Source organism: Burkholderia sp. AU45274, assembly GCF_030482505.1.
Taxonomy (GTDB): domain Bacteria; phylum Pseudomonadota; class Gammaproteobacteria; order Burkholderiales; family Burkholderiaceae; genus Burkholderia.
Genome location: NZ_JAUJQE010000002.1, coordinates 799047 through 854250 on the forward strand (window position 1 = coordinate 799047; position 55204 = coordinate 854250).

General features: G+C 66.1%; 61 protein-coding genes and 3 tRNA genes (2 of these 64 only partly in view). 27 read left to right on the plus strand and 37 right to left on the minus strand.

The features are described 5' to 3' along the window. The 9 genes from QZM35_RS12480 to QZM35_RS12520 all read left to right on the plus strand — a co-directional run. Positions 1 to 54, plus strand: partial view of a hypothetical protein gene (locus tag QZM35_RS12480; RefSeq protein WP_272545673.1) — the final stretch only. It extends 114 nt beyond the left edge of the window; the window shows 54 of its 168 coding nt (coding positions 115–168); its start codon lies off the left edge, out of view; it ends in the stop codon at positions 52 to 54. Then, entirely contained in the window at positions 51 to 194 is a 144-nt protein-coding gene (locus tag QZM35_RS12485; protein ID WP_301776029.1) for a hypothetical protein, read from the plus strand. The genes QZM35_RS12480 and QZM35_RS12485 overlap by 4 nt, the downstream gene beginning before the upstream one ends. 132 nt (positions 195 to 326) lie before the next feature. Continuing rightward, positions 327 to 617, plus strand: a complete 291-nt coding sequence (locus QZM35_RS12490) for a KTSC domain-containing protein (RefSeq protein ID WP_301776030.1) — start codon at positions 327 to 329, stop codon at positions 615 to 617. Further along, complete coding sequence (locus tag QZM35_RS12495; protein WP_301776031.1) at positions 614 to 1084, plus strand: HNH endonuclease signature motif containing protein; 471 nt, start codon at positions 614 to 616, stop codon at positions 1082 to 1084. The genes QZM35_RS12490 and QZM35_RS12495 overlap by 4 nt, the downstream gene beginning before the upstream one ends. Then, positions 1081 to 1893 (plus strand): PD-(D/E)XK nuclease family protein, encoded by an 813-nt coding sequence (locus QZM35_RS12500; RefSeq protein WP_301776032.1) that lies wholly within the window; start codon positions 1081 to 1083, stop codon positions 1891 to 1893. Before QZM35_RS12495 ends, QZM35_RS12500 begins: the two co-directional genes overlap by 4 nt. Positions 1894 to 1908: 15 nt before the next feature. Then, entirely contained in the window at positions 1909 to 3195 is a 1287-nt protein-coding gene (locus QZM35_RS12505) for a hypothetical protein (protein WP_301776033.1), read from the plus strand. A 30-nt stretch (positions 3196 to 3225) separates the two neighbouring features. After that, positions 3226 to 4110, plus strand: coding sequence for a DNA translocase FtsK (locus QZM35_RS12510; RefSeq protein WP_301776034.1), 885 nt, complete (start codon positions 3226 to 3228; stop codon positions 4108 to 4110). Continuing rightward, the gene (locus tag QZM35_RS12515) at positions 4107 to 5873 is read left to right on the plus strand and encodes an AAA family ATPase (protein WP_301776035.1); all 1767 of its coding nucleotides are present in this window, start codon (positions 4107 to 4109) and stop codon (positions 5871 to 5873) included. Before QZM35_RS12510 ends, QZM35_RS12515 begins: the two co-directional genes overlap by 4 nt. A gap of 86 nt (positions 5874 to 5959) precedes the next feature. Then, complete coding sequence (locus QZM35_RS12520) at positions 5960 to 6493, plus strand: 1-pyrroline-5-carboxylate dehydrogenase (protein ID WP_301776036.1); 534 nt, start codon at positions 5960 to 5962, stop codon at positions 6491 to 6493. A 131-nt stretch (positions 6494 to 6624) separates the two neighbouring features. On the opposite strand, the gene QZM35_RS12525 is transcribed toward QZM35_RS12520, so the two are convergent. Beyond that, complete coding sequence (locus QZM35_RS12525) at positions 6625 to 7818, minus strand: hypothetical protein (protein WP_301776037.1); 1194 nt, start codon at positions 7816 to 7818, stop codon at positions 6625 to 6627. 246 nt (positions 7819 to 8064) lie between these two features. On the opposite strand from QZM35_RS12525, the gene QZM35_RS12530 reads away from it, so the two are divergent. From QZM35_RS12530 to QZM35_RS12570, 9 genes are all read left to right on the plus strand, one after another. Further along, complete coding sequence (locus QZM35_RS12530; protein ID WP_301776062.1) at positions 8065 to 9969, plus strand: DNA cytosine methyltransferase; 1905 nt, start codon at positions 8065 to 8067, stop codon at positions 9967 to 9969. Between the two features lie 292 nt (positions 9970 to 10261). After that, complete coding sequence (locus QZM35_RS12535; RefSeq protein WP_301776038.1) at positions 10262 to 11497, plus strand: phosphoadenosine phosphosulfate reductase family protein; 1236 nt, start codon at positions 10262 to 10264, stop codon at positions 11495 to 11497. After that, positions 11494 to 13293, plus strand: coding sequence for a hypothetical protein (locus QZM35_RS12540; protein WP_301776039.1), 1800 nt, complete (start codon positions 11494 to 11496; stop codon positions 13291 to 13293). Before QZM35_RS12535 ends, QZM35_RS12540 begins: the two co-directional genes overlap by 4 nt. Continuing rightward, on the plus strand, positions 13277 to 13723 hold the full coding sequence (locus QZM35_RS12545) for a hypothetical protein (protein ID WP_301776040.1): 447 nt from the start codon (positions 13277 to 13279) through the stop codon (positions 13721 to 13723). The genes QZM35_RS12540 and QZM35_RS12545 overlap by 17 nt, the downstream gene beginning before the upstream one ends. Continuing rightward, complete coding sequence (locus QZM35_RS12550) at positions 13720 to 14115, plus strand: DUF4031 domain-containing protein (RefSeq protein WP_301776041.1); 396 nt, start codon at positions 13720 to 13722, stop codon at positions 14113 to 14115. The genes QZM35_RS12545 and QZM35_RS12550 overlap by 4 nt, the downstream gene beginning before the upstream one ends. Beyond that, positions 14112 to 14309 carry a hypothetical protein gene (locus QZM35_RS12555; protein WP_301776042.1) on the plus strand — a complete coding sequence of 66 codons (198 nt, stop codon included), beginning with the start codon at positions 14112 to 14114 and terminating at the stop codon, positions 14307 to 14309. The genes QZM35_RS12550 and QZM35_RS12555 overlap by 4 nt, the downstream gene beginning before the upstream one ends. Then, positions 14306 to 15001, plus strand: a complete 696-nt coding sequence (locus QZM35_RS12560) for a hypothetical protein (protein ID WP_301776043.1) — start codon at positions 14306 to 14308, stop codon at positions 14999 to 15001. The genes QZM35_RS12555 and QZM35_RS12560 overlap by 4 nt, the downstream gene beginning before the upstream one ends. Next, positions 14998 to 15237, plus strand: a complete 240-nt coding sequence (locus QZM35_RS12565; protein WP_301776044.1) for a DUF4224 domain-containing protein — start codon at positions 14998 to 15000, stop codon at positions 15235 to 15237. Before QZM35_RS12560 ends, QZM35_RS12565 begins: the two co-directional genes overlap by 4 nt. Positions 15238 to 15239: 2 nt before the next feature. Further along, on the plus strand, positions 15240 to 16361 hold the full coding sequence (locus tag QZM35_RS12570) for a hypothetical protein (protein ID WP_301776045.1): 1122 nt from the start codon (positions 15240 to 15242) through the stop codon (positions 16359 to 16361). Between the two features lie 22 nt (positions 16362 to 16383). Here QZM35_RS12570 and QZM35_RS12575 read toward each other — a convergent pair whose 3' ends face one another. The 9 genes from QZM35_RS12575 to ssuD form a co-directional block, all read right to left on the minus strand. After that, positions 16384 to 17118, minus strand: a complete 735-nt coding sequence (locus QZM35_RS12575; protein WP_301776046.1) for a hypothetical protein — start codon at positions 17116 to 17118, stop codon at positions 16384 to 16386. A gap of 76 nt (positions 17119 to 17194) precedes the next feature. Beyond that, positions 17195 to 17270, minus strand: a tRNA-His gene (locus tag QZM35_RS12580). A gap of 57 nt (positions 17271 to 17327) precedes the next feature. Then, positions 17328 to 18314, minus strand: coding sequence for a tRNA dihydrouridine(20/20a) synthase DusA (gene dusA, locus QZM35_RS12585; protein WP_071334403.1), 987 nt, complete (start codon positions 18312 to 18314; stop codon positions 17328 to 17330). 130 nt (positions 18315 to 18444) lie between these two features. Then, a complete protein-coding gene (locus QZM35_RS12590; protein WP_089425275.1) occupies positions 18445 to 18690 on the minus strand; it encodes a hypothetical protein in 246 nt (81 codons plus the stop codon). 55 nt (positions 18691 to 18745) lie between these two features. Next, positions 18746 to 18943: a hypothetical protein gene (locus QZM35_RS12595; protein ID WP_089425274.1), complete on the minus strand. Its 198-nt coding sequence runs from the start codon at positions 18941 to 18943 to the stop codon at positions 18746 to 18748. Between the two features lie 142 nt (positions 18944 to 19085). Beyond that, positions 19086 to 19301 carry a molybdopterin-binding protein gene (locus tag QZM35_RS12600; RefSeq protein ID WP_006476104.1) on the minus strand — a complete coding sequence of 72 codons (216 nt, stop codon included), beginning with the start codon at positions 19299 to 19301 and terminating at the stop codon, positions 19086 to 19088. Between the two features lie 57 nt (positions 19302 to 19358). Next, on the minus strand, positions 19359 to 20318 hold the full coding sequence (locus QZM35_RS12605) for an ATP-binding cassette domain-containing protein (RefSeq protein WP_089425273.1): 960 nt from the start codon (positions 20316 to 20318) through the stop codon (positions 19359 to 19361). Continuing rightward, the gene (ssuC, locus tag QZM35_RS12610) at positions 20315 to 21127 is read right to left on the minus strand and encodes an aliphatic sulfonate ABC transporter permease SsuC (protein ID WP_039358823.1); all 813 of its coding nucleotides are present in this window, start codon (positions 21125 to 21127) and stop codon (positions 20315 to 20317) included. The genes QZM35_RS12605 and ssuC overlap by 4 nt, the downstream gene beginning before the upstream one ends. A gap of 17 nt (positions 21128 to 21144) precedes the next feature. After that, on the minus strand, positions 21145 to 22302 hold the full coding sequence (gene ssuD, locus QZM35_RS12615) for an FMNH2-dependent alkanesulfonate monooxygenase (protein WP_089425272.1): 1158 nt from the start codon (positions 22300 to 22302) through the stop codon (positions 21145 to 21147). Between the two features lie 341 nt (positions 22303 to 22643). Between ssuD and QZM35_RS12620 the strand changes: the two genes are divergently transcribed. Beyond that, positions 22644 to 23072, plus strand: coding sequence for a hypothetical protein (locus QZM35_RS12620; protein ID WP_301776047.1), 429 nt, complete (start codon positions 22644 to 22646; stop codon positions 23070 to 23072). Positions 23073 to 23190: 118 nt separating this feature from the next. On the opposite strand, the gene QZM35_RS12625 is transcribed toward QZM35_RS12620, so the two are convergent. From QZM35_RS12625 to QZM35_RS12635, 3 genes are read right to left on the minus strand one after another with little or no spacing between them, the layout of a single operon-like run. Beyond that, positions 23191 to 24345 carry an enoyl-CoA hydratase/isomerase family protein gene (locus tag QZM35_RS12625; protein ID WP_301776048.1) on the minus strand — a complete coding sequence of 385 codons (1155 nt, stop codon included), beginning with the start codon at positions 24343 to 24345 and terminating at the stop codon, positions 23191 to 23193. 31 nt (positions 24346 to 24376) lie between these two features. Next, positions 24377 to 24715: a multidrug efflux SMR transporter gene (locus QZM35_RS12630; RefSeq protein WP_039358831.1), complete on the minus strand. Its 339-nt coding sequence runs from the start codon at positions 24713 to 24715 to the stop codon at positions 24377 to 24379. 3 nt (positions 24716 to 24718) lie between these two features. After that, positions 24719 to 25216: a heme-degrading domain-containing protein gene (locus tag QZM35_RS12635; RefSeq protein WP_301776049.1), complete on the minus strand. Its 498-nt coding sequence runs from the start codon at positions 25214 to 25216 to the stop codon at positions 24719 to 24721. 199 nt (positions 25217 to 25415) lie between these two features. On the opposite strand from QZM35_RS12635, the gene QZM35_RS12640 reads away from it, so the two are divergent. From QZM35_RS12640 to QZM35_RS12670, 7 genes are all read left to right on the plus strand, one after another. Beyond that, positions 25416 to 25492: transfer RNA gene (locus tag QZM35_RS12640), tRNA-Met, on the plus strand. Between the two features lie 162 nt (positions 25493 to 25654). Further along, positions 25655 to 26200 (plus strand): NUDIX hydrolase, encoded by a 546-nt coding sequence (locus tag QZM35_RS12645; protein ID WP_089425269.1) that lies wholly within the window; start codon positions 25655 to 25657, stop codon positions 26198 to 26200. Between the two features lie 11 nt (positions 26201 to 26211). Continuing rightward, positions 26212 to 26976: a leucyl/phenylalanyl-tRNA--protein transferase gene (aat, locus tag QZM35_RS12650; RefSeq protein WP_069247864.1), complete on the plus strand. Its 765-nt coding sequence runs from the start codon at positions 26212 to 26214 to the stop codon at positions 26974 to 26976. Between the two features lie 33 nt (positions 26977 to 27009). Beyond that, positions 27010 to 27840, plus strand: a complete 831-nt coding sequence (locus QZM35_RS12655) for an arginyltransferase (protein WP_089425267.1) — start codon at positions 27010 to 27012, stop codon at positions 27838 to 27840. Positions 27841 to 27938: 98 nt separating this feature from the next. Next, positions 27939 to 28976 carry a quinone-dependent dihydroorotate dehydrogenase gene (locus QZM35_RS12660; RefSeq protein WP_021161559.1) on the plus strand — a complete coding sequence of 346 codons (1038 nt, stop codon included), beginning with the start codon at positions 27939 to 27941 and terminating at the stop codon, positions 28974 to 28976. Positions 28977 to 29076: 100 nt separating this feature from the next. Beyond that, positions 29077 to 29871 (plus strand): cystine ABC transporter substrate-binding protein, encoded by a 795-nt coding sequence (locus QZM35_RS12665; RefSeq protein ID WP_039358847.1) that lies wholly within the window; start codon positions 29077 to 29079, stop codon positions 29869 to 29871. Positions 29872 to 29993: 122 nt separating this feature from the next. After that, positions 29994 to 30686, plus strand: a complete 693-nt coding sequence (locus QZM35_RS12670; protein ID WP_006484207.1) for an amino acid ABC transporter permease — start codon at positions 29994 to 29996, stop codon at positions 30684 to 30686. A 52-nt stretch (positions 30687 to 30738) separates the two neighbouring features. Here the strand turns inward: QZM35_RS12670 and QZM35_RS12675 are convergent, their stop codons facing one another. The 6 genes from QZM35_RS12675 to rnr form a co-directional block, all read right to left on the minus strand. Then, positions 30739 to 31725 carry a Gfo/Idh/MocA family protein gene (locus QZM35_RS12675; RefSeq protein WP_089431016.1) on the minus strand — a complete coding sequence of 329 codons (987 nt, stop codon included), beginning with the start codon at positions 31723 to 31725 and terminating at the stop codon, positions 30739 to 30741. A 100-nt stretch (positions 31726 to 31825) separates the two neighbouring features. Next, complete coding sequence (locus QZM35_RS12680) at positions 31826 to 32542, minus strand: FadR/GntR family transcriptional regulator (RefSeq protein WP_089425265.1); 717 nt, start codon at positions 32540 to 32542, stop codon at positions 31826 to 31828. Between the two features lie 277 nt (positions 32543 to 32819). Further along, a complete protein-coding gene (gene rpiA, locus QZM35_RS12685) occupies positions 32820 to 33515 on the minus strand; it encodes a ribose-5-phosphate isomerase RpiA (RefSeq protein WP_011351848.1) in 696 nt (231 codons plus the stop codon). A 91-nt stretch (positions 33516 to 33606) separates the two neighbouring features. Then, complete coding sequence (locus QZM35_RS12690; RefSeq protein ID WP_301776050.1) at positions 33607 to 34479, minus strand: N-acetylmuramoyl-L-alanine amidase; 873 nt, start codon at positions 34477 to 34479, stop codon at positions 33607 to 33609. Between the two features lie 97 nt (positions 34480 to 34576). Continuing rightward, positions 34577 to 35320, minus strand: a complete 744-nt coding sequence (gene rlmB / locus QZM35_RS12695) for a 23S rRNA (guanosine(2251)-2'-O)-methyltransferase RlmB (protein WP_011351846.1) — start codon at positions 35318 to 35320, stop codon at positions 34577 to 34579. Positions 35321 to 35468: 148 nt separating this feature from the next. Then, on the minus strand, positions 35469 to 37937 hold the full coding sequence (gene rnr / locus QZM35_RS12700) for a ribonuclease R (RefSeq protein WP_089425263.1): 2469 nt from the start codon (positions 37935 to 37937) through the stop codon (positions 35469 to 35471). A 249-nt stretch (positions 37938 to 38186) separates the two neighbouring features. Between rnr and QZM35_RS12705 the strand changes: the two genes are divergently transcribed. Then, positions 38187 to 38273, plus strand: a tRNA-Leu gene (locus QZM35_RS12705). Positions 38274 to 38540: 267 nt separating this feature from the next. Here the strand turns inward: QZM35_RS12705 and QZM35_RS12710 are convergent. The 18 genes from QZM35_RS12710 to gspG form a co-directional block, all read right to left on the minus strand. Continuing rightward, complete coding sequence (locus QZM35_RS12710) at positions 38541 to 39086, minus strand: cytochrome b (RefSeq protein ID WP_254600243.1); 546 nt, start codon at positions 39084 to 39086, stop codon at positions 38541 to 38543. A 123-nt stretch (positions 39087 to 39209) separates the two neighbouring features. Continuing rightward, entirely contained in the window at positions 39210 to 40169 is a 960-nt protein-coding gene (locus QZM35_RS12715) for a fimbrial protein (RefSeq protein WP_301776051.1), read from the minus strand. A gap of 5 nt (positions 40170 to 40174) precedes the next feature. Next, on the minus strand, positions 40175 to 42805 hold the full coding sequence (locus QZM35_RS12720; protein ID WP_301776052.1) for a fimbria/pilus outer membrane usher protein: 2631 nt from the start codon (positions 42803 to 42805) through the stop codon (positions 40175 to 40177). 114 nt (positions 42806 to 42919) lie between these two features. Further along, complete coding sequence (locus tag QZM35_RS12725; RefSeq protein ID WP_089425259.1) at positions 42920 to 43648, minus strand: molecular chaperone; 729 nt, start codon at positions 43646 to 43648, stop codon at positions 42920 to 42922. Between the two features lie 17 nt (positions 43649 to 43665). Next, positions 43666 to 44187, minus strand: a complete 522-nt coding sequence (locus QZM35_RS12730; protein ID WP_174974610.1) for a fimbrial protein — start codon at positions 44185 to 44187, stop codon at positions 43666 to 43668. Between the two features lie 590 nt (positions 44188 to 44777). Then, positions 44778 to 45461: a response regulator transcription factor gene (locus QZM35_RS12735; protein ID WP_089425257.1), complete on the minus strand. Its 684-nt coding sequence runs from the start codon at positions 45459 to 45461 to the stop codon at positions 44778 to 44780. A 13-nt stretch (positions 45462 to 45474) separates the two neighbouring features. Beyond that, positions 45475 to 45933 carry a type II secretion system protein gene (locus QZM35_RS12740; RefSeq protein WP_254600247.1) on the minus strand — a complete coding sequence of 153 codons (459 nt, stop codon included), beginning with the start codon at positions 45931 to 45933 and terminating at the stop codon, positions 45475 to 45477. 67 nt (positions 45934 to 46000) lie between these two features. Then, complete coding sequence (locus tag QZM35_RS12745; protein ID WP_089425255.1) at positions 46001 to 46396, minus strand: type II secretion system protein; 396 nt, start codon at positions 46394 to 46396, stop codon at positions 46001 to 46003. Further along, positions 46371 to 46859, minus strand: coding sequence for a type II secretion system protein (locus QZM35_RS12750; RefSeq protein WP_089425254.1), 489 nt, complete (start codon positions 46857 to 46859; stop codon positions 46371 to 46373). The genes QZM35_RS12745 and QZM35_RS12750 overlap by 26 nt, the downstream gene beginning before the upstream one ends. Further along, the gene (locus QZM35_RS12755) at positions 46856 to 49264 is read right to left on the minus strand and encodes a secretin N-terminal domain-containing protein (protein ID WP_301776053.1); all 2409 of its coding nucleotides are present in this window, start codon (positions 49262 to 49264) and stop codon (positions 46856 to 46858) included. Before QZM35_RS12755 ends, QZM35_RS12750 begins: the two co-directional genes overlap by 4 nt. 31 nt (positions 49265 to 49295) lie before the next feature. Continuing rightward, complete coding sequence (locus QZM35_RS12760) at positions 49296 to 49772, minus strand: hypothetical protein (protein ID WP_256978165.1); 477 nt, start codon at positions 49770 to 49772, stop codon at positions 49296 to 49298. Beyond that, positions 49772 to 50326 (minus strand): hypothetical protein, encoded by a 555-nt coding sequence (locus QZM35_RS12765; protein WP_089425251.1) that lies wholly within the window; start codon positions 50324 to 50326, stop codon positions 49772 to 49774. The genes QZM35_RS12760 and QZM35_RS12765 overlap by 1 nt, the downstream gene beginning before the upstream one ends. Further along, positions 50323 to 50853: a hypothetical protein gene (locus QZM35_RS12770; protein WP_174974616.1), complete on the minus strand. Its 531-nt coding sequence runs from the start codon at positions 50851 to 50853 to the stop codon at positions 50323 to 50325. Before QZM35_RS12770 ends, QZM35_RS12765 begins: the two co-directional genes overlap by 4 nt. Next, positions 50850 to 51620, minus strand: coding sequence for a hypothetical protein (locus tag QZM35_RS12775; protein WP_256976583.1), 771 nt, complete (start codon positions 51618 to 51620; stop codon positions 50850 to 50852). The genes QZM35_RS12770 and QZM35_RS12775 overlap by 4 nt, the downstream gene beginning before the upstream one ends. Further along, complete coding sequence (locus QZM35_RS12780; RefSeq protein ID WP_301776054.1) at positions 51601 to 53235, minus strand: GspE/PulE family protein; 1635 nt, start codon at positions 53233 to 53235, stop codon at positions 51601 to 51603. Before QZM35_RS12780 ends, QZM35_RS12775 begins: the two co-directional genes overlap by 20 nt. A gap of 54 nt (positions 53236 to 53289) precedes the next feature. Then, positions 53290 to 54474 carry a type II secretion system F family protein gene (locus tag QZM35_RS12785; RefSeq protein ID WP_089425907.1) on the minus strand — a complete coding sequence of 395 codons (1185 nt, stop codon included), beginning with the start codon at positions 54472 to 54474 and terminating at the stop codon, positions 53290 to 53292. Beyond that, positions 54471 to 54992: a lytic transglycosylase domain-containing protein gene (locus QZM35_RS12790; RefSeq protein ID WP_089431406.1), complete on the minus strand. Its 522-nt coding sequence runs from the start codon at positions 54990 to 54992 to the stop codon at positions 54471 to 54473. The genes QZM35_RS12785 and QZM35_RS12790 overlap by 4 nt, the downstream gene beginning before the upstream one ends. Beyond that, positions 54967 to 55204: the 3' portion of a type II secretion system major pseudopilin GspG gene (gspG, locus tag QZM35_RS12795; RefSeq protein WP_301776055.1), read on the minus strand. It continues 203 nt past the right edge of the window; only the last 238 of its 441 coding nucleotides appear in the window; its start codon lies off the right edge, out of view; its stop codon occupies positions 54967 to 54969. Before gspG ends, QZM35_RS12790 begins: the two co-directional genes overlap by 26 nt.

Consider the following 55204-nt stretch of genomic DNA (forward strand, 5'->3'; position numbering starts at 1 on the left):
CGGCTCAACGCGGACGGCACGGCCATCACCGCACTCGTCACGAGGCCCGCATGAGCCGCTTCACCGATCACGCTGACCTCTTCGAGCGCCGGCACCCGCGCGCCGCGCGCGCACTCGTCGTCGCGATCCTCGTCGCGGTCGCCTTTCTCGCTGTCGCCGTAGACGGAATCGCCAAGCACTTCGGCTTTCTGTAACACCTCCTAGCCGCACCCCGTCGCATTCCGCGGGACGCTGTCTCCGCCCGCCCCACCGAATCCAGTGCCACCCCGCCGCGAGTGTGCGCGCTGCCGACGCACGCCCCGATCCATCTATCAGGAGCATCCCAGATGAAAACCATCGACACGCTGCCCGTCGAATCGTCGCAGATCCACAGCGTCGGCTACGACGCTGAATCTGAAACGCTCGCAGTCCGCTTCAGGGATCGCAAGACCGGCTCACCGACGTCGCTGTACCACTACACCGGCTTCACGCAAGCGAACTTCGATGCGCTCAGGACGGCCGATTCGATCGGCTCGCATTTCTACAAGCACATCAAGCCGTTCGATCAGCGCTTCCCGTACGTGTGCATCGAAAAGTTGCCGGCGGCCGAGCAACCCGTCGTCGAAGGTGAAGCATGACCACGTCGACAGCCGTGGCCCTTTGCCAATGTGGCTGCGGCCGGCCGACGCGTCTCGCCCCCGTCAACGATCGATCGAAGGGATGGGTCAAGGGTCAACCGCTGAAGTACCTCAAGGGCCATGGCATCGGCAAAGCGGCGGCCGCGAAGACGGCCGCGGCGATAGGAAATCGCACGTTCAGCACGCAAGGCTATGTGGTCGTGCGCGTCGCGGCAAACACGCGGCGTTACGAACACGTTCTCGTCGCCGAGGCGGCGCTTGGCCGCCCTCTGCGCAGTCATGGCACCGGCAATCCAAACACCGAGGTCGTGCACCACATCAATGGCGTGAAGAGCGACAACCGCCCTGAAAACCTGCTCGTGTGCACTCACGAGTATCACGTCGCTCTGCACCACCGTCTTGCGAATTCTCCGGCATGGCCGGAGTTCGTGCCAGTCGCGCGCCCGGGCTTCGGAGCTCAACGATGACAACTCCATCGATCTTTCGCGTCCGTGCGTCAGCATGGGCCTCGCTATTTGAATGCGCATACCGCTTTGAAGCAATCCACATCCTCGGCATGCGCAACGTTGTCGGCCTGCGCGCCGCGCTCGGCACCGCGATCCACGCCGGCACGGCCACCTATGACCAGAGCGTGCTCGATGGTTCGGGCCTGACCGTCGACGACGCGGCCGGCGCGTTCATCGACAAGCTCTACGACCCATCGAACGAGTACAACCCGGAGAGCGACGATCTCAACCTGAAGGAAGCCGAGCGCATCGGCATCTCGCTCACGACGAAGTATTGCCTCGAGGTTGCACCGCGCTACAACTTCATCGCGGTCGAAATGGAGACGAAGCCGCTCGACATCGATTGTGGTGGCGGCATAGTGATCCGTCTCACCGGGACGATGGACCGCGCGCGCGTCCGGCGCACGGCCCTCGGCCCGGGCATTGCTGATCTGAAAAGCGGGTCGAAGGCTGTAGCCCAGGGTGTCGCCATCACGAAGGGCCACGGGCCGCAGATCGGCACGTACGAGCTGCTCTACGAGCACACGACCGGTGAGGAAATCAGCGACACCGCCGAGATCATCGGCCTGAAAACCAAGGGCACGCCCGAAGTCGCGACCGCGCCTATCGCCAACGCCAAGCGCGTGATGGTCGGCACCGAGGAAACACCTGGACTGATCCAGTTCGCGGCGGACATGTTCCGCTCCGGTCGCTTCTACCCCAACCCCAAATCGCTGTTGTGCGACAAGAAGTACTGCCCGCGCTACGGCACCTGTCAGTTCCACGAATAACGAGAGTCCATTCCTATGAACGCCCCCCTTCAACTGAATGACGTGAAGAGCGCCGGCAATGCCGTGCAGACGATGCCTGATCTGGCCGTCGACATGTTCACGGAGCGCGGCTTCTCGCTCGCAAACCGGATTGCGAAGGCATATGCCAGCAGCGACGCCGTACCCGCGCAGTTCCGTTCACACAACCTGAAGAAGGCCGGAAACGAAGAGCACTGGGTCGAGAACCCGTCAGCGATCGGCAACTGTCTCGTCGCGATCGAGGTCGCGCGCGCCGTTCGCATGTCGATCACCGCCGTGATGCAGAACGCCGACATGATCGAGGGCAAGCTGCGATGGTCCGGCAAGTTCGTGATCGCGGCTATCAACGCGTCCGGGCGTTTCACACCGCTTCGCTTTCAGATGGTCAACCGCGGTCGGATCAAGGCGAAATACAAGGAAAAGACCGGCTGGAATCAGCAAGCTCGAAAACCGATCTTCGAGGAGCGCGAGGTCGAGGTCGATGACATCGAGTGCATCGCCTGGGCATTGCCGAAAGGCACGCCCGAGCCGCGGCTGTCCCCCGAAGATGTACGGAAATACGCGGGCCGCATGCTCGACCTCTATCGTGACATCGGCATGCCGGTGATCGAATCCGCCCCTGTCAGCATGCAGATGGTCGTTGAGGAAGGATGGTTCGGGAAATCCGGTTCGAAGTGGCAAACCGGCCTTCGGACGCTGATGTTCCAGTACCGCGCCGGCAGCTTCTTCGGCAACATCCACGCGCCCGACATCGTCATGGGCATGGGCCGAACGTCCGAGGAAGAGGCAGATGTCGTCGAAGTCTCCCCGGACGGCTCCTATACGGTCTACAGCACGACCATCGACGAGCTGCGTGGCGGCCGCGCCCAGGCCGCCGAAGAAGTCCCGCGAGGCACGTCGGAGGCGCAAACGGGGCCCGCGACCGAATCGCACACGTACGGCGCGTCACCGGCGGCCACGCAAGCAGATCCGGTCGACGACGAAGACGGCCCGCAGGAGGACGACGGCCGCGGCCAAGGCGGTTTCGACTTCGACGTTGCCGGCCTCGTGCGCGGCATCCGCGAAGACATCGAGTCCGCCAAGACGCCCGAAGACCTCGACCTCGCCCGCAGCGCGATCAGCGGCGTGCCGGATGAAACCGCCAAGGCCGAACTGAACGCGCTCGCCTCGGCGCGCATGCGCGTCATCACCGCCGCAGCTGAACAGTCGGCCGCAGGCAAGCCCACTGCCCAGACGACCGCACCGGCCGGCCGCCGGCCGCGCAACCCGATCAACGCCGACTAACGCACGCCTACCGCCGCCAAGGATTTCGACATGACCGACAAAAACGTCCTCCAGATGACCGCTGACAGCATCGGCAAAGACTTGCTTTCCGCACTCGTGACCGAGATGAAGCTGATGCCCGATATCTGGGTGAAGCTGTCCGAAAAAAAGCAGAACGACGTCATCGATCGGCTTCGGGCGCGCGTCGACCACAACGTCAAGATGGCGACGCACCTCATCGCCAGCAACGGACGTATCGTCGTTCAGGGTGACCTCGACCAGATAACGATCAAAGATGGGGTCAAGGCGGTCGTGAAGTTCGGCGGGTCGCAGCCGAACCTGCACGAGCTCTACGAGGCCAGTGGGAAAACCGTCCTGGTCGTCGTGGCCAACCCGGGCGAGCACACCGAAGGCATGGACGAGGTGCGCGGCGAATCGGATCAGCGCGGCCTGAACCTTGGCGGCGAATACACCGCCGAGGACGGCGACGGAATGAACGGGCCGCCGACCGACGACAGCGACGTCGTCGACGCAGAGTTCCGCGAGGTGCCGAAGCTCGGCGACGGGCCGACGCAAGCGCAACTCGGCGAGCAGCATCAGGCCGGCCGGCAAGCGGCCGCCGACGGCAAGCCGGAAAGCGAGTGCCCGGTGATGGCAGGCGAGCTCTGCATCGCATGGGTGAAGGGCTGGAAGGAATGGCATGAGGAACAGGCAAGCCGCGGCGACGAAGATCCGCTGTACGCCCAAATCGAAGCGTTCGTGATCGAGCAGCAGAAAGTCACGATTTCGAGCGTGCAGCGCCAGTTCAAGATCGGCTACAACCGCGCCGCGCGGCTGATCGAGCTGCTCGAGACTAAGGGCATCGTCAGTGCGATGGATTCGGACGGCGGCCGCACGGTGCTGCGGCCGCGCGGACCGCAAGGAGAGGCAGCGTGAAAATCACCGACATCTACGTGGCGAACGTGCTCGGCATCCGCACGGCGGACATCCGGCTCGCCAAACCCGTCGCCCTCTTCACCGGCCCGAACGGCGCCGGGAAGAGCAGTCTGCAGGAAGCCGTTCGCATGGCGCTCACCGGCGATACCGTCCGCGTCACGCTGAAGAAGGAATACGGCTCGCTCGTCACCGAGGGGGCCGAGGGCGGCCAGATCGTGGTCGCGTGCGGCGAGCAGGCGAACAGCGTCATGCTGCCGTCCGGGAAGCTGAAGCGCGAACTCGCCGAGGATCCGTGCTTGCACCTGGTGCTCGACGCGCAGCGGTTTGCGCATCTCGGCGCGGCCGAGCGCCGCGCGTTCCTATACGACCTGATGGGCGTGAAGATCGGCGTCGACGAAATGCGTGCCCGTCTGCTAGATAAGCTCGGGCTTCGCGCCGATGCGGTGCCGGCGCCGGCCGCCGTGCGGCTCGCAGCCATCACGCCGATGTTGCGCGCCGGTTTCGAAGCAGCGCAGAAGGAAGCCGCCGACCGCGCGCGTGGCGCGAAGCAGTCGTGGCGCACCGCGACCGGCGAGACATATGGAAGCCAGAAGGCAGCCACCTGGCGCCCGGCACCGGTCGAGTTCGACGAAGCAGCACTGCGGAAACTCACGGGCGACCGTGCGGCGCTCGACGACCGGATCGGTGAACTACAGCAGCAGATCGGCGCAGCCGACGCGGCGGACACCGCAGCACGAGCACGCGCGTCGCGAATCGCCGACCTGCGCACGCGCGCCGCCGGCTACGCGAAAGCGGTCGAGCTCGCGCAGCTCGCCGACGAGCAGGTCGCCGAGTTCCTGCCCAAGGTCGAAGCGCTTCGCGTGCTCGCTGGTGCGGCGCCAGCCGGTACCGAATGTTCGTGCCCGGAATGCGGCGCGCTCCTGCGCTACCTCAACGGCGTTCTGTCGGTGGCGGCCGCAGCCGGTGCGCGCGACGATGAAGCTGCCGCGAAGCTGCCCGAGTACGAGCAGGGCCTGAAGACGCTGCAGAACGCGGCAGCGAACCGCAAACGCGACGTCGAAGCGGCAGATGCGGCCGCGACACAGCTGCGGGCGCTCGAAGACGACGCGGAGAACAGCGGCGCGGCCGCCGCACGCGAGAGCGGCGACGCCGCACGCTCGGAGCTGGCCGACCTTCAGCGCCGCCGAAAGCAGCTCGACACCGACATCGCGACGCTTCGCGAAATCGAGCGGCGCGCCGCCGGAGCTGCCGATCTGGCAAAGCAGGCTGCGGCGCTGCACGAAGACGTCGCGGCGTACGAGGCGATCGCCGACGCGCTCGCGCCGAATGGCATCCCGGCCGACCTGCTCAGCGAAGCGCTGACGCCGATGAACGAGCGCCTGACGGACCTCGCCGAGATGTCCGAATGGGCAGACGTGACGATCACGCCCGAAATGGAAATCCTCGCCGAAGGTCGCCCGTACGCCCTGCTGTCCGAATCGGAACGCTGGCGCGTCGACGCACACATCGCGGCAGCGATCGGCCACTTCTCGGGCCTGAAGCTACTCGTGCTCGATCGAGCCGACGTCCTGGTCGGGCCGGAGCGCGATCGGCTGCTCTACTGGCTCGACGATCTCGCCTATAGCGACCAGATCGACACGGCGCTCGTTTTCATGAGCCTGAAAGCGCCGCCCGGCGGCCTGCCGGAAGCCATCGAAGCTTTCTGGGTCGAGGGCGGTCAGGTCGAACCGGCCGCGCAGCATGCCATACGGGAGGCAGCGTGAGAGAGGACATCGAGAAGTATCTCGCCGCGACGTCGGAAGCCACAGCGAAGACCGTGGCGACCGGAACCGGGCTCCCGCAACTCGACGTGACGAAAGAGCTGAACCGGATGCTCAGCGAGGCGATCGTCGAGCGCGAGAAGCGTGCCGGCGGCGGCAACGAGTACGTGTACTGGCTCGCGCGCGCAGCGCGGCCGGCCCCGCCGGCCAGTGACACGCCACCGGCCGCAGCAGCGCCGGCGCCGGTATCGGTCGGTCTGGTCGAGAAGTCGTTGGACCCTAATGCCGGCGTAATCGACGTCGCGCGGATCATTGCAGACCTGCGGGCCGAAGTCGAACGCATCACCGCCGAGCGCGACGCCGCACAGCAACGAGCCGACACCTGGCGCGCGAACACCGCGGCGCTCGAAGCCCGCATCGACGAGCTGACGCTCGGGCCGGTCGGCGCACGTGCACCGCTGTTCGTGACGGTCGGCAGGTATTGCAAACCGCGGCGTCACACGTCGCTCGAGAAAGCCCAACGGCGCGGCAGCGCGCTCGTGCGCAGCGAAAAGGAATCCGAGGTGCTCGTGCTCGAACCGATCGGTCGGATCGTGAGAGGAGCTCAGTGGCTACCTCGTTGAGTCAACTCAACACCACGAGGCCAATTGATGTGTTTCGGACGTTATCACGGGAGGCGGACACTGCGCCCGCCTCCATATCATACCGTGCGTTGCCACTAGTCAGATATTGCTCGGTATGCTCGTGACATCCATCATGGATGGCATGCGCCGTTATAGAACAGAGATTCTGTCGTTGGATAAATCGGCGTGGCTACATTAGCCAGTCCGAGAGCGGGTTTATCATTCAGATATTCTTGCTCGCTGGCGTAGCTGCAATAATACAAATTAGACACGTACTTGTAATAGTACTTGGGAGCCCCGTTTGTGATTACCGCAAACTGCCCATTGAAATTCGACTCAGGAATATAGTAGTTATTCCCAGAAACACTTGCATTGATAATTGGGCCAGCCACATCAAATAGTGCTCGCTGCGTAACAGGAAGCCAATGACTTCCCCAGGCATTGGAATCGCTTCCCCAGAAATAACTATCGATCCCGATGACTCTCTGGAGGCCGCAGGACTGTGTGCAACCGTTCGCAGACTCCAGAAGTGAAAAGTAGCTCTTCATCTGCTGGGCCAGAGCGGCATCACTTGCCGAGGACGGTGCAGATGAACCCGGTTGAAATCCTTGCGCAACGACCACTATCGCCTTCTTCATGCCCAACTGGTCCAAGTGCGATCGTAGCGTCGTCAAATACGGAGACACGGTATTTGTGACGAATGAAGGATCATTTTTAGAGTTGTAGACATCAAATCCAACCCAATCGACGTTGACTGGTATGTCACGCTCTGAACGTTCGAGCGAAGATGAGCACGTTGAATTGACGTAGCAATCGGCGGCATAAACGACGTACGTTGGAATCCCGGGAAATCGCACATTCAGTTTCGAGATGATCAATTCGAGCGAGGTCTTCGAGACGTTCGCGGCTGTCGGCTCGTCGTAAATATAGAGTGCGAGAATCTTGTCTCTATAGCCGTCAATTACCTGCTGCCCCAAAGTGTTGATTGCGCCATCCAAATCGCTTACGGGGGTGCCACCGTTGCCGATCAGCCTCGACCAGACACTGATGATTGCTTTGGTCTGATACATCGAGTCTCTACCGCGGACGGAGATGAATTGCTCGGGCGTGAGGTGTACGCCATTCAGCTTGTTATAGGCTGAATTACTCCCGTCCATCTCGCTCATGTATGTGCTTTGCAGATTTTGTGAGTCTGACGCCGTAACCGTTGAAAACGAAGAAACAAAACGAGCGGTGCCAGCAGTCGCTACGCAAGGGCTAATTGCGATGACGGCCGCCAACAGCGCAGATAGCTTAAAGCACGCTGCGAAGGAAGATAGATTCATCGAAATTTCTCCATTTTATTTCGTACTCTCGATTTACATCGCTCCGACATGCTGAACCGCATGCATGCGTTCAACAATCTAATGCGGTCCATGTGGGCCCTCGGAATATGGCTCGCTGATTGTTTCGATATTAATCGTAGCACGATCAACTTACCCCCAAGCTGCGCGAATTCCGTTGCCTCGGATGCGCGGCTTCTTTTATGGGCGGCTCGCACAGCGCCCGCTTTTTTAACTATTCCGACACCCATGAACGTTCAGCGCGTGTACAACAGCTTCGGTTTCTGCTGCGGCCTCGGCGGCGGCGCCAAGGGGTTCACCAAAGCCACCTCCCGCGTCGGCACCATGACCGCGACGTGGCGCTGCATTGGCGGCATCGACAACGATCCGGCGGCCGCGAGCGATTTCGAAATGCTGGTCGGCACGCCGTGCACGGTCATGGACCTCTTCACGCGCGAGCAGTACACCGCGTTCCACGGCGCCGAGCCGCCGGCCGGCTGGCGCGAGGCCACGCCCGAAGACGTGCGGCGCGCCGCCGGCTACCAGCACCCGCACTGCGTGTTCATATCGTCGCCGTGCAAGGGCGCGTCCGGGCTGCTGTCGGAAACGCTCAGCCGCACGCCGAAGTACCAAGCGCTCAACGAGCTGACGCTGCGCTGCGTGTGGCTGATGTGCGAGGCATGGAAGGACGACCCTGTCGAACTGATCGTGTTCGAGAACGTGCCGCGGCTCGCGACGCGCGGCCGCCACCTGCTGGACCAGATCGGCCAGCTCTTCCAGCACTACGGCTATGCCAAGAACGAGACCACGCACGACTGCGGCGTGATCGCTGGCCTCGCGCAGAGCCGCAAGCGATTCCTGCTCGTCGCGCGGCACATGGAAAAGGTGCCGGCGTGCCTGTACGAGCCGCCCGTGAAGCGCCTGCAGGGTGTCGGCACGCTGCTCGGCCGCATGCCCATGCCCGGCGACGTCGAGGCGGCCGGCCCGATGCACCGCGTGCCGTCGCTGCAGTGGAAAACGTGGGTGCGCCTCGCGTTCGTCGAAGCGGGCAGCGACTGGCGCAGTCTGAACAAGCTCGCGATCGAGAACGGCCACCTGCGCGATTACCTGATCGTGTCGGACATGCACAACGGCGTGCTCGGCGTGAACCGCTGGGAGGAACCGTGCGGCGTGGTGGCCGGCGCGAGCCGCCCGGGTAACGGCAGTTTTTCAGTCGCCGACCCGCGCGGGCCGGCTGACGCCGCGCAATATCAGCAGTACGGCGTAATCGACTGGAACGACCATGCCGGCACGATCACCGGCCAGAAGTCGCCCGGGCAAGGCACTTTCAGCGTCGCAGACCCGCGCACGGGCGTGAAGCACAACAACTGCTTCCGCATCGTGCCATTCGACCAGCCGGCCGGCGTTGTCACGGGTGGTACCGGGCCCAGCGCTGGCGGTCAAGGCGTTGCCGATCCGCGGCCGCCTGCCGGCCGGCTCTTCAGCAAGTACAAGGTGACCGAATGGGCTGGCCACGCCGGGACCGTCATCGGTGGCGACGACCAAGGTGCGTACGCGGTCGCCGGTCCGCGCGCGAGCACTGGCTTCGAAGGCGCCGGCAAGTACCGCGTGACTAGCTTCAACGAGCCGGCCGGCACGGTCATCGCGCGCAGCGACAGCGGTCAAGGCGCATTCGCCGTAGCCGATCCGCGCCCGGGCATGCGCCGCGAACGCGGCGACGCGTACCTGACGGGCGGCCACTACGGCGTCGTTGGCTGGGAACAACACAGCGGCGCCGTGTCGGCGGCCGCCGGCCATGACAACGGGCGATGGTCCGTCGCCGATCCGCGCATGCCCGCGGCAAACGAGAAGACCGTCGCCGTGATCCACGCGCTCGACGGCACCTGGCACCGCCCGTTCACCACGCTCGAGCTGGCCGTCCTGCAATCGCTCGTCGAGCCAGAGGAATACATCGAGCTCGACGGCTTGTCCGACCAGGCGTGGCGCGAGCGCATCGGCAACGCCGTGCCGCCCGACGCCGCACAGGCGATCGCCGAGGTGATGGGTACGACGCTGCTACTTGCCGAATCCGGCGAGACGTTCCAGCTTTCCGCGACGCCGGTGTGGGTGCGACCGGTCGCAATCGCGCTGACCGTCGCGCCGCCGACCTTCTGAGATCGAGGCCATCTGATGCCCTGCACCCCGTTTCGCTTTCCCGGCGGCATCACAGGAATCGTGTGCACGCGCGGCCGCAAGCATGCGCCTCGGTGCTCGGTTCCGGGATGCAACGCGACGAGCGCGTTCCAGTGTGACTTCCGCACGGCGCCGACGAAGACGTGCGATCGGCACCTGTGCGCCGTGCACGCGCACCAGGTCGGCGACGACGTCCATTTCTGCCCGACGCACCTGGCCGAGTCAAGCGGCAAGAAACACGTGCGGGGCGAGCTTTTCTGAACGAAGGATTCGGATGACAAACCAAATCGACATCTTCGCGGCCGGCGCGCAGCGCCTGCAGATGACCGAGTCCATCGAGCTGACGATCCAGTCGATGCAGGCTTACGGGCCGGTGCATGATCACTGGGGCATTGCGTGGTCAGGCGGTAAGGACAGCACCGCGACACTGACGATCGTGTGCTGGTTGATCGACACCGGCAGGATCGCCGCGCCGAAGACGCTGACCGTGTTTTACGCGGACACTCGGCAGGAGCTGCCACCGCTCGCGATCTCGGCGCTCAAGATCATGGACGAGCTTCGCGATCGTCGCATTCAGGTCGAAGTCGTGCGCGCGCCGCTCGACAAGCGGTTCATGGTGTACATCCTGGGCCGTGGTGTTCCTCCGCCGAACAACAACACGCTCCGCTGGTGCACACGCCAGATCAAGATCGATCCGATGGAAGAAGCTCTACGTCGGCGTCTCGATGGCGTCGACGGCGGCATCCTGATGATCACCGGCGTGCGCCAGGGCGAAAGCGCGATCCGCGATCGTCGTATCGAGATGAGCTGTGGCAAGGATGGCGCCGAGTGCGGCCAAGGCTGGTATCAGCAGGTTTTGCCGAACGCGCGCGGCCTGCGCGGCCGCATCGCGACGCTCGCGCCGCTGCTGCACTGGCGCGTCTGCCACGTGTGGGAATGGCTCAAGCACTGGGCGCCGGAGGCCGACTTCGGCGACTGGTCCACGCGCGCGATCGCGGACGCCTACGGCGGTGACGAGGCGGAAGAGCTGAACGCGCGCACAGGCTGCATAGGCTGTCCGCTGGCGCAGGAAGAGAAAGCGCTGGAAACGGTGCTCCGCAGCTCCCAGTGGTCCTATCTCGCACCACTGCGCGGCATCAAGCCACTGTGGCGCGAGCTGCGCGAACCGCAGCATCGGCTGCGCAAGCCTGGTCTCGAGCGCCTGAAAGACGGCTCGATCGCGAAAAACCCGCAACGCCTCGGGCCACTCACGTTCGAAGCGCGCCTGATGGCGCTCGACCGGATTCTGTCCATCCAGACCGAGTGCAATGAGATCGCGCGCGCCGGCGGCCGGCCGCTGGTCGACCTGATCGACGACGAGGAAGAAGCCCGAATCCGTGAGCTGATCGCCGCAGAGATGTGGCCGCAAGGATGGGAAGGCGACGAGCCGACGGGCGACGTCGTGCTCGACGTCGTGTATGCCAATGGCGCGGTACAACCGCGACTCTTCAGCGAGGACAATGCAGCATGACCAGCCAAAACGAAAAGAGCCCCGCTCCCGAAATAGCGAGCGAGGCGGTTAATCAGCAGCCGGGAAAGGAGGCAGATCAGACGGAGGTTGTCCCGACCGCCGAAGGCATTCTCGGCGCGCGCGCCGCCGGCGGCAATGGGACGAGTTCGAAAGTGAGCCGCGATGATGCGCAGACATATCGCCTTACCGAGTTCGACGTTCTGTTGGACGGCTATCAGGAAGCGCTGCAAGACGGACCTCATAAAGAGCGCGTGGCAGCTCGTCTCGCGCTGCGGAATGCCTTTCTGATTGCGATGCAAGGCGTACCTGTCGAGCAACACGAAGCACCGCCGGCCGGCGCTCACGCGCTTTGGAAAACTGGGGCACCGCCGACCGCGGATGGCAAACACAACGAATACATCGTGGCCGTGCGGCGTGCACACGATAAACGGCGTGTGTTCGTGTTCGCTGCCAGCTACGCGAACAACTACGACGATGAGCTGCGCGACCGAGACGGCAAGGAATTCATCGCGGACGGCTGGTACGACATCGGCGAAGACCCGAGCGGGGAATTCAACACCTTGTTCACGCCGACTCTGGGCGAAAACGACGAGGTACTGGGGTGGCAAGAACTGCCGAAATGGATTGACCCGGCGGCCGCACAGTCCGAACCGCCAGTGGCGGACGATCGGGAAGCAATGGTGCGAGCCCGCGAGTCGGTTTTCGACTGGCAGGGCGAGCACGAGCTCACGCTGACAGTCGGCGCCATCAACGATCTCGCGCGCCTGCTCGTCGACGCGCGAGCTTCGTCGCCCCCCGTGCCGGCGGCCGAACTGGAGGCGTTCGAAGTGTGGTGGAACGAGCCCGAGGGATTCGGCCTGCGCGCGGAGCGCTTCGATACGCCGGATGCCGCAGCACGAGCAGCTTGGAACGAACGCGCGACCCGCGCCTCGTCGCCCAATGCGGCGGGGGCGGAAGGGGCGATCGAGCTGCCGCACTGGTTCGAAATGTTCCTGACGAACGTGTGCGAGATCCCCGACCGAAACAGCCCGGAGGGCGAGCCGGACGCGATCGTCGCGACGCTGGAGGAGCTTCGGAACTGCGCCCTCAATGCGATCGAGCAGTGCATTTCCTACGCTGCCCCCGCGCAGGCACCTCAAGGCGTTCGCGCATGGGAAACCGACGACGGCCGCGTGATTTCCAACGAGCAGAAGCAGCAGGCGCTTCGCGATGGCGGCGCATCGGCTTCGTCCGTCCGGCCTTATGCGTATGCGCTCGGCCGGATCGCCTCCGCGCAGGCGTCGGAACCGGTGGCGATCCCGGCCGGCTATGCGCTCGTGCCGATCGAGCCGACCGAAGAAATGGTGACCGCCGGCATCGCGAAAGGTGATTCCGAGTTTTACGGCGATGCCCTCGTGCGCGCCGAAGTCCGCTCCGACTATCAGGCCATGATCACTGCGGCGCCCCCCTTCGTTCGTTACCAGATCCTCACCGAGGAAGGCGGATGGCTCGATGTGCCGCAGGCGTACTACGAGCGCTTCAAGAGCGACACGACGCTGACGCGTGCGATAGCCGCCGCCCCGCCCCCTCCCGCCCCGGCATCCGCTCTTGTCGGGCTGACGGACGAACTGCGCGCCGTGATGCAGGACGCGGCACGCAGCCTCTCGGTTCGCGCCGACGAGTTGAAGGAATCGAACACGTCGATCGATGGCGAATGGTGTGATGCCGAGGAGAAGGCGGCATACGACGCCGAAGTGGGGCTCGTCGAGCGTTTGCGCGCCCTCCTCGAAGGAGCCAAGCATGCCGATCAAGCCTGAGAACCGCGGCCGTTACCCGGAGAACTGGCCGGAGATCCGCGCCCGCATCCTCGCGCGGGCCGGCAACTGCTGCGAGCAGTGCCGTGTCGCGAACGGCGACATCATCGTGCGCGGCATCGAGAAGGACGCCGGCACGTTCCAGCGTTTCGAGGGAGACGGCGAGGTCTATGCGGCAGACGACGGGCACCTGCTCGGTTACTGCAAGGCGTCCGAGTACTGCGGAAACCGCTGGACGAGGGTCGTGCTCACGATCGCGCACCTCGACCACGTTCCCGAGCACTGCGACGACGCCAACCTGAAAGCGCTGTGCCAGCGATGCCATCTCGCCTACGACGCCGAGCACCACCGCGCCAACGCCGCAGCGACGCGCCGCGCACGCAAGGCGATCGGAGACCTGTTCGAAGTGGCCCGCGCAGGAGAAGCATCGTGACCGTCTACGTCGACGACATGTACCGCTACCCGGTCGGCCAGTTCGGGCGTATGAAGATGTCGCACCTCATCGCGGACACGACCGACGAGCTGCTCGCGATGGTGCGCGAGATCGGCGTGAACCCGAAGTGGATCCAGCATGCCGGCACGCGCGACGAGCACTTCGACATCGCGATCAGCAAGCGCGCCGCCGCGATCGCAGCCGGCGCGGTCCCAATTACTTACCGCGAGTGCGGGGCGATGAACAAACGGCGCCGCGTGACGGGAGCGCTCGGCGCGCCGTCCGACGCGATCGAATGGCTCGGGCAGTTCATCGCGGCCCGGCGCGAGTCGCGCGCCACCGCCGCCTTGGCCGCCAGCCGCACGCACGACGAATTCCCGGAGGCACGATGAAAACCGAGTTCAAGATCCAGCGGCCCGACGACGTGCCGATGACCCTCACCATGACGATGACGCTCGGCGAGTGGAAGAAGCTCGAGAACCAACTTTCCACCTCGTACCCGTCATGGAAGCTGTCGACCAACATCGGCGAAATGGTCCGCCTCGCGACGACCACGTTCGGCGAAACGAAGGAGCTGGACCTGTGACCGAGCACCCTATCCTCTTCAACGAGCCGATGTCGGCCGCCGCGCGCGCCGGCCGCAAGTCGCAGACGCGGCGCGTCGTGAACTGGCGCACCGTGAGGCCCGGCCTGAATCTCCAGTTCTCCGGCCTGACGGCCAGCGCCGTCGGCAACGCATGGGTGCTGGAATCCCCCACACGCGCGTCGCATGAATGGCGGTGCGCGCCGACGCGCTGCCCGTACGGCGTGCCCGTCGATCACCTCTGGGTGCGCGAAACGTACGTCGCGTTCGGCCGCTGGGAGACGCGCTTCAGCGCGAAGAAGGGCCGCGACGAGTGGCACTTCGTCGACATGACGCTGGAAACCGGCCGCGAGTACCGCTTCGGCGGCGATCTGCCGAACGCCGCGCGCGGCGGCGCAACGCCGGCATGGTGGCGGCGGCCCTCGATCTTCATGCCGCGCGCGGCCGCGCGCACTCTGCTCGAAGTGACCGGCGTGCGTGTCGAGCGCCTGCGGTCGATCAGCGACGCGGATGCGCATGCAGAAGGCGTGACGATCGAGGATCACCACCTGCGCGGGTATTGCGCCGGCGCCTACCGGCCGCCGAGCATCCGCGCATTTCATGACCTGTGGGACAGCCTGAACGCCGCGCGCGGCTACGGCTGGGACACGAACCCATGGGTATGGGTCGTGGCATTTCGAAGGATCGAATCATGAGCCTCTACCTCACAACACCGGAGCTGGCCGAGCTCGTCGGCTGCAAGCCGCGCAGCCATGCCTGCATGAAGCGCTGGCTCGAGCGAAATCACTGGCCGTTCGCGGTCAACATCGCCGGTGTGCCGCTCGTCTCGCGAGAGTATTACGACGCCCGCATGAACGGCACCGCAACACCAACACCCGCACGCCGGCACCGCGCCGTCGCGTCGGAAGAACCGAACTTCGCCGCACTCTAATCATGATCGGACGACGCAAACGGCCGGATGGATTGCCCTTCCGGCTGTACGCCCATTACGGGAAGCATAAGGTCAGCTTCGGCTACAAGCTGCCGAACGGTCGCTGGGCATTTCGCCTATCGGCGCCAGCGCACAACAAAGAAGCACTCGCCGAGATCCGCAAGCAGGCGATCGAGCGCGCGGAGGCGCTCAACGGAAACGCGATCGAACCTGGCACGGTCGAGGCGCTCGTCGCGCGGTACTTCGAATGGCAGGACGGATTGCCGCACACCGACGAGCGCCGCAAAGCCCAGTCGACTCTGGACGAGAACCGCGTCGAGTCAAAGCGCCTGGTCAAGGTCTTCGGGAAGATGGCACCCGCGGCCATCAAGCCGAAGCACGTCTACGGCTACCTCGACAAACGTGCGCAGCTCGGCGCGCCGGCGAAGGCGAACAAGGAAATCGCCCTCCTGTCCGCGATCCTGGAATATGGCCGGCGCCGCGGCGAGCTCGAAACAAACCCGTGCCGCGGTATCGAGTACAACCCGACGCGGCCGCGGCAGCGGTACGTGCGTCAGGATGAGATCGATCTGGCCGTGGAAGTCGCGCGGTCGCGCCGGAGCGTCGGCGACCAGCACCCGAGCTCCGCGTACCTGATCCTTGCCCTATGCGTGAAAGCGGCCTATCTGACCGTGAGCCGGCCGACCGAGATGCGCGAGCTACACCGCCAGGGAATCAAGCCCGACGGCGTCGAAGTGCCGATTGGAAAGCGCAAGGCCGGCGAGCAGCAACGCGTGAAGCTTGTGCTGTGGTCGCCAGAACTGAAGGCGGTGATCGACGAAGCCCTCGCACTGCAGCGCACCTCGAGCGTTCATGTGTTCGGCAACACTGCCGGTCAGGTGTACACGCGCAGCGGGTGGAACACGAACTGGTCGCGGCTGATGGGGTACTGCGAAATGGAAGCGACGGCACGCGGCGTACCGTTCGAACGGTTTGCGCTGCGCGACATGCGGCCGGCAGCCGTGACCGATCGCCAGGAGGAAGGCGACGATCGCATCATCGATGCGACAGGACATGCCGACGAACGCATGGTTCGAAAGACTTACGATCGACGCCGACAGAGAAAGGTACGCGCGACTCGATAACGCCGTGCGCTGGGTGACCTCGTCAGGACAGAGCGGTCGCAACCTTGATCACGAGAGTTGCGACATCTCCGCCATTCTCCTTGATCCATTCCCAAAGACGGCTACGCTGAACGGCCGCGTGCTTCTCCTCGTCGCTACCGCCCTTGACCTTTGCCACTTCTGCAATTGCGTCTTCGACCGCGTCGACAGGCACCCCCACCGGCAACGACGCTCTCAGGCAATCCATTATGGATGATCGTTCTTCGATGCCATGAACACCTCCGCTAATCGAAGCGTCGTCTTTCAGCTCAATCTCCGCACTCGAATTCTCTACAACCGAAACGCCGGCGACCTTGCCATAAACCTTGCTGTTGCCCGATTGGGTAATTTTCAATTTATTCGACCTTTTCTCGCTAGACGCACGCGCAGGAGCGTCATGTTGAAGAATGCCGTAAGCACTTCCTTGGAACGTTGTGTCGTGCAACTCCACGTTGTAATCGCCGGAAACGAGAATGTCAGCCAGACCGTTACCGCTGAATTCACAGTTTACTAAAACTGCGCGTGGAGTATTTTGAGGCTGATTGCTACCGTTGGCGACTTTCATCTGTACGGGAGGCACTGATGTTTGCCGCTTCCTTCCGAAAGTCGAATTCGCAATCTCCGCTGCGAGCTGGCATGCGCGCAGCATTCTTTTCTTCTCAGCACTCTGATCTGCCATAGCAACCCCGGATGAAGGACGCAAAAAAGCCCGCGCGATGGCGGGCTTTTGCTTCATCATCTTCCAAATTTTGGAACTACATCTTCCAAAATTTGTAACACGTCAGCTTGATTCTGCTGCAAGTGCTTGAATTTGTTGGGGTGGCTGATGGGACTCGAACCCACGACGACAGGAATCACAATCCTGGACTCTACCAACTGAGCTACAGCCACCACTGTTACTGCTTTTTGTTCTTCGCTGCTTTTGTGTTTCAGCAGCGAAGAACAAGATTATACGAACACTTTTGAATCTTGCAAAGCTTTTTTTTCAAAAACTTCTTCGGCCTCGTTCAGATGCGCGCGCGCCTCGTCGAACACGGCCAGATCAGCACGCGCGAGCTTCTTGTTGTCGGACAGCACACGACGCCAGCCGCGTGCGCCGGGCATGCCGCGATACAGTCCGAGCGCGTGCCGCACGATCGCGCCGAGGTAGGTCCCGCGCTTCAGTTCGGCCGCGCAGTATTCGATCAGCTTCGCCTCGGCCTCTTCGCGCGTCGGCACCGCCGCGGTCGACCCGTAGAAGCGCGTATCCACCTCCGCGAGCACGTACGGGTTGTGATACGCCTCACGGCCAAGCATCACGCCATCGACATGCTCGAGATGCTGCGCAACCTCGTCGAGGGTCGTGATACCGCCGTTGATGACGATCTCGAGCGACGGAAAATCGCGCTTCAGCTGATACGCATAGTCGTACTTGAGCGGCGGGATCTCACGATTCTCCTTCGGCGACAGCCCCTTCAGGATCGCGTTGCGCGCATGCACGACGAACGTTTCGCAGCCAGCCTCGGCCACCGTACCGACGAAGTCGCGCACGAACGCGTAGTCCTCGACCGCATCGACCCCGATCCGGTGCTTGACCGTGACCGGCACCGACACCGCATCGCGCATCGCCTTCACGCAGTCGGCAACGAGTTGCGGCTCATTCATCAGGCACGCGCCGAATGCGCCGCGCTGCACGCGCTCGGACGGGCATCCGCAATTCAGGTTGATTTCGTCGTAGCCCCACTGCTCGCCGAGCTTCGCCGCGCGCGCGAGATCGTCCCGCTCGCTGCCGCCCAGCTGCAGCGCGACCGGCGATTCGTTCGGCGTGAACGCGAGATGCCGCTGGGCATCGCCGAACAGCAGCGCGCCCGTCGTGATCATCTCCGTATACAGCCACGTGTCGCGCGTCAGCGTACGGTGGAACGACCGGCAATGGCGGTCAGTCCAGTCCAGCATGGGCGCGACGGATACGCGGCGGGGAGGAAGTGAAGACGGTACGGACATGGATTTCGGGCAACAGGCCAGGCGGCGCGGAAACAACCCGGTATTTTACCGCAACACGGGCCATGCCTGCCCGGCACGCGTGCTACCCCTCGCCCAGCTCCGCATCGACCGCCCGCCGGGCCTCGTCGAGCACGCGCTCGATCACGCGCCGTTCGGTCAGCAGCATCCCGTCGACCTTGACGAGCCGCCAGTCGATCCGCACCGCATCGCCCTGCAGCACGCGGTAATGCGCATGCTCGCCGTCCCAGACCTGCTCGGTCTTCACCTCGATCTCGAAGCCGCGATACGGCTCGCTGAAATCGCCGAGGTCGCTGCCTCTCGGTTCCATCGCACGCTCCGTGGCGACGCAGCGCCAGGCCGCCCGGGCGGCCGGCGCCGTGCGCTCAATCGTATTCGTCGGATAAAAAGGACTTGCCATCGGCCGTCAGGTCGACCCGGTCGGCCGCCGCCTGGTAGATCAGCCCCTCGTTCAGCAACGCGTAGACGACGTCGTCGAACACGGCGGGAACCGGCCGGCTTTCACCGAACTGGTCGATCCATTTCAGCGCCTCGATGGCTTCGGGGGAAAGGATGGGGGTCATGCGTTGGCCTCCGGCATCGGTGTCGCTCCATCCTAGCACTTCGTCCGGACGTCGAATACCAAGGCAAACGCGCTGCGCCAATGCCGGGCGGCGCCAACGGGCAGGTTGCCCGCGGCGCCGCGCCGTTGCATCACACGCGGGCTCAGAGGCGCGCGATCGAGACTTCGGTCGATTTCACGAGCGCGACGACTTCCGCGCCCACCTTCAGTTCGAGTTCGTCAACCGAACGGGTCGTGATCACCGACGTGACGATGCCGAACGGCGTCTCGACGTCGACCTCGGAGACCACCGATCCGCGAATGATCTCCTTGACCTTGCCCTTGAACTGGTTACGTACGTTGATTGCAGTGATGCTCATCAGGTTGATCGCTCCGAAGAAAAAGATCTCAGAACGGGCGGCCGCTGCCGCCCGGAATTAAACGGCCCAGCGGATCTGCCCGACCGGTCGAACGTTGTCTGCCTCATGCGGTGCGTCGTGGTCGGCCGCACCGGGCCCGCCGGCGAGCACGCGTTTCAGCACGCGATCCTCGAGCGCCGCAAACGCGGCCGACGCGCGGGCGCGCGGCCGGTCGAGCGGCACCGGCTGATCCAGCGCCACCCGCCCCTGCTCGATGAGCAGGATGCGGTCGCCAAGCGCGACGGCCTCCTGCACGTCGTGCGTAACGAGGAGCGCGGTAAATCGATGCTCGCGCCACAACCGCTCGATCAGCGCGTGCATCTCGATACGGGTCAGTGCGTCGAGCGCGCCGAGCGGCTCGTCGAGCAACAGCAGTTGGGGCCGGTGCACGAGCGCACGGGCCAGCGCGACACGCTGCCGCTGGCCGCCCGACAGTTGCGCGGGCCAGTCGTTCGCGCGTTCCAGCAGGCCGACTTCATCGAGCACCGCGCGTGCCTGGTCGCGCGCGCCGCGCCCGAGGCCCAGCATCACGTTCTGCAGCACGGTCTTCCACGGCAGCAGGCGCGCGTCCTGGTACATGATCCGCGTATCGAGTTCGCCGCCGCCCTCGCCGCGCGTTTCGAGCGTGCCGCTGCTCGGCTGCTCGAGTCCCGCGACGAGACGCAGCAGCGTCGATTTCCCGCAACCGCTGCGGCCGACGATCGCGACGAAACTGCCGCGCGCGATGCCGAGCTCGACGTTGTCGAGCACCGTGCGTGCCCCGAAGCGCTTGCTGACACCCGACAGCGTCACGGCATCGTCGGTTGCCGGGCTTCCTGGCCGTCGCCGCGCGAGCGGAACGACGGATGCACTGGCGTCACGTTCGAGAACCGCTGCGTCCCGCGCGTCACCGTCCGCGACACGCGCCTGCGCCAGCTCGGCCTCGAGGTCTGCGCCGGCAAGCGGGCCGTAGACGGCCGCCGAAGTCGTCGCATTCATGCCTTTGCTCCTGATTGATAAGCGGGGTGCCAGCGCAGCGTCACGCGCTCGAGCCATTTCGCCAGCACGTCGGCCAGCTTGCCGAGCACCGCGTACAGCAGGATGCCGACCACCACCACGTCGGTTTGCAGGAATTCACGCGCGTTCATCGTCATGTAGCCGATGCCCGACTGCGCGGAGATCGTTTCCGCGACGATCAGCATCACCCACATCAGCCCGAGCGCAAAGCGCACGCCGACGAGAATCGACGGCAACGCACCGGGCAAAATCACGTCGCGATACAGCGCAAAGCCGCGCACGCCGTAGCTCTTCGCCATCTCGATCAGGTTCGCATCGACCGAGCGGATCCCGTGATACGTGTTGATATAGACCGGGAAGAACACCCCGAGCGCAACGAGGAACAGCTTCGCCTTCTCGTCGATGCCGAACCACAGGATCACGAGCGGAATCATCGCGAGCGCCGGGATGTTGCGGATCATCTGGATCGTCGAATCGAGCGCGACCTCGGCCGCCTTCGACAAGCCGGTCGCGAGCCCCAGCGCGAGGCCGACGCCGCCGCCGATCGCGAAACCGAACAGCGCGCGCCACGTGCTGACCTTCACGTTCGCCCACATTTCACCCGACGTCACGAGCGACCAGGCCGCTCGCACGACCGCCACGGGTTCGGGCAGCACGCGGGTCGACAGCCAGCCGATGCGCGCGCCGACTTCCCAGGCCGCCAGCAGCGCGAGCGGCACGAGCCACGGCGCGACGCCGCGCCATGCGCGGGCGGCCAGGGCCGCGCCCGTCGTCGACGTTTTCGTTGTCATCGCAGGCCTCCTGTCGCTCAGCTCTGGGCCGCTTTCGGCAGATAGCTGTTGCCGACGATTTCGCCGAACGGGCCCGACAGCGGGCCGGTCGCCTTCGCCGCGCCGTTGCCCTTGATCAGCGGGAATACGAGTTCCGCGAAACGGTACGACTCCTCCAGGTGCGGATAGCCGGACAGGATGAAGGTCTCGATGCCGAGATCCGCGTATTCGCGCATGCGCTCGGCGACCTGCTCCGGGTTGCCGACGAGTGCGGTGCCCGCGCCGCCGCGCACGAGGCCGACACCGGCCCACAGGTTCGGGTACACCTCGAGCGCCTCGCGGCCGCCGCGCTTGCCGCCGTGCAGCGCGGCCATCCGGCGCTGGCCTTCCGAATCCATGTTCGCGAACGCCTTCTGCGCGCGTGCGATGGTTTCGTCGTCGAGGCGGCTGATCAGGCGCTCGGCGTCGCGCCATGCTTCGTCCTCGGTCTCGCGCACGATCACGTGCAGACGAATGCCGAACTTGATCTTGCGGCCGCGCGCCTCGGCGCGGGCGCGAATATCGGCGATCTTCTTCGCGACGGCCTCGGGCGGCTCGCCCCAGGTCAGGTAGGTGTCGATGTGATCGGCCGCGATCTCGTGCGCAGCCGGCGACGAGCCGCCGAACCACAGCGGCGGATGCGGACGCTGCACGGGCGGATACAGTGCCTTGCCGCCCTTCGACTGCAGATGCTTGCCGATGTAGTCGAACCCGCCGTTGTCGTGCGACGCGGACAGCAGCCCGCGCCAGATGTTCAGGAAGTCGTCGGTGATTTCATAGCGCGTGTCGTGATCCGCGAACAGGCCGTCGCCTTCGAGCTCGGCGGCATCGCCGCCCGTCACGACGTTGATCAGCAGGCGGCCGCCCGACAGGCGGTCGAAGGTCGCGGCCATCCGCGCCGACAGCCCCGGCGATGCGATGCCGGGACGGATCGCGACCAGGAATTTCAGGCGCTGCGTCGCCGGGATGAGGCTCGATGCAACGACCCACGCATCCTCGCAGGAACGGCCGGTCGGCAGCAGCACGCCCTCGTAGCCGAGCGTATCGGCCGCCACCGCAACCTGCTTGAAGTAATCGTAATCCGCGGCGCGCGCACCTTCGGCCGTACCGAGGTAGCGGCTGTCGCCGTGCGTGGGGATAAACCAGAACACATTCATCTGCTGCTCCTGCTTGACTGTCCTTGCCGGAATTTGAAAAAGACACCGCCCTGCTCGCGTCGCGGATGCGCGGCGCATGCATGGTGTGCGTTCGAATCGGGATGGCTCGCCGGTCAGGCCGTGCAGCGGGCGAGGACGCGATTGCACGGCTGTTTCTGGGAAATCAGTCTAGGGATCGGTGCAGGGCTTTGGAACGATTTTTTTGAGCTTAGGTTTTCCGCTTTCGTGATTAGCACGACGCTGGAGCGAATATCGCGGCGGGCGGGCCCTATAATGGCGCACCTATCCGAATAACTCCGCGCGGACGGCCCCGGCCGTGCGCGCCTGCGGTGCACTCATCGATGCAGAAAGTCATCCTGCCATTCCTGTCCGGCTTCCTGGCCGCCCTGTTCTTCCGCGAAGCCACGCTCGCCCTCCTTCATACGGCCGACCTGATCGCCGCAACCGGCTTCTCCACGCAGCCGTTCGCGCCGCTCGGCATTCCTGAATTTGTCGCGAATGCGCTGATCAGCGCGTGCTGCGCGATCCCGATGGCGTGGCTGCTGCGCGTCTCGCCGGAGCGCGAGGCCTCGTGGATCGGCGCGCTGGTGTTCGGCGGCATCGTGCTGACGGCCGCCCGCGTGTTCGCGATCGATCCGCTGCGCGGCATCTGGCCGTCGGGCAACATGATGCCCGTGCTCACGGCCGGCTTCGCGGCGAACGCGGTATGGGGCTTCGGCGCCCTCGTGTTCATGCGCGCGTTCATGTCGGACGACGCAGGCGACGAATAACGCGGCGGCAAGCGCTGCACCCTTCGCCGCCCACCGGTCGACACCCATGCAAAAGGCCGCCTGCTCGTGCAGGCGGCCTTGTCGTTTCCAGCGCGCGCTTCGGCCAGTCCGACCGACGTCAGTCCTGCAGTTTCCGCAGCGGATGCGTGTCAGGCGTCCACGGGCTGTCGAACATCGCAAGCACGTCCGCGCGGTCGATATCGGTGGACGACTTGAAACGCCAGGCCGGCTGGTGGTCCTTGTCGACGATCAGCGCGCGCACGCCTTCGATCACGTCGCCGCGCGCGAACGTCGAGCGCGTGAGATCGAGATCGCGCCGCAGGCAATCGGCCATCGTTGCCCCGCGTGCACGTTCGACGACTTCCAGCGATACGGCCATCGACAGCGGCGACAACTGTTCGCGCATCGCGTGGGTCGCCTTCTCGACCCAGCCGTCGACGGCCGCGCAATCCTGCTCGGTGTCGAGCGACGCGAGGATCGCGCCGATGTCCGGCTGCGCGAAATGCCGGTCGATTCCGGCGCGCGCGTCGGCCAGCGCCGACGTGTCGGGCGTCGGCACGACCTTGTGTGCGGCCGCCGCGTCGGCCACGCACGCGACCGCCTGCTCGCCGCTGTCGATGCGCGCGCTGCGCAGCGTATCGAGCAGCGCCGGCAGTGCGGCATCGGGCAGATAGACGTCGGCGAGCTGCGCGTACAGCGCGCCGGCCGCGTCGAGCGTCGCGCCGGTCACGGCGAGATAGCGGCCGAGCGCGCCGGGCGTGCGTGCGAGGAACCAGCTCATCCCGACGTCCGGGAACAGGCCGATACGGGTTTCAGGCATCGCCATCTTCGTCGAGTCGGTCACGACCCGCAGGCCGCCCGTATGCCGCGCCGCCTGCGAAATCCCCATGCCGCCGCCCATCACGACGCCGTGCATCAGCGCGATATAAGGCTTCGGGTAGGTGAAGATCGTGTGGTTCAGCGTGTATTCCTCGATGAAGAACGTGTCGACCGCATCGCGGTCGCCGCGCTGCCACGCATCGTGGAAGAAGCGCACGTCGCCGCCCGCGCAGAACGCGCGCGGATGCGGGCTGTGCACGACGACCGCGACGACTTCCGGATCGTCGCGCCACGCGTCGAGCGCCTGCTGCATCAGCCGGATCATGCCGACCGACAGCGCGTTCAGCGCCTTCGGCCGGTTCAGTTCGAGAAAGCCGATGCGGTTCGCGACAGTCGCGCGCACGTCGGGCTGAGTGGATTCGGCGGAAACGGCAGCGGAAGTGGAATCGGTCATGAGAGTCATCCGGCAAATGGCAGTCGCACGCTCAGTGCGCCTGCATCTTCGAGAACAGGTTCAGCACCACGACGCCGGCGATGATCAGGCCGAGGCCGATCACGGCCGGCAAGTCCGGCACCTGGCGATAGAGCAGCATCGCAACGAGCGTGATCAGCACGATGCCCGCGCCCGACCAGACGGCATAGATGATGCCGACGGGCATCGTGCGCAACGTGATCGACAGGCAGTAGAACGCGATGCCATAACCGGCCACGACCAGCAACGACGGCCAGAGGCGCGTGAAGCCGTCCGCCGCGCGCAGCGCCGACGTGCCGATCACTTCCGCGACGATCGCGATCGCGAGCCATGCGTAACCGGGAAGCTGCATCGCTCAGCTCCTTGCGAGGGCCAGCACGGCGTAGTCGTGGCCGAGCTCGGCACACAGCGCCTCGACGACGAATTCGTGGTCCGCGCGCTGCGGCAGCCCCGACGCGGTGATCGAGCCGATCACGCCGGCACCGGCGACGGTCAGCGGGAACGAGCCGCCGTGCGGCGAATATTCGGCGATCGGCAGCCCATGCTTGTCGGCGAGCGTCGCACCGGCCTGCTGCATGCGCAGGCCGATCGCGTACGAGCTGCGGCGGAAATGGGCGACGACGTTGCGCTTGCGGCGTACCCAGTCGGCATTGTCGGGCGTGGCGCCAGCCAGCGCCGCGTAGAATAGCGGCTGGCCGAACGTGACGATGTCGATCGCGATCGCATGGCCGCGCAACGTCGCGAGCGCGTGCATCCGGCTGCCGAGCGCCCATGCGCGGGCCGGGTCGAAATGGGGAAATACGAGCGCCTGTTCCTGCGCGCCGATCGATTGTAGATCGTGAGCGATGTCCATGAATCCGTCGGTACAGTAATGAGAGTCGCAACAGCGCGCCGAAGCGATCGCGCACGGCCCCGCTGTCGAAGAAGCGAAACAAACCGCTCGATTCTAGCGCACGCACCCGCCGTACCGGCCCCACAAGCAGCGACAAGAAATTGTCAGAAACCGCTTGCACGCATTCGGGTTACTCCTTATAATTCATTTCTTCGACGGACGCGGGGTGGAGCAGTCTGGCAGCTCGTCGGGCTCATAACCCGAAGGTCGTAGGTTCAAATCCTACCCCCGCAACCAACCGTCCAGAATTACGCAAAAAGCCCGGCTCCGCGCCGGGCTTTTTGTTTTTCCGCCGCACGCCCCGTCCCGCTTCGCGCGACACGCGGCCCGCACGCGCAGGCGTTCAAGAATGCCACGCCCCGGTGATACACTCGCATCACCTCGTCCCTTCCATTCGACATGAAATTCTGCTCCGTCTGCGGTCACGAAGTCATCGCGCGCATTCCTCCGGGCGACAACCGCGAGCGCTTCATCTGCGATCACTGCGGCACGATCCACTACCAGAATCCGCGCAACGTCGTCGGCACGGTTCCGGTCTGGGGCGATCAGATCCTGCTGTGCCGCCGCGCGATCGAACCGCGCTACGGGTTCTGGACTCTGCCCGCGGGCTTCATGGAAATGGGCGAGACGACGGCCGAAGCCGCCGCGCGCGAAACGCTCGAGGAAGCCGGCGCGCGCGTCGAGGTGCAGAACCTGTTCACGCTGCTCAACGTGCCGCACGTGCACCAGGTTCACCTGTTCTACCTCGCGCGGCTCACCGATCCGGCGTTCGAGGCCGGCGAGGAAAGCCTCGAAGTGAAGCTGTTCGACGAAGCCGACATCCCGTGGGACGAAATCGCGTTCCCGACCGTCAGCCAGACCCTGCGATTCTTCTTCGCCGATCGCGCCGCGGGCGACTACGGCGTGCACACCGGCGATATCTTCCGCTCGCTGCGCAACGGCTGAGCCCCCGCCCCATGGTCCCCTGGCTCGGCCCGGACGATCCGTTTCCGCCCATCGAACGCGCGCTCGGTCCCGCGACCGGCGCGCCCGGGCTGCTCGCCGCGAGCGCCGACCTGCTGCCCTCGCGCCTCATCGACGCGTACCTGCGCGGCATCTTCCCGTGGTATTCGGACGGCCAGCCCGTGCTGTGGTGGAGCCCCGACCCGCGCATGATCCTCGTGCCGGCCGAATTCAAGGTGTCGCCTTCGCTGCGCAAGACGCTGAAGCGCGTGCTGCGCGAGCCCGAATGGGAAGTGCGCGTCGACCACGACTTTCCGGGCGTGATGCGCGCGTGCGCGCAGGCGCCGCGCCGCGGGCAGCGCGGCACGTGGATCACGGCCGAGATCATCGATGCGTACACGTCGCTCTACCGCTCCGGCAACGCGCACAGCATCGAGACGTGGCACGACGGGCGGCGCGTCGGCGGCCTGTACGGCGTATCGTTCGGGCGGATGTTTTTCGGCGAATCGATGTACGCGGACGCGACCGATGCGTCGAAAATCGCGCTGGCCGCGCTCGTCGCGCACCTTCGCGAGCAGGGGCTGGAAATGATAGACTGCCAGCAGAATACGTCGCATCTAGCGTCGCTCGGCGGCCGCGAGATCGCACGCAAGGCCTTTGTCGCTCACGTGCGCAGCGCGGTAGCCGAACCGCCGATTCCGTGGCAGTTCGACAAGCGCGTGCTCGCCGCGCTGACGGGCCGCGCCGAAACAGCGGCCCCCTCCGGGATCGAGCGCTAGCGCGGCACTCCCTCCCTGCAACGAGAGCTGCCCATGACTCACCCGACTGAGCTGCCGCTTTCACCGCTTTCGGCGCTGCAATTCTATGCAACGGCGCCCTATCCGTGCAGCTATCTGGACGGCCGCGTCGCGCGCTCGCAAGTCGCGACGCCGAGCCACCTGATCAACTCCGACATCTACACCGAGCTCGTGAAGGCCGGCTTCCGGCGCTCGGGCGTCTTCACGTATCGTCCGTACTGTGACGGCTGCCGTGCCTGCGTGCCGGTGCGCGTCCCCGTCGCCGCGTTCGCGCCGTCGCGTACGCAGCGCCGGATGTGGAAGCGGCATCGCACGCTGGTCGCGACGGTTTCGCCGCTGCACTACGACGAAGAGCACTACGCGCTCTACATGCGCTACCAGTCCGCGCGCCACGCGGGCGGCGGCATGGATCGCGACAGCCGCGACCAGTACGAGCAATTCCTGCTGCAGAGCCGGATCAACTCGCGCCTCGTCGAATTCCGCGACCTCGACGCCCCGGGCGGCGAGCCCGGGAAGCTGCGCATGGTCAGCATGATCGACATCCTCGGCGACGGGCTGTCGTCCGTCTACACGTTCTTCGAGCCCGACGACCGGCACACGAGCTACGGCACCTACAACATCCTGTGGCAGATCGAGCAGGCGAAGAGCCTCGGCCTGCCCTACGTGTACCTCGGTTACTGGATCCGCGAGAGTCCGAAGATGGCCTACAAGGCGAACTTCCACCCGCTCGAAGGGCTGATCGACGGCCGCTGGAAGATACTCGATCCGGAACGGATCGACCTGCCGCCCGTCGATGCGGCGCTGGCCCGTGCGCCGTTGCCGGGCGGGCATTCCGGCTCGGGCTGACGCGCGCCGCGGGGGTGACGAAGCGAAGCGCGCCCCTGCCGCCCAACTCCCGGTAAAATAGCGGGTTGTCATTCATTCCGGCTGTCCGCCCAATTCCCGTGTTCAGTTCCCTCTATCCGCTGGCCCGCGCATCCCTGTTCAAGATGGATGCGGAAGACGCTCACCACCTCACGCTGCGCGCGCTCGGCGCGGCCGGCCGCACGGGCCTTGCCTGTGCGCTGTCGGCTCGCGTGCCCGACGCGCCGCGCACCGTGATGGGGCTCACGTTCCGCAACCCGGTCGGCCTCGCGGCCGGCCTCGACAAGGATGGCGCGGCCATCGACGGCCTCGCGGCGCTCGGCTTCGGCTTCATCGAGGTCGGGACGGTCACGCCGCGCCCGCAGCCCGGCAACCCGCGCCCGCGGATGTTCCGCCTGCCGCAGGCCGAAGCACTGATCAACCGGATGGGCTTCAACAACCACGGCGTCGACCAGTTCGTGAAGAACGTCCAGGCTGCCCGCTATCGCGGCATCCTCGGCCTGAACATCGGCAAGAACGCCGATACGCCGATCGAGCGCGCCGCCGAGGACTACCTGTACTGCCTCGAGCGCGTGTACCCGTTCGCGAGCTACGTGACGATCAACATCTCGTCGCCGAACACCAAGAACCTGCGCCAGCTGCAGGGTGCGGGCGAGCTCGACGCACTGCTCGCGGCGCTGAAGGACAAGCAGCAGCGCCTCGCCGACCTGCACGGCAAGCTCGTGCCGCTCGCGCTGAAGATCGCGCCCGATCTCGACGACGAACAGGTCAAGGAAATCGGCGACACGCTGCTGCGCCACAAGATCGAGGCGGTCATCGCCACCAACACGACGCTGTCGCGCGCGGCTGTCCAGGGCCTGCCGCATGCGGACGAAGCCGGCGGCCTGTCCGGCCGCCCCGTGTTCGACGCGTCGAACGAAGTGATCCGCAAGCTGCACGCCGAAGTCGGCAGCGAAGTGCCGATCATCGGCGTCGGCGGCATTTTCTCGGGCGAGGATGCCCGGGCGAAGCTCGCAGCCGGCGCGGCGCTGGTGCAGCTCTACACGGGGTTCATCTACCGCGGTCCCGCGCTCGTCGCGGAATGCGTGAAGGCCGTCGCCCGCGAACGCACCGCGTAATATAGCCATAAACAAACGATATTTAGAGGTCGATTGCATTTTTGCTATCATTGGCCTCGATATCAGAATCAATGACCCGGACAGGGCAAGGAAACACACGATGAAAATTGCGCTGCTGAAGAAGCTGCTGGTTGCCGGCCTGATCGGCACGTCGTTCGCCGCTGCCACCGCGCATGCGGCCGACCTTCTCGACCAGGTGAAACAACGCGGCACGCTGCGGGTCGGCCTCGAAGGCACGTTCCCGCCGTTCAACTCGAAGAACCCGCAAGGCGAACTCGTCGGCTTCGACGTCGACATCGCGAAGGCCGTGGCCGCGAAGCTCGGCGTGAAGGCCGAATTCGTGACGACCGAATGGAGCGGCATCATCGCGGGCCTGCAGGCCGGCAAGTTCGACGTGATCGCCAACCAGGTCGGCATCACCGACAAGCGCAAGGAAACGCTCGACTTCTCGCCGGCGTACACGTACTCGTCCGCGCAGCTGATCCAGCGCAAGGACGACACGCGTGACTTCAAGTCGCTGGAAGACCTGAAGGGCAAGAAGCTCGGCGTCGCGCTCGGCACGAACTACATGGACATGGCGAAGTCGGTGCCGGGCATCGACGTGAAGACGTACCCGGGCGCGCCCGAGTACCTGCGCGATCTCGCGGCCGGCCGTCTCGACGCGGCGCTCAACGACCGCCTGATGCTCGCGTACCTGACGAAGAACTCGCAACTGCCGCTGCGCCCGGGCGCGAACGTCGGTTCGGCGAACCCGTCGGGCATCCCGTTCAAGAAGGGCAACCCGAAGTTCCAGAAGGCGATCGACGACGCGATGGCGCAACTCGAGGCCGACGGCACCTTCACGAAGATCTCGGACAAGTGGTTCGGCATCGACGTGACGAAGCCGATCAAGTAAGCACGCCTGCATTTCCCGCCTGACGGCGGGCCGGAAAGGGCGGCATCCGTAACGATGCCGCCCTTTGTTTTATTCGTCCGGTTTATGATTGCGCTTTCGCGCACGCATTCGATTCGTATTCCATGTCGACAACGTCCCTGCTCGTCCAATCGCTGCCGGTGCTCGCCCAAGGCGCCGTTCTGACCGTCAAGTTCGCCGTGCTGTCGATGGTGTTCGGCCTGCTTGGCGCCGTCGTGCTCGCGATGATGGGCATCCGGCAAAGCGAAGCGCTCGACGGCTTCGAACGCATCTGGGTCAACGCGCTCGCGTGGCTCGCCCGCGCGTATGTGAGCCTGATGCGCGGCACGCCGCTGCTCGTGCAGATCTTCGTCATCTATTACGGGCTACCGAGCCTCGGCATCTCGCTCGACCCGACGCCCGCCGGCGTCATCGCGCTGTCCGCGAACGTCGCGGCCTACATGTCGGAAAGCATGCGCGGCGCGATCAACGGGATCGCGCGCGGCCAATGGCTCGCCGCGTACAGCCTCGGGTTGTCGTGGGGGCAGACGCTGCGCTACGTGATCGGCCCGCAGGCGCTGCGCATCGCGGTGCCGAGCCTGTCGAACAGCCTGATCAGCCTGATCAAGGACACGTCGCTCGTGTCCGTGATCACCGTGACCGAACTGCTGCGCAGCGCGCAGGAAGTGATCGCGGCAACCTATCAGCCGCTGCCGCTCTATCTCGCCGCCGCGGCGGTGTACTGGATCCTGTGTCAGATCCTCGAATGGGTGCAGCGCTGGTACGAAAAGCGCCTGTCGCTGCCGTCGCGGCACTGAGCGCACACCGTGCGCCGGGCCGCTCGCGCGTGCCCGGCTCCCGCCTTCCCGCTTACTCGCCCGAATAACGCACGCCGAGCGCCGCTCGCGCGGCATCGGTCATCGCGATCATCTGCCGCGAATGGTCGTGCGTCATGATCGGGCTTTCGGTCTGGCCCGCGCGCAGCAGGTCGCAGAAATGCGCGGTCTCGTAGTTCAGCCCGCCGCCGTCGACCGGCGCATCGAGTTCGACGGTGCGCCCGTCCGCATAACGAATCGTCGCACGCGCGGGGTTCCACCATTTCTCGTGAATCGTCACGTGGCCGCCGGCCGCGGCGATCAGCGCGTCGCCGCGCCCCATCACGTCGAGCCCGCAAAAGAGCTGCGCGATCCCGCCGTTCGCGTGCACGCTGTTCAGGCTTGCGAACAGGTCGACACCCGTTGCACCGACGCGGCCGAGCGTCTGCACGTCGCGCGCCGCACCGAGCCAGTCGACCGCGAGAAACGCCTCGTAGATCCCGATATCGAGCAGCGCGCCGCCCGCGCGATCGAGACGATAGACGGCATGGTCGTCCGGCACCGATGACGACGCGCACCCTGCCCGCACGAGCCGGATCTCGCCGATCGGATCGTCATGCAGATGCGCACGTAACTGACGGTACAGCGGGAAGAACGGCGGCTTCATCGCCTCCATGAAAAGCCGCCCGGCGTCGCGTGCCGCACGCAGCACGGTGTCGAGCTGCGCCGCGTTCAGCGTCGCGGGCTTTTCGCACAGCACGGCCTTGCCGGCAGCAAGCGCCGCCAGCGTGTACTGCGCGTGACTGTCATGGAGCGTCGCGATGTAGACCGCGTCGATATCGCTCGCGAGGAGTGCTTCGAGGCTTGCAGCAGGCGTACCGCCGTACGCTTCGCAAAAGTCTGCCGCGGCATCGGCGCGGCGGGCCCAGGCACCGGCGAGCGTGGCGCCCGGCACGTGCGCGAGGCTTTGCGCGAAACGGCGCGCGATGCTGCCTGCGCCAATGATGCCGAAGCGCACCGTGCGATGGTCGTTGTCGTTCATCCTGATCTTCCGTGTCGGTCGTATGACGATGGCCGGCACGCTGCCGGCCGGCCGTCATGATAAACGGCCCGCGGCACACGGATGAGCGATTCGCGCAGCGTCAGGCGCGCATGGGCACGTCGACGGAGAAATCGCGCGAGATCTCGTCCGCGCTGAAATCGATCAGCGCGAGCGAAGCGGCTTCGGCTTCGCGCGGGTCGCGCCGCTCGATCGCGTCGACCACACGCGCATGCGCCTTCACGACGACGTCGTGTGCACCTTCCTTCTGCACGACACGCGGATTCACGAGACGCACCGCACCGCGCACGATCGCCGCCATCTGCTGGAAGAACTGGTTGCCGCTCGCCTGCACGATCCGCGTGTGCAGCAACTCGTCCGCCGTGTCGTAGCCGGAGTCGCCCGGCTGCAGCACCTTGAACGCATCGAACGCTTCGCGGATGCTCGCGATGTCGGCAGCCGTCGCACGCACCGCCGCCTGCGCGGTCGCGCGCGGTTCGATCAGCATCCGGAATTCGATGACGTCGCGCATGAACTGCGGATCGGGTTTCGCCCGGAATCGCCAGCTCACCACGTCTTCGTCGATCATCCGCCAGTCGCGCATCGGCCGCACGCGCGTGCCGACTTTCGGACGCACGTCCAGCATGTCGCGCGCAAGCAACATCGATAGCGCTTCCCGCATCACGGTGCGACTCACATCGAACTCTTTCGACAGCACGTCCTGCGGCGGCAAGATGCCGCCGTACTTGTCCTCGACGATACCCGAGACAAGCCCATCCATCACTTTCGCGACCAGTGACCGGTCTTTGCCCTGCTCCATGACACCTCCCCGTGCGTCGATTTGCGAACACCTGCTCCGCAGTTCCGCCGGCCCTGGTTACGACTGTTCTTATGATCTATAAGTTGATGAGTTCGAGGATATTTCGCTATCTGGTAAACACCTGACAGGGTTATCCCTCTTTTTGACCGGGTGATTTATACGGCTAAAAATAAGGCCCGGGAAGCGCATTGCGCCTACCGGGCCCCGATTTCCACAAGATTTAAACATTCAGTCCATTACGACGCGACACATCATTACGGACTGCTTTCCATATCTTTCAATTAGCTGAATAAACGATCGTTTCAACGCCGTTTTCCGTGCCGAGCAAGCACAGATTCGCACCGCGCTCGGCGAACAGGCCGACCGTCACGACGCCCGGCCATGCATTCACCTGCGCTTCGAAACCACGCGGATCGGCGATCTGCAGCCCCTTCACGTCGATGATCTCGTTGCCGTTGTCGGTGATATACGGCGCACCGTCCTTCGTCACGCGCAGCACCGGCACGCCGCCGAGCGCGGTCACGCGCCGGCCGATCGCCGTGCGCGCCATCGGCACGACTTCGATCGGCAGCGGGAACGCACCCAGCACCGGCACGCGCTTGCTGGCGTCCGCGATGCAGACGAACGTATCGGCCACCGATGCGACGATCTTCTCGCGCGTCAGCGCGCCGCCACCGCCCTTGATCATCGCGCCGCTCGCGTCGATCTCGTCGGCGCCGTCGACGTACACCTGCAGCGAGTCGACCTCGTTCAGGTCGAACACCTTGATGCCGTGCGACTTCAGGCGCTCGGTGGTGGCGACGGAGCTCGACACGGCGCCGCGATAGCGCGCCTTGACGACGGCGAGCGCGTCGATGAAGCAGTTGGCGGTCGAGCCGGTGCCGACGCCGATCACGGCACCTTCCGGCACGTTCTGGATCACGTAATCAGCGGCGGCCTGGCCGACGAGGCGTTTGAGTTCGTCTTGAGTCATGGAATGGTGATGCTGCGGGATTGCGGAAAACCGCCAGTTTACCGGACTCGGATGACGGCCCGGGTTTTTCGGCGTGCCGGGCACGGCGGATTCAGGGTGCGCCCGCTGCGGGCGCGTTGTCCGCCGGTTGCGTGCCGGGAAAGTACTTGTCGAGCAACGCCTGCGCGATCGCGTCGGTTTCGGCGTCCGGGTTGCCTGCATAGTCGGACGGCCTGAAATGCATCTGGAACGCCGCGAACACGCGTCGCGTGCGTGCGTCGAGCACGCCATCGGTGGCCACGTCGTAACCGTAGCGCGCGAGCTTGAGCTGCAGTTCGCGCACGTCGACCGGCGCATGCGGATCGCGACCGCCGAGCCGCGCGGCCACGACCGCATCGTCCGGCCACGCGCCGACGCCGGCCAGGGCCAGCGCATGCCAGGGAAACAGCGGCCCCGGATCGATCTTGCGTTGCGGCGCGATGTCGCTGTGCCCAACCACGCGCGTCGGCGGAATCCCGTAGCGCGCGACGATGTCCTTCGACAGCCGGGTCAGCGCCGCGACCTGTTCGGGCGGATAAGGCTGCCAGGTGCGGTTTTGCGGATCGAGCGGCCCGCGGTTCACGTTCTCGATGCCGATCGACACCGCGTTCAGCTCGGTCGTGCCCTGCCACTCGCTGACGCCCGCGTGCCATGCGCGCTCCGATTCCGGAACGAGCTGGAAGACGACCGGCCTCCCGCGCTCGACGCGCGGCTGCGGCGGGATGACGTAATGCACGCTGACCGAATCGCCCGTCAGCGTGCGCAGCGATTTCGCCTCGTCGCTTTCGGTGTAATGCATCACGAGAAAGCGGATCCGCGCATCGGCGCCGCGCGCGTGCAGGCTCGTGTCGGCGTAGTAAGTACCGCGTTCGACGAGCGACGGCGACGTGCAGGCAGCCAGCAGGCACAGCACCGCGCAGGATGCGCCAGCGCGAAACAGGGTCATCGGTCGCGAGCTCCGGAGAGCCGCGTGCCGCAGCGGATCGCGGCACGCGTCGTTCGGTTCATTCGAGGCCCGCGCAGGGCGCGCGGGACGGGCTGCGTCAGCCCTTCACGCGCCGCTGGCGCACGGCTTCGTACAGGCACACGCCGCTTGCGACCGATACGTTCAGGCTTTCCACGCTGCCGGCCATCGGAATGCTCATCACTTCGTCGCAGGTGTCGCGCGTCAGCCGGCGCATGCCTTCGCCTTCCGCGCCCATCACGAGCGCGACGGGGCCGTCGAGCTTGGTTTCGTAGAGCGTCGCCGATGCCTCGTCCGACGTGCCGATGATCCACACGCCGGCCTCCTTCAGCTCGCGCAGCGCACGGGCGAGGTTCGTCACCGTGATGTACGGCACCGTATCCGCCGCACCGCTCGCCACCTTGGCCGCGGTTGCGTTCAGGCCGACCGCGCGGTCGCGCGGTGCGATCACCGCATGCGCGCCGGCCGAATCGGCGACACGCAGGCACGCGCCGAGGTTGTGCGGATCGGTGACACCGTCGAGCACCAGCAGCAGCGCCGGGCCCTGGATGCCGTCGAGCAGCTCGGACAGGTTCTGCGCGAGCGGGATGTCCTCGACACGCGCGACGACACCCTGGTGACGCTCGGTATGCGCGAGGCCCCACAGGCGCGTTTCGTCGGCTGCAATCAACCGCACGCCCGCTTCCTTCGCGGTGTGCAGGAAGTCCTGCATGCGGCGGTCGCGGCGCGTCTGGTCGTACAGCACCTCCGCAACCGTCGATGCATCGTGCCGCAAACGTGCGGTCACCGCATGAAAACCGTAAAGAACCTTCAGACGTGACATGACTGGAACAACCTTCGATCAAACGTGCGGCCGCGCGACGCGCGCAGCCGCGATCCATGGAAAAGGAAAGCGCCGCGTTGCCGGCTGATGACCGGTCACGCGGCGTCTCTCGATACTGCAGGGCGGGCGCTGGCGCCGCCCCGCACGCTCAATACTTCTTGCGGGCGCGCGTCTTCTTCGCGGTCGGCTTCGCCGCTGCACCGCCACCGCTGCTACCCTTCTTGCGCGCGGCGCGCGCTTCATTCACCGCAACGCTCGGCGCACTCGCGGCCTTCTTGCGGCGCGGCACGGGATCCTCCACCTGCGGCAGCGTGCGTACGCGCGGGCCATTGCCGCGGTCGACACCGCCGCCAGCGGACGCCGGCGCGGGCGACGGACGCGGCGCCTTCACCGGCGTATCGCGCACGAGGCGGAAGTCGATCTTGCGTGCATCGAGATCGACGCGGCTCACCTGCACGCGCACGCGATCCGACAGGCGATAGCGGATGCCCGTGCGTTCACCGCGCAGCTCGTTCTTGATCTCGTCGTACTGGAAGTAGTCCGAGCCGAGTTCCGTGACGTGCACGAGCCCTTCGATGAACAGCGTATCGAGCTGCACGAAGATGCCGAACGACGTGACGCCGTTCACCATCCCGCCGTACTCCTCGCCGAGCTTGTCGCGCATGAAATAGCACTTGAGCCAGGCCTCGACGTCGCGCGATGCTTCATCCGCGCGGCGCTCGTTCGCCGAGCAGTGCAGGCCGAGTTCTTCCCAGATCGCCGTGTTCGAACGCGAGCGGCCGCGCGATTCGTCGTCGGCCTGCTGCATCGCGCGAGCGCGCGGCGACAGCGCGGTGTTCAGCTCGAAACCTTCCGGCGCCTTCGGCACGTATTTCTTGCCCGACAGGATCGCGTAGATCGCGCGGTGCGTGAGCAAGTCCGGATAACGACGGATCGGGCTCGTGAAGTGCGCGTACGCCTCGTAGGCCAGGCCGAAGTGACCGATGTTGTCCGGACTGTAGACGGCCTGCTGCATCGAGCGCAGCAGCATCGGCTGCAGCATCTGCGCATCGGGCCGGTCGCGGATCTGCGCCATCAGCGCCGCGTAGTCGCTCGCATGCGGCTTGTCGCCGCCGCCGAGCGACAGACCCATGCCGCGCAGGAACGCACGCAGGTTCTCGAGCTTCTCCGGCGTCGGCCCCGCGTGCACGCGGTACAGGCCCGGATGCTTGTTGCGCTTCAGGAAATCGGCCGCGCAGACGTTCGCGGCCAGCATGCATTCCTCGATCAGCTTGTGCGCATCGTTACGCTGGCGCGGCACGATCTGCTCGATCTTGCCCTGCGAGTTGCAGACGATGTAGGTCTCGGTCGTGTCGAAGTCGATCGCGCCACGCTTCTGCCGCGCGGCGAACAGCGACTTGTAGACGCCGTACAGGTCCTGCAGGTGCGGCAGAAGATCCGCGCGGCGCGCAGCCTCCGGCCCCTTCGTGTTCGACAGCACGGCGGCGACTTCGGTGTACGTCAGGCGCGCCGCCGAATGGATGACGGCCGGATAGAACTGGTACGCCTTGATCTCGCCGCGCGCGGTGATCACCATGTCGCACGCGAGCACGCAGCGGTCGACCTGCGGATTCAGCGAGCACAGGCCGTTCGACAGCTTCTCCGGCAGCATCGGAATCACGCGGCGCGGGAAGTAGACCGACGTGCTGCGCTCGAGCGCGTCGGCATCGAGCCCGCTGCCCGGCTGTACGTAGTGCGACACGTCGGCGATCGCGACGATCAGCCGGTAGCCGTCGCCGCGGCCGACCTTGACCGGCTCGCAGTAGACGGCGTCGTCGAAGTCGCGGGCGTCCTCGCCGTCGATCGTCACGAGCGGCACGTCGCGCAGGTCGACGCGGAAACGCAGGTCGGTCGGCCGCACCTTGTCGGGCAGCGCGGCGGCTTCGTCGAGCGCCGGCTGGCTGAACTCGTGCGGCACGCCGTACTTGCGCACCGCGATTTCGATTTCCATGCCCGGATCGTCGATGTCGCCGAGCACCTCGACGACACGGCCGAGCGGTTGCGAATGGCGGCTCGGGAAATCGGTCAGCTCGACGACGACGACCTGCCCGACCTTCGCCTTCTTCACGTTCTGCGTGATCAGGATGTCGTGGCCGATACGCTTGTCTTCCGGTGCGACGATCAGCGCGCCGTTCTCGTTGAGCAGGCGGCCGATCACGCGCTTGTTCGCGCGCTCGGTGACTTCGACGACATGCCCTTCCGGACGGCCGCGGCGATCGTAGCCGACGATCCGCGCGAGCACGCGATCGTTGTGCATCACCTTCTGCATTTCGCCGTTCGGCAAGAACAGGTCGTCCTGGCCGTCGTCGCGGATCACGAACCCGTAGCCGTCGCGATGCCCCTGCACGCGCCCGGCGACGAAGTTCGACGGATGGGTCAACTGGTAGTGGCCGCGCTTGTCGAGGCGGATCTGGCCGTCGCGTTCCATCGCGGCGACACGCCGGAAGAACCCCTCGCGCTCCTGACGCTTGATCGACAGTGCTTCCGCGATGTCGTTGGCGGCCAGCGGCGCGTCGCTCGTACGCAGCACGCCGAGAATTTCTTCACGGCTCGGAATGGGGTACGGATATTTGCTCAAGGGTTTGTCGATGGTTGTTCTCGTTGCGTTGATTGATGGTGCACGGCATCAACATAGAGGTGTCCGTCAGACAGTTCTATATTGACGGCGGCGGGTCATTCTATCACCCGCCTGTGTCGCCAAATGACCGGAATGCCGCCGGCAGGCATGGCGGAGCCCGGTTTGCGATGCATCGCAAAAAAGTGTTGACACGAATAATTGGGGCGCTATAATTTCGCTTCTTTGCAGCAAGCAGCTACTGCAAAACGTGCCCAGGTGGCGGAATTGGTAGACGCACTAGGTTCAGGTCCTAGCGGTGGCAACATCGTGGAGGTTCGAGTCCTCTCCTGGGCACCATCTGTTTTATGAAAAGGTCGGCTTCTAGCCGGCCTTTTTTCATTTCAAGCCCAGGAAGCACTGCGCCGGGGTCGCGCATGTGCTGCCGAGTTCTCTCCTCGGCAGCCTCGGTTTTAAAAAAGCAAAAAGGCCGGCATCGTGCCGGCCACCTCCCCTTCGTTTCCGAGCCTTGGGCGCGCCCATCGCGGCCCGCCAGGCATCGTCGCGAATCAGCACCAAAGTGGTGCGCGCGCGGTGGATCGAAATCCGCCTCGCGCCACGTCACCATCAGAGCATGCGCTTCAGCACGTCGTTCTTCGACACGAAATGATGCTTGAGTGCCGCCCCCGCGTGTACCACCACCACGAATGCCAGCGTATAGCAGCCGAACTTGTGAAGTTCGAACCAGTGCTCGGTCACCGGCCCCGCGCTATACGGCGTCTTCACGTAAAGCAGGCCAAACAGCCAGTAACCGTCCGGCACCATCACGAACCCGCTGAACAGCACGAAGGCGACCAGCGCGTAAATCAGCGAGTGCACCAGGTGCGCGATCGATTGCTGCTGACGCGGAATCGACGCGACGTCAGGCGGCGTGCGGCGGAAGAACGACCACACGTAGCGCAGCGGAAACAGCACGATCAGGCAGCTCGCGAGCGACATGTTCAGGGTCGACACGAAACGCCAGAGATCCGGCTGCGTGATGAAGTGCAGCGAAATTCCAGCCACCATCGTGTACAGGATCACGGCCGCGAAAATCCAGTGCAGCGCGCGGGAAAAGCGGTCGTATCGACCGCTGGATAATGTTTCGTTCTGCAAATCTGTTTGGGAAGCCACCTGCATGATTCATCCTTTATCGGTTGCGAAGACATGGTTGCCATGGATATGTGGATGAAATTATCGAGGCGGAAACCCGTGTTGATAACCATTCTCAAGGATTTCAAAATACCCGGGGCGGCGTCAGCGCATCTCGATCAGGAACGTCATCACGCCGTCACCCGCCCCCGCCGTCACGCGCTCGCCGTACTGGTAGTACTGCGCGGTATACGGCAACGTGGTTGCCCCGACCGTCGCGTCGCCGAGGCTGTGCCAGGTGTTCAACGTGACCGGCGCATCGTTTTTCAGCACGCGAATGCCGACACCCAGCGCGGCGTCATCGCCGAGCAGCTTCAGCACGTCGGTCGTGCCCGGCACCGTCTCGCCGAGCAGCTGGATCGACAGCGGTGTCGGCCGTGCCTCGCCGAACGGGCTGCAGGTCAGGTCGATCGCGAATTCGCGTGACGCCTGGGTCGAGCCCGGACCGTCGAAGGCCGACGCGGGCACGGCGCCGAGCGGCACGACGAGATGCTTCGAAGCCGTATTGACGGTGCACGCGACGCCCCGCACGTAACTGCTCGTAATGTGCTTGCGCACCACGTAATGGCTCGGATCGCCGCTCACGGGCGACGCCTCGACGATAAACGCCTGGCCCAGCAGGAAGCCGGGCGTCACCGGCCCGATCTTGACGACCTCCATGTCGATCATGAACTCGCGCGCCGAGCCGTCCCCCGGATGCGTCCCGAGCACGCCTTCCGTCTTGCTGCCGAGATCCTCGCCGTCGCGCACCATCCGCAGCGCAAGGCCGGGGAGATTGGTTGCCCACAGGTTCATGCCCGGCGCGGGGCCGAACTCGCTCGAGTAATTCAAGGTCCGCGCCAGCGGCTCGCCCTGGCCGTTCGGCGCACAGGTGAGGGTCAGCGTGAACCGGATCGACCGGACGCCGCCGCCGACCTCGACGCCGTCGGCCGCGATCGAACCGAACTCGATCGGATTGAAATCTTCGGGGAGGCTCAGGCACGCGGCAAACGCGGGCGCCGTGCAGAGCGTCAGCGCGACGAACGCCGCCCAGCGGCGCAGGCATGCGGCAAATCGGGAAATCATGGGTTTCATGAACGGGGGGAAGTGGGTGAAGAAGCGTCGGCCCGCAGCGCCGGATGCGTGCGCGAGCAGACGACCTCGAGTTCGGGGAAATTGCTGTGCGGCGTCGACTCGCCCATGTTGTACGACAGCGCGCAGCGCTCGTCCGGGCGCGCGCCCCATCGCACGAACAGGTCGCCGGCCCGGCCGACGCCGGTGACGAAGCCCTGCCCGTTCGGGCCGACCATGCCGACCTCCTTGCCGGCCGTCGTCAGCACGGCGGCACCGAACGGCACCGGCTGGCCCGCGTCGTCGGTCATGTCGAGCATCAGGCGCCCCGCCTCGACCTCGAACGGCGCCAGCACGACCGCGCCGTGCGTCGGCACGACGTGCACGATCGCGTTGCGGATCTCGAGCTGACGATCGAGTTCCGCCGTGCGCAACGCGATGCGGTTCTGCCGGTACGGCGTGACGCTCGGCACGACCGCATAGCCCGCGCGGTCGGTACGCACGCCGGCATGCGCGATCACGCCGACGTCGGCCGCACCCTCGCTGCGCACCAGTGCGACGGTTTCGCCGAGCGGCTGCGACAGCGTGACGCCGCCGCCGTGCACGACCATCCCGCCCGCCGCGCTGACCGAGGTCTGCGAGCCGCTGCGCGTCTGGTTGTGGGTGGCCCCGAACTGGCCGGCCGTCGCACGGTAGTTCAGGTTCACCGCACCGCCCAGGCCGTGTGCCGTGCGATCGGCGTCGACGCCATAGCTCAGGCGATCGTCGTCGAACAACGTGCCGAACACGCCCGCGCGCTGCTCGGTGCCCGCGGTACCGGCGATCAGCGTCGCACTGCCGTACGCGTGCGGTGTCGTCGTGCGCCCGCCGCCGAACGGAATCGACAGGTTCAGCGACACCTGCCGGCTGCGCTCGCCGCGCGCGCGCTGCTCGGCGCTCAGGCTCACGTTGTAGGACACGCGCGACACGCTGCCCGAATAGCCGAGCTGGAGCAGCCGGTCCTCGCCCGCACCGTCGCGGTAGGCGCGCCGGCTCGCGCTGACGTACAGCGAGCCCGCGCGCCCCAGGCTCTGCGACACGCTCAGCTCACTGCGGCTGCGCTTGCCCGCGCGGCCGGCCCACGTGTCGACCGACGTCGCGTAGCGCACCACGACGTCGGACAGGCTGCGATAGCCGCCCGAGTACTGGTGATGCGCGGCGCGCAGTTCCGTGCCGGTCGACGCGAACGCCTTCGCGTACATCGCGCGCACTGCGCTGCCCGCGCCCGCCTGCCCCGCCTGGTCCCGATAACGGGCGTGCGTCACGTCCACCGACAGTGCACCGATCCGCGCCAGGTTGCGCGCGGCGCCGGCCGCCAGCGCCGCGTATCCGTTCGCGAACGTCGCGCCGCCGTAGATCGTCGTCTCGCCAGGCAAGCCGTAAGCGGCGCTCGCCGACGTGAACCACTGCGATTGGGCGGAATCGGCACGCAAGCGCCCCGCGGCCGCGCGATACGACCACGCATTCTGGCGCAGCAGGGTCGGAATGCTCGCCGACGGCTGGATGAAGCTGCGCTTCTGGCCATCCGCCTCGACGATCGTCACCTCGAGGTCCGCATGCGCCGCAATCGCGTACAGGTCGTCGATCTCGAACGGCCCCGGCGGCACGTAGCTGCTGTAGATCAGATAGCCGTTCTGGCGAATCTCGACCTTCGCATGGCTTTGCGCGATGCCGCGCACGACCGGCGCGTAGCCGCGCTGGCTGTCCGGTTGCATCGTGTCGTCGGACGCGAGCTGCACGCCGCGGAACGCCACGCTGTCGAACACGTTGTCGGACGTGAAGTTCTCGCCGAACGTGACGCGGCTGCGCCAGCCGGGAATGTCGCGCTCGAGATAGGTATTCATGAATTGCGTCTGCAGCCCCGACGCGTTGTGGTTCACCATCGCGCTGCTGCGCAGGCGCCACGCGCCGAGGTTCAGGCCCGCGCGCACGCTGCCGTACGCTTCCGTCGCGTGGCCCGACGGCCCGTCGTAACGCCGCTGCGCGGCGTTGAAGCGATAGTCGAAGCGCAGTGCATTGATGCCTTCGTCCCAGCGCGACGGATCGACCGAGCCGCGCGGCACGCGCTTCATCTTCGCCTGCGGGACCGTCAGCGCCAGCGTCTGACGATCTGGATCCACCGTGACCGTTGCGTCCGGCATCGCATCACGCGGATCGACGCACGCAAGCGTAGCGCCGGGCGCATCTGCGACATCTGCGACATCTGCGGCATCTGCGGCATCTGCGGCATCTGCGGCATCTGCGGCATCCACCTCGGCGACGCGCGGATAGGCCGCGAGGTTCACGCCGAACCCGTCGAGCTGGGCGGCGCTCAGGCAGGGCCGCACCGCATTGCCTTGCTCGTCGCGTGGATCGCGCTCGAAGCGGATGTCGTGCGTGCCCGACGCTTCGCCATTGACCGACACCTCGACCGGGTGCACGCCGGGCAGCAGTACGTTCGCTTCGGCGAACACGTCGAGATCCACGTCCGCCTGCGGGTTGCCGAACGCGAGGAACGCGGGATTGAATGCCGTGTTCGCGTGCGCGTGCGCCCCCGCGGTCGGCAATCCGAACGCGAAGGTCGAAGCGAGCGCGAGCACGCATCGGCGCAGCGGGTCAAGGCATCGTGTCATGAATGGGGGAACGGCGCGCGCCGGATGAGCGCACGCCGCATGAAGTCAAAAAAATGGAAAGTCGGAAAAGCGGATCGCGGAGTGGCCGCTGGCCGGCCCCGCGACCGCGTTGCGTCAAACGGCGCCGGTCGGCACCTTCATCGTGACGGACGGCGTCACCGCGCCGTAGTCGTTGATCGTGCTGAACCGCAGCGTGACGGGCTGCGTCGGCACCGCGTGGATGTAGCGCAGCTTGTAGGTCGCCGCCTGCAGCGGCGGCACCATCTCGAGATCGACGTCCTCGATCGTGCCGGCATCGATGCCGATCTTCGAGAAGGTGACGTGATAAGGCGTCGGATTGTTCACCGTCAGCAGCACACCGTCGCCCGACGGCGCGATGCGCCAGGTCAGCGCCGCCGGCGCATCGGCCGACGAGCCGGTCAGGCCCTGCGGCCGATAGAACGCCTTGATCCGCGTCTGGATCGCGATCTGCAGCACGTTGTCCTGCTTCGGCGTGGCCGGAATCTCCTTCACGTTCAGCCACATCAGCGACTCGCGATCGGACGGCAGCCCGTGCTTGACGGGCATCACGCGCAGCAGGTTTTCCTTGCCGGGATCGAGCCGCGACAGCGGCGGCGTGACGAAGAACGGTGCCTTCGCGCCGCCCTTCGTCGATCCGCCGTCAATCCAGGCCTGCACGACGTAAGGCTGGCTGTCCGCATTCTTCACGGGCACGACGGCTTCGCGCCGGTCCTCCTGCAGGATCATGCGCGTCGCGCCCACCACCACGCCCGCCAGCGCGCCGTGGGTCATGCACAGCCCGAGCACGCAGGCCAGCGTACGTTGTCCGAATTGAATCGTCATCGGTCGATCCCGTCTGCTTAGCGGTAGTGCAGCGTGAACGACGCCGTGCCGTTCGCCTCGCCCGCCTCGGTCTGGTTGGACGTCGAGACGTAGTTCGCGGCGAAGTTCAGCACGTTGCTGCCCGGCGTCAGCTTGAGCGTGTCGGTCTCGGTGTTGATGCCGATCTGCTTGCCGCCTTCGTCCATCAACTGGATGCCGACGCCTTTCGCATCGTCCTGCGCGCCGGTGCCGATCGCGAGCAGCGTCGGATCGTCGTCGTTCGACGTGCCCTCGAACTGCGCGCGCACGCCGCTCAGCTGGTCGTTGCACTCGCTCAGCGCGATCTGGAACGGCACGCGGCGACTTTCCTGGCCGGCGGTGGCGAGCTGGTCGATACCGATCGCGCCGAGCGGCACCTGAATGTTGCTGTTGTCGATCTTGCAGGTCGTCGCGACGATCTTGCCGTGGAAGTTGATCGTGCCATCCGCGGCGAGTGCGGACGTCGAACCGAATGCGGCCAGGAGCGCGGCCAACAGGAGGGATTTCTGGGTCTTTTTCATCGAGTATCTGGGTAGAGAATTGAGGATTTCCGCTGCCGGTCCCTGACAGCGGAACAACGAACCCGTCGAGTTCGCAGGCATTATTCCGATCCGGCCATCGCCACCCAACAAACTTAAGAAAATTCTCAACGCGTGCCGCCTGGACGGATGAATCGCAATGCAATGCGATGCCGGCGACGACGCTGCCCAGCCATTACGGGCGCACCTGTCGACGTAGCGGACAGCACGCGTGAAATACGAAAGGAATCCTCACCATCTGGCGAAAGATGCACCGTGCAGCGATATGGCCATCGACACGGATGGTGCGCGCAAACGCGCCCGAGGCCGGCACGACCGAGCGTACCGCTCGCGGCGGCGATGACGAACGACGGGGGGAACGGGATGTGACCGGAGCGCGGCGAGACGGGCTGCCGTGCCTCGCGAAAGCCTCAGGATAGCCTCGCGCAGGCGCGTCGATTCAATGCCGAACGGCGGCTGAAGCGGCGTGCCGCGACAGCCTTGCCGGAACGGGAATACGGATGGGGACTGGAAGGATCGGCGATACCGATCCTGTGGTCAGCCGGCGCGCGTCGCTGCGGCCGACCGCTTGCTCAGGTCAACTCGAGCCGATACCCGTAGTTGTAGATCGTCGTGATCGCGAGCCCGTTCTTCGGCCGCAACCCGAGGCTCGTACGCAACTTGCTGACATAGGTGGCCAGCGTCGCATCGTACTTCCGGTCCACCACGCCCCAGATACGCTTGATCATCATGTCCTTCGACACGATCCGCCCGACGCTCTCGAACAGCATCAGCGCGAGATCAAACTCGCGCTGCGACAGCTCGACCGGCACGCCGTCGACGGTCGCGGCATGCGAGCTCGTGTCGAGCACGAACTTGCCGACCTCGACGACCTTCGCGCGCTGCGTCTCCGGATAGTACTTGCGCGCCTGCGCATTGACGCGCGCGACGAGTTCGCGCTCCCGCAACGGCTTGATCAGATAGTCGTCTGCACCGGTGTTCAGACCGAACACGATGTCGTTCTCGCCGTCGTGCTGCGTCATCATGATGATCGGCAGCGTGTCGGCAAACGATTCGCGCGCCCAGCGCATCACCTCGATCCCCGACTTGCCGGGCACGTCCCAGTCGAGCAGCAGCACGTCGACGCGCTGCGTGCGCACCAGCTCGATGAAGCTGTCGCCGTCGTGACGCACCTCCGTGTCGTAGCCGGCCTTGTTGAGCCAGCCGGCCACGACGCCCGCCTGCGTCACCATGTCTTCGAGTATTGCGACAATCATGTTCGATCCAGTCTCAAGATGCCGCCCCGTCCTCGGGCCCGTTCGCCACTCCGTCGGCCGAAGCGGGCGGCAAGTAAACAAAAGCCCATTCGCCATAGGCGTCGCTGTCGCCGAACGTATCGTACCGCGCGGGGAAGCCCTGGCGCTTCAGCGGCTGCCCCGGCGCCTCGCTGAACACGCCCATGATGCCGCCGTCCGGCGCCTTCACGAGCCCCCACTGCGTCGACCCGGTCAGCGGATCGGCGTACAGACGCCGCAAGTGACGCTGCGTCGGCAGCGCGCGGCGGTCCTCGAGCAATACGTCGAGCGACTCCGGATAGCGGCTGCCACCCGCCGCATTGTAGTAGCTTGCGATCGCCGCGCGATACTGGTCGCCGACAAACAGCAACTGCGCCTCGCGATCGCGCTGCTGCACCGTCTGCCAGATGCGCGCGGCCTGCGTCATGCCGAGCCCCAGCGCCGCGACGAGCATCAGCACGCCGAGATACGCGATGCCGCGCTGCCCGCGCGGGCCGCGGCATCGGCCGCCACGCCGCCGGTTACCATGTCCCATATGCGCTCCCGTCGAGCGCACGCCCTTTCGCGCCGCTCTTCACGTCCGCGACGCCGCCCCGGTCGCCGGCCTGCGGTTGCCAGGAGCCGCGCTTGCCCGTGACCGGGTCGAGCGGGATCTCGCGCAGATAGCGCTTGTCGACCAGCACCTCGAGCGTGTCGGGATCGCGGCCGTGATCCGCCCGATAGTCGTCGATCGACTGGCGCAGCGTGTTCAGGTTGTGGCGCAGCACCGTTTCCTTCGCGCGATCGCTCTGCTTCAGGTAGCCGGGGGCGACGAACGCGGTGAGCGACGCGATGATCGCCATCACGACGAGCAGTTCGATCAGCGTGAAGCCCGCGGTGCGGCGTGCACGCTTACCACTGGTTGTACGGGACGCCATTGAGGCTCTCCTTGCGGTTGGTCGAGCGAATGTCGAACACGTCCTCGCCGGACGAGAACGCATCGGGGTCGCTCGCATAGCTGCGCGTTTCCCAGGTGTCCTCCGGCGCCTTGCCCTCGCATTCGCACATCGGATCGGCGGGGAGCTTGCGCAGGAAGTACAGTCTCGCGCCGTCCGGCGATTTCTTGTCCTCGACGCCGTCGACGAGCGCGTGCAGGTCGGGCGGATAGCCGCTCGCGTCGACACTGCGCTCGATGCGCCCGTCATCGGCCGCCGCCTTGTACGCGTCGAGCGCCGAGCGGATCACCACCAGCGCACGGCGCAGTTCGGCCTCGTCCGAGCGGCGCTTGACCAGGTCGGTCAGCGGCAGCGAGACGGTCGCGAGCAACGCGAGCAGCGTCAACGCCACCAGCAGCTCGATCAGCGTGAAACCGCGCGCGCGCGCACGTCGACGGATGCTCATGCGAAGCCCCGTGCACGCGACAGCAGGACCGGCGCGTCGGCATACCGCACCGGCGCCGGTTCGCGCTCGCCCGTCAAACGCACGACGAGCGCGTGGAGCGAGCCGATCAGCGAGCGTACCGCGGCGGTGAAGCGATGCTCACCACGTGCCTGCGACTCGGCGAGCGCCGCGCGCGGCGCGGCGGCATCGGCTACGGTCACCGGCGCAACGGCGCGCACGACGGCGGGCGATTGCACCGCCTGCGGAGCCGCGTCGACGTCACCCTGCGCGGCGACGACTTCCGCACGCGGGCCGGCAGCCGGTGCCGCCGCAGCGACGGCGCGTGTGATCTCGCCGCGCGGCGCGGCCGCACGGCTCGGTGCGACCGGTGCGACCGGTGCGACCGGTGCGACCTGGGCCGCTACGGTCTTGATCGCCGCAGCCGGTTGCCGCCCGGCATCCGCACGCGTACGCATCATCCCGGTACCGCGCGCGCCGTGCTCGGCCGCCGGGCTCGTCGCGTCGCCCTGCTCGGCCTGAGCGGGTGCCTGCGGCTCGGCGTCGGCGTTGGCCGGTTCGGCGCTCGCATCGTTGGCGGCGGGCTTCGACGGCTCGATCGGCGCGTTCAGGTCCGGGCCGTCCGACGACGTCATCCGCGCCGGCACGGCGCGTGCCGACTCGAGCGTCAGCGCCTCGGTGGTCACGCGCGACTCGGTACCCGACAGGAAGGTCGTCACCGCCGACGTCGGCAGGTCGAGATTGCGTTCGATATGCGGCGTGATCAGCAGCACGATCTCCGAACGCTCGCTGCTGCGGCCGTTCGAGCCGAACAGCCGGCCGAGCACCGGCAGGCCCGACATGCCCGGCAGCCCCGCGATGCTTTCACTTTCATTGCGCTTCACCAGGCCGGCCAGGATCTGCGTTTCGCCGTTTTTCGCGGTCATCAGCGTCTCCGCGTTGCGCGTCCCGAGCGAATAGGCGACGAGCCCGGTCTTCGTGGTTTCCTTCGACAGGATGCTGCTGACCTCCATGTTCACCTTGACGCTCACCTCCTCGTTCAGGCTGATGCGCGGCTCGACCTTCAGCATCAGGCCCACGTCCTGGTAGCTGACCGATTCGGTGACGACGCCGTTCGCGTTGGTGGTCGTGACGATCGGCACACGCTCGCCGATCTTGATGTTCGCCTTCTCCATGTTGCGCACACGGATCTTCGGATTCGCGATCGTCTTGGTCTTGCCCTGCTTCTGCAACATGTCGATCGCGAGCGCGAGCCCGCCCGATTCGCTCGACACGCCGACGCGATCGCGATTCAGGCGCAGCAGGTCGCCGAGCGTCAGCGCACCGCCCTCCACGCTGCCCAGCGCGTTGAACTGGACCTTGCCGGGATATTGCACGCCCAGATCGAGGCTGTCGTTCATGTTGACTTCCAGCACCTGCACGTCGAGCGTGACTTCCGACTGCGGGATATCGAGGCCCATCACGACGCGCTCCGCGACCTGGATCGTCTCCGGCGTGTCGCGCATGACGACCGCATTCACGCGCTCGTCCACGTAGACGTCCTTCGGCTTGATCATCTGGCGCAGCGCGGCCATCACCGACTTCGCGTCCGCGTGCGACAGGAAGAACGTGCGAATCGCGAACTCCGTGTAGTTGCGCGCCTTGTCCGGCTGCGACGGGTAGACGAGCAGCGTGTGCTTGTCGAGCACCTTCTTCTCGAGCTGGTTGGTGCGCAGCAGCAGGTTGATCGCGTCCTCGGCGGTCGTGCGCTCCGCGAACAGCGTCGCGGGCTGGCTGGTATCCACGTCGCGGTCGAACACGAAGTTCACGCCGGACACGCGCGAAATCACGTCGAAGATGTTCATCAGCGGCTGCTGCTTGAAGTTGAGCGACACCGGCTTGCGCAGCGCGTCGGCCAGTTGCGGGCGCACCGTGCGACCGGCCTGCGATTGATTCAGCAGCGTATCGCGCATGCGCTTCGCGTCCGCATGGTTCGGCTGCTCGGCGAGAATTCGCCGCACGATCTCGAGCGCTTCCTGCGGCTTCTCGCCGCCGATGCGCTGCGCGCGCGCGAGGTCGACCGACATCTGCTGGCGGCGCTTGACCTGCTCGAGCGACTGGCTGGCCTTGAAGTTGCCCGGCTCCTCGCGCAGCACGTTGTTCAGGTGGTCGATCGCGGCGGCATGGTTGCCCTGCGCGACCTGGCGGTCGGCTGCCTTCAGCTCGGCGCGCACATACTCCTGCCGGCTGCCCTCGACGGCGGTGGTAAGGGCGATGTCGTCGGGCGCGGCCTGCTTCTGCTGCTGCAGCGTGCTGAGGCGCTCGGCGGGTGTCGTGGCGGCGGCAGGCGCGGCGTTGAATGGGGTACTCGCGCATCCTGTCAGCGCGAGCGCCGAGATCAGGAGCAAAAGACTGAGTTTACGTTTCATGATGATGTTCGGAACAGGTTCAAATCGGGGTTCATGGAGTCGGGACGGGCGGCGACAGCTCGATATCGCTGCCGCCACGGGTCACGATCACCGCGCCCTGTTTGCCCAGTTTCTTCAGCCGGTAGCCTTCGGCGATCTCGCCGCCCGGCAGCACCGAGTCACGCACGCCGCAACGCGATTCGCACAGCAGGAAAGTCTTGCCCGCGCCGTCCAGCACGACGATGCGATGACCGTTCTCGCGCCACTCGCCGGCAATGTCGAACGGCGCCGACGCAACCGGTGGCGCGTCGATCGGCGTGTCGAGCGGCGGCATGTCGGATTCGGGCGCCGCGTCGGGCGGCGGCTCGGCGTCGGTCGCCGTCTCCGCGCCGAGCGATGCCCAGCTCTGCGCGGGAAAAAGGTCGACGACCGGCGCCAGCTCGTGCGTCTCATTCGCCGCGCTGCCGCCGGCGACGCACGCGGCAGCCAGCGCGAGCGCGGCCGCGATCGGGATCAGGGGCGCGCGCATCATGCATCCGGCCCCAGCAGGCTGACCCGCAGGTCGGCGATCACGTTGGGACTGTCGATCCGCTCACGCTCGACCGACAGTCCCTCGATACGTACCATCGGCTGCTGCGTAATCTCGCGGATCGCTTCGCGCAACCCGACATAGCTGCCGGACAGCGCGACGTTGATCGTGAGCCGGCGCAGCTTGCCCTGCACCTCGACTTCGCGGCGATAGGTCGCGTGCTTGCGCTCCATACCGTGCTGGGTCAGGATCTGGACGATCGAGTACGCCTGCTCGGTGCTGCGCAGTTGCTGCACCTGCTGCAGCGTCATGCCGCCGTTACCGGCCTTCTGGCCCGGTTTCGGCAGCGCGGCCAGCGCCTTCGTCCGCGCGTCGCGATCGGCCTCGAGCTGCTCGGCGCCCGGCTGCAGGTAGCACGCGTGCACGCCGATCAGCGCCACGACGAGCCCCCCTGCCACCAGCCCCGGCACGCCCAGCTTGCGGGACGCCGCATAGGCGCCCCAGCGCAGCCGCTCGGCGAGCGCGGTCATGTCGATTGATTTCAGGTTCGTCATGGGTGTTCGATGTTCAGGCTGAAATAGAAAATGTTCTTGCCGTCCTCGGCTTTCGTCCGGTGCTGCAGCAGGCGGACCTTGCGGTCGGGGTGACGGTCCTTCAGGCGGTCGACGAACATGTAGATGTGCGACAGATGCGCGGCACCGCCTTCGAGGCGCGCTTCCTGTCCGGCCTTGTCGACCGTCAGCAGTTTCAGCGCGATCTGCGGCGTCCACGCCTGCTCGATCCAGTCGACCACCGCCGGTCCCGCGCCGGTTGCACTCGTGCGCTGCTGGTCGAGCACGCGCGCGATGCGGCGCTCCTCCGCCGTCATGTTCTTCTGCCGGCGCTGCTCGCGCTCGATCGCGCGCTGGCGCTGGTCGATGCGGCTTTCGATACTGTCGACCTCGTCGCGCAACTGCTCGACGTTGGACCACTCGCTCGCGACGAACGCGCCGGTCAGCAGCGCGCAGCACAGCGCGACGGCCGCCCACGGCGTGACACGCGTGCGAGGCGCCGCGAAATCCAGTTCATTCAGGCGCTTCATGCCGGCTCCTCCTGCGTGAGCACGGCCTGGTCCATGTCGTCGTCGAGCAACGTGACACCGTCGGCGGCCGCGCTCGGCAGCGTGCCGTCGAGCGCGCTCGCGAAGGCCGCGCCGGCGAGCGGCTGTCCGGCCATCAACGCCGCGGCCGCGAACCAGTCGTCGAGACGGCTGCCCCCCGCGCGCGGCAGCGTGACCACGTCGGCCCACTCGCCCGCACGCCGGAACACGCACGTGACGACGCGCGGCTGCAGCAACGCATAGCGGTAGTCGTCGCCGCCCAGGTGCTTCGCATGCGTGGCGAGCGCCACCGACAGCGCGTCGCGCACGCTGACGAGCCGCCAGCCGGCTGCGCGGCACGTCTCGTCGAGCGACACGAGCAACGTGTCGCAAGCCGCCACCGCGAGTTGCGCGCGGCCGCGCCGCCCGCCTTCGAGGCGAATCCGCAGCGCGCCGCGCTGCGCACGGGCGGCGAACAGCGCGCGCGCATAACCGTCCCACGCGGCGTCCGACACCAGCCCGTCCTGCCAGGGCAGCACGACGCCATGCGTCCACGGATGCCCCGCGACGACGTGCACGCGGTTCAGCATCGGCAGGCGCGCCTTCGGCAGGTCGCCGAGCACCCGCGCCAGCGCTTCGGCGGGCGCGCCGTCGTGCGCGACGACGATCCGCGGCTCGCCGGCGCGCCGTGCGCGCCAGTCGTCGCTCGTCCATACGCGCAGCCGGTCGGCGTCGAGCACCGCGAACACGTTATTCCACGGCGATCGCACGCTGCACCTCCTGAAACGTCGTCAGTCGCGCGCGAATCGCGGCGAGGCCCGCATCGCGCATCGACTGGTAGTCCGCGTTGTTCGCGAGCGCCTGCGCGCGCTTCTCGATCGAACGCTCGAGCAACGCAGCCTTCATCGCCGCGTCGAGCGTCAGCACTTCGGCGAGGCCGATCCGGCCGTGATAACCGGTGCCCCGGCAGGTTTCGCAACCCTCGCCGGGCGTGACCACGTGCTTCAGGTCGTCGAGCGACGCCCCCGCCAGATCGGCACCATCGGCCGCCGCGCCGCCGCAGCTTTCGCAAATGCGCCGCACCAGCCGCTGCGACACGACGCCGTTCAGCGCCTCGAGAAACGTCGACGGCTCGACGCCCATGTAGATGAAGCGGTCGATCACGCTGAAGCCGTCGTTCGCGTGCACCGTCGACAGCACGCGGTGACCGGTGAGCGCCGATTGCACCGCGATCGACGCGGTCTCCTCGTCGCGGATCTCGCCGACCATCACCGTGTCCGGATCGTGCCGCAGGATCGCGCGCAGCCCGCGAGCGAAGGTGAGCCCCTTGCGCTCGTTGACGGGAATCTGCAGCACGCCCTTCAGTTCGTATTCGACCGGGTCCTCGATCGTGATGATCTTGTCGTCGCCGGTGTTGACTTCCGACAGCACCGCATACAGCGTCGTCGACTTGCCGCTGCCGGTCGGCCCCGTCACGAGCATCAGCCAGTACGGCCGGTGCGCGAGCGCGCGCACGCGCCGGGCCGTCTGCGCGTCGAAGCCGAGCACGTCGAGGCTCACGCTGTCGCCGCGCTGCGACTTGTCGAGCACGCGCATCACCGCGTTCTCGCCATAGGTGCCGGGAATGATGGACACGCGGAAATCGATCTCGCGGCCCTGCATCACGACCTTGAAACGGCCGTCCTGCGGCACGCGCTTTTCCGCGATGTCGAGCGCGGCCAGCACCTTGAGACGCGACAGCGTCTGCGCGGCCGTCTCGAGCCCCGGGATGTGACGGATCGACTGCAACACACCGTCGATCCGGTAGCGGATCGCCAGGCCGTCGGGTACCGCTTCGAGGTGGATGTCGCTCGCGCGGCTCTGCAGCGCGTCGTAGAGGGTTGTATTGACGAGCCGGATGATCGGGCTTTCGTCCTTCGCGATGCTCGCGAGCGAGATCGACTCGATCGCCTGCGCGAGCGAATCGCCTTGCGCATCGATGGTCACGTCGTCCATCAGACGCTCGTTCGACTCGACGTCGCCGAGCAGCCGCTCGACCTCGCCCGGCACGCTCATCGCCATCTGCACCGGCTGCGCACCGAAGCGCGCGAGCAGTTCGTCGCGCACCTGGCGCGCGAACGGATCGGCCAGGACGACGCAGGCCGATCCGTCGCGCTCGATCGGCAGCACGCGCCAGGTCAGCGCATCGTGCAGCGGCAGCAGGTCGAAGCGCGTCGGCGCCGCCTGCAGCGTCTGCGCGTCGACCGCGTCGACGCCGAGGCAGGCCGCCACTTCGGCCAGCACCGATGCGTCGCCGCTCAGCAGGCCGTCGACGTATTGCGCGAAGCCAACGCCGGATGCCTCCGATTCCGACTGCCAGCGTTGAGCGATGTGTTCCGTTTTCATTCAGTTTTCTCCTGTTGGTCAGCGGGTTCGCGAGAGCCGGGTCGGCCCGGATCGCTATCCGACGCTGCCGGCCAATTCGAAGATCGGCATGTAGAGCAGCAGGACCACCGCGCCCACCGTCGCGCCCACCGCCAGCATCAGCACCGGTTCGAAGACCTTGCTGAGCATCTCGATCGCGCGGTCGAGCGCGCCGTCATGAAACTGCGCGATGTGTTCGCACATCCCGCCCAGGTCGCCGCTCTGTTCGCCGACGCGCAACAGCCGTTCGGCAACCGACGTCGTCAGCGCATGCGCGGCGAGCACGGCGGCGACCGGACGCCCTGCGCGCATTTCGGTGAGGGCCGCCGCCAGCCGCCCGCGGAAATGCTCGGGCAACACCTTGCCGGACAGCTCCAGCGCGACGATCACCGGCGTGCCGCCCGCGATCAGCAGGCCGACGGTCCGGTAGAACCGCGTGAGCGCGAACAGCGCGCAGATGTCGCGCACTTTCGGCGCGCGCCACATCAGCCGCTGCGCGGCGCGCTTGACGGCCGCCGAGCGCACCGCCAGCCCCATGCCCACGAACGACGCCACGACCGCCAGCCCGACCGCCATGCCGTTCTCGCGCAGCAGGGTTGCCCACCAGAGCATCGCCTGCGCGGTCGCCGGCAGCGTGGCCAGCGACTCGAACACCACCGCGAAGCGCGGAATCACGAAGAACGCCATGAACAGCAGGATCGCGATACCCACGCCGATCACGACGACCGGATAGATCAGCGCGCCGGTGACGCGCTTGCGAACCTGTTCGATTCGCACTTCGTACTGTTGGTAGCGCTTCAGCACGACCGGCAACTGGCCGCTGCCCTCCGACGATTCGATCGTCGCGACGAGCAGCGGCGGAAAGATCGCCGGTTGCTGCGCCAGCGCCTTCGACAACGGCTGCCCTTCGACCATCACCGCGAGAATCCGGTCGATCACGTGTTTCGCGTCCTTGCCCGAATCCGCCTTGTCGCGCAGCGCTTCGAGCGCCTCGATCAGCACGAGGCCCGCATCGAGCAGCGTCGACAACTCCTGCAGGAACAGCGTCAGCGCAAACTTCGGCGCCGCGCGGCGGCGCCCGAAGCCCGCCTCGCGCCGGATCTCGACCACGACCCAGCCCTGTGCCGAGAGCCGCGCGCGCACCTCCGTCTCGCTCGCCCCTTCGGCCGTCTGCTGCGAGACCTTGCCGTCGGCAAGCACCCGTACCCGAAACGTGTTCATCGCGACGTCCTCCGCCATTCGTCGAGTTTCGCGAGGCTCGCTTCACGATCGCTCGTCAGCACCCGGTATTCCTTCCAGACCTTGGTCGCGTAGGCCTTGCGGGCCGGCTCGCGTTTCGGCGAAGACCCGGCGTTGTACGCACCGACCGCGTTCCAGGTATAGCCGTGCCGATCGATGAAATCGGCGAGAATCGATGCGCCGGTGGCAATCGACGTGCACGGCTCGTCGATCAGCCGCTTGTGCGTCACGCCGACCTTGACCAGACGCGGCAGATGCGTGCTGTTGATCTGCATGAGCCCGATGTCGTAGGTGCCGTTCCGGTTCCAGTTCATCGCGCGCGGATTCATCGACGATTCCACTTTCGCGATCGCGACGAGCAGCAGCGGATCGATGCCATGCTGCTCGCCTGCCCAGGTCCAGCAATCCCTGGCAGCGACGCTGGAGGTGCCGGCGGCGAACAGCGCCACCGCGGCCACCCAGCGACGCAGGCCCTTACATGCCATAGACGAGGTCTGCATCGAGACCACTCCCGCCAACCCGACCGTCGCGCCCGAGCGAAACGATCTCCGCTTCGCCGTCGCGGCCCGGCACGTTCCACTGGTACACGCGGCCCCAGCCGTCCTTCGGCACGGCCTTCGCGAGATACGGGCCGTTCCAGCCGTCGGTGCCCTGCGGCGCCGCGACCAGTGCGTCGAGCCCTTCGTCAGCCGTCGGATAGCGGCCCATGTCG

Excerpts from the sequence above, each read along its gene's own strand:
- QZM35_RS12485 (WP_301776029.1), top strand. The coding sequence starts at position 51 with ATGAGCCGCTTCACCGATCACGCTGACCTCTTCGAGCGCCGGCACCCG.
- QZM35_RS12490 (WP_301776030.1), top strand. The coding sequence starts at position 327 with ATGAAAACCATCGACACGCTGCCCGTCGAATCGTCGCAGATCCACAGC.
- QZM35_RS12495 (WP_301776031.1), top strand. The coding sequence starts at position 614 with ATGACCACGTCGACAGCCGTGGCCCTTTGCCAATGTGGCTGCGGCCGG.
- QZM35_RS12500 (WP_301776032.1), top strand. The coding sequence starts at position 1,081 with ATGACAACTCCATCGATCTTTCGCGTCCGTGCGTCAGCATGGGCCTCG.
- QZM35_RS12505 (WP_301776033.1), top strand. The coding sequence starts at position 1,909 with ATGAACGCCCCCCTTCAACTGAATGACGTGAAGAGCGCCGGCAATGCC.
- QZM35_RS12510 (WP_301776034.1), top strand. The coding sequence starts at position 3,226 with ATGACCGACAAAAACGTCCTCCAGATGACCGCTGACAGCATCGGCAAA.
- QZM35_RS12525 (WP_301776037.1), bottom strand. The coding sequence starts at position 7,818 with ATGAATCTATCTTCCTTCGCAGCGTGCTTTAAGCTATCTGCGCTGTTG.
- QZM35_RS12530 (WP_301776062.1), top strand. The coding sequence starts at position 8,065 with ATGAACGTTCAGCGCGTGTACAACAGCTTCGGTTTCTGCTGCGGCCTC.
- QZM35_RS12535 (WP_301776038.1), top strand. The coding sequence starts at position 10,262 with ATGACAAACCAAATCGACATCTTCGCGGCCGGCGCGCAGCGCCTGCAG.
- QZM35_RS12540 (WP_301776039.1), top strand. The coding sequence starts at position 11,494 with ATGACCAGCCAAAACGAAAAGAGCCCCGCTCCCGAAATAGCGAGCGAG.
- QZM35_RS12545 (WP_301776040.1), top strand. The coding sequence starts at position 13,277 with ATGCCGATCAAGCCTGAGAACCGCGGCCGTTACCCGGAGAACTGGCCG.
- QZM35_RS12555 (WP_301776042.1), top strand. The coding sequence starts at position 14,112 with ATGAAAACCGAGTTCAAGATCCAGCGGCCCGACGACGTGCCGATGACC.
- QZM35_RS12565 (WP_301776044.1), top strand. The coding sequence starts at position 14,998 with ATGAGCCTCTACCTCACAACACCGGAGCTGGCCGAGCTCGTCGGCTGC.
- QZM35_RS12570 (WP_301776045.1), top strand. The coding sequence starts at position 15,240 with ATGATCGGACGACGCAAACGGCCGGATGGATTGCCCTTCCGGCTGTAC.
- QZM35_RS12575 (WP_301776046.1), bottom strand. The coding sequence starts at position 17,118 with ATGATGAAGCAAAAGCCCGCCATCGCGCGGGCTTTTTTGCGTCCTTCA.
- dusA (WP_071334403.1), bottom strand. The coding sequence starts at position 18,314 with ATGCTGGACTGGACTGACCGCCATTGCCGGTCGTTCCACCGTACGCTG.
- QZM35_RS12590 (WP_089425275.1), bottom strand. The coding sequence starts at position 18,690 with ATGGAACCGAGAGGCAGCGACCTCGGCGATTTCAGCGAGCCGTATCGC.
- QZM35_RS12595 (WP_089425274.1), bottom strand. The coding sequence starts at position 18,943 with ATGACCCCCATCCTTTCCCCCGAAGCCATCGAGGCGCTGAAATGGATC.
- QZM35_RS12600 (WP_006476104.1), bottom strand. The coding sequence starts at position 19,301 with ATGAGCATCACTGCAATCAACGTACGTAACCAGTTCAAGGGCAAGGTC.
- QZM35_RS12605 (WP_089425273.1), bottom strand. The coding sequence starts at position 20,318 with ATGAATGCGACGACTTCGGCGGCCGTCTACGGCCCGCTTGCCGGCGCA.
- ssuC (WP_039358823.1), bottom strand. The coding sequence starts at position 21,127 with ATGACAACGAAAACGTCGACGACGGGCGCGGCCCTGGCCGCCCGCGCA.
- ssuD (WP_089425272.1), bottom strand. The coding sequence starts at position 22,302 with ATGAATGTGTTCTGGTTTATCCCCACGCACGGCGACAGCCGCTACCTC.
- QZM35_RS12620 (WP_301776047.1), top strand. The coding sequence starts at position 22,644 with ATGCAGAAAGTCATCCTGCCATTCCTGTCCGGCTTCCTGGCCGCCCTG.
- QZM35_RS12625 (WP_301776048.1), bottom strand. The coding sequence starts at position 24,345 with ATGACCGATTCCACTTCCGCTGCCGTTTCCGCCGAATCCACTCAGCCC.
- QZM35_RS12630 (WP_039358831.1), bottom strand. The coding sequence starts at position 24,715 with ATGCAGCTTCCCGGTTACGCATGGCTCGCGATCGCGATCGTCGCGGAA.
- QZM35_RS12635 (WP_301776049.1), bottom strand. The coding sequence starts at position 25,216 with ATGGACATCGCTCACGATCTACAATCGATCGGCGCGCAGGAACAGGCG.
- QZM35_RS12645 (WP_089425269.1), top strand. The coding sequence starts at position 25,655 with ATGAAATTCTGCTCCGTCTGCGGTCACGAAGTCATCGCGCGCATTCCT.
- aat (WP_069247864.1), top strand. The coding sequence starts at position 26,212 with ATGGTCCCCTGGCTCGGCCCGGACGATCCGTTTCCGCCCATCGAACGC.
- QZM35_RS12655 (WP_089425267.1), top strand. The coding sequence starts at position 27,010 with ATGACTCACCCGACTGAGCTGCCGCTTTCACCGCTTTCGGCGCTGCAA.
- QZM35_RS12665 (WP_039358847.1), top strand. The coding sequence starts at position 29,077 with ATGAAAATTGCGCTGCTGAAGAAGCTGCTGGTTGCCGGCCTGATCGGC.
- QZM35_RS12670 (WP_006484207.1), top strand. The coding sequence starts at position 29,994 with ATGTCGACAACGTCCCTGCTCGTCCAATCGCTGCCGGTGCTCGCCCAA.
- QZM35_RS12675 (WP_089431016.1), bottom strand. The coding sequence starts at position 31,725 with ATGAACGACAACGACCATCGCACGGTGCGCTTCGGCATCATTGGCGCA.
- QZM35_RS12680 (WP_089425265.1), bottom strand. The coding sequence starts at position 32,542 with ATGGAGCAGGGCAAAGACCGGTCACTGGTCGCGAAAGTGATGGATGGG.
- rpiA (WP_011351848.1), bottom strand. The coding sequence starts at position 33,515 with ATGACTCAAGACGAACTCAAACGCCTCGTCGGCCAGGCCGCCGCTGAT.
- QZM35_RS12690 (WP_301776050.1), bottom strand. The coding sequence starts at position 34,479 with ATGACCCTGTTTCGCGCTGGCGCATCCTGCGCGGTGCTGTGCCTGCTG.
- rlmB (WP_011351846.1), bottom strand. The coding sequence starts at position 35,320 with ATGTCACGTCTGAAGGTTCTTTACGGTTTTCATGCGGTGACCGCACGT.
- QZM35_RS12715 (WP_301776051.1), bottom strand. The coding sequence starts at position 40,169 with ATGATTTCCCGATTTGCCGCATGCCTGCGCCGCTGGGCGGCGTTCGTC.
- QZM35_RS12720 (WP_301776052.1), bottom strand. The coding sequence starts at position 42,805 with ATGACACGATGCCTTGACCCGCTGCGCCGATGCGTGCTCGCGCTCGCT.
- QZM35_RS12725 (WP_089425259.1), bottom strand. The coding sequence starts at position 43,648 with ATGACGATTCAATTCGGACAACGTACGCTGGCCTGCGTGCTCGGGCTG.
- QZM35_RS12730 (WP_174974610.1), bottom strand. The coding sequence starts at position 44,187 with ATGAAAAAGACCCAGAAATCCCTCCTGTTGGCCGCGCTCCTGGCCGCA.
- QZM35_RS12735 (WP_089425257.1), bottom strand. The coding sequence starts at position 45,461 with ATGATTGTCGCAATACTCGAAGACATGGTGACGCAGGCGGGCGTCGTG.
- QZM35_RS12740 (WP_254600247.1), bottom strand. The coding sequence starts at position 45,933 with ATGCTCGTCGCGGCGCTGGGGCTCGGCATGACGCAGGCCGCGCGCATC.
- QZM35_RS12745 (WP_089425255.1), bottom strand. The coding sequence starts at position 46,396 with ATGGCGTCCCGTACAACCAGTGGTAAGCGTGCACGCCGCACCGCGGGC.
- QZM35_RS12750 (WP_089425254.1), bottom strand. The coding sequence starts at position 46,859 with ATGAGCATCCGTCGACGTGCGCGCGCGCGCGGTTTCACGCTGATCGAG.
- QZM35_RS12755 (WP_301776053.1), bottom strand. The coding sequence starts at position 49,264 with ATGAAACGTAAACTCAGTCTTTTGCTCCTGATCTCGGCGCTCGCGCTG.
- QZM35_RS12760 (WP_256978165.1), bottom strand. The coding sequence starts at position 49,772 with ATGCGCGCGCCCCTGATCCCGATCGCGGCCGCGCTCGCGCTGGCTGCC.
- QZM35_RS12765 (WP_089425251.1), bottom strand. The coding sequence starts at position 50,326 with ATGACGAACCTGAAATCAATCGACATGACCGCGCTCGCCGAGCGGCTG.
- QZM35_RS12770 (WP_174974616.1), bottom strand. The coding sequence starts at position 50,853 with ATGAAGCGCCTGAATGAACTGGATTTCGCGGCGCCTCGCACGCGTGTC.
- QZM35_RS12780 (WP_301776054.1), bottom strand. The coding sequence starts at position 53,235 with ATGAAAACGGAACACATCGCTCAACGCTGGCAGTCGGAATCGGAGGCA.
- QZM35_RS12785 (WP_089425907.1), bottom strand. The coding sequence starts at position 54,474 with ATGAACACGTTTCGGGTACGGGTGCTTGCCGACGGCAAGGTCTCGCAG.
- QZM35_RS12790 (WP_089431406.1), bottom strand. The coding sequence starts at position 54,992 with ATGCAGACCTCGTCTATGGCATGTAAGGGCCTGCGTCGCTGGGTGGCC.